At 35.1% G+C, this 57,671-nt stretch carries 60 protein-coding genes (2 of these 60 running past the window's edge); 30 read left to right on the top strand and 30 right to left on the bottom strand.

Annotation, left to right across the window (positions count from 1 at the left end; all coding sequences use genetic code 11):
* Window positions 1-594, top strand: partial view of a sugar kinase gene (locus P178_RS0116210; protein ID WP_027067203.1) — the 3' portion only. The gene continues 411 nt to the left of window position 1, outside the view; the window shows 594 of its 1,005 coding nt (coding positions 412-1,005); the start codon falls outside the window, past its left edge; its stop codon occupies window positions 592-594.
* 539 nt (window positions 595-1,133) lie between these two features.
* Here the strand turns inward: P178_RS0116210 and P178_RS0116205 are convergent.
* Both P178_RS0116205 and P178_RS0116200 read right to left on the bottom strand, forming a co-directional pair.
* Window positions 1,134-1,910, bottom strand: coding sequence for a TIGR03915 family putative DNA repair protein (locus P178_RS0116205; protein WP_027067202.1), 777 nt, complete (start codon window positions 1,908-1,910; stop codon window positions 1,134-1,136).
* Between the two features lie 209 nt (window positions 1,911-2,119).
* Window positions 2,120-3,379, bottom strand: a complete 1,260-nt coding sequence (locus P178_RS0116200; RefSeq protein WP_027067201.1) for a putative DNA modification/repair radical SAM protein — start codon at window positions 3,377-3,379, stop codon at window positions 2,120-2,122.
* 135 nt (window positions 3,380-3,514) lie between these two features.
* Here P178_RS0116200 and P178_RS0116195 point away from each other — a divergent pair, with 135 nt between their 5' ends.
* Complete coding sequence (locus P178_RS0116195) at window positions 3,515-4,282, top strand: XRE family transcriptional regulator (RefSeq protein WP_027067200.1); 768 nt, start codon at window positions 3,515-3,517, stop codon at window positions 4,280-4,282.
* Window positions 4,283-4,291: 9 nt separating this feature from the next.
* Here P178_RS0116195 and P178_RS22245 read toward each other — a convergent pair whose 3' ends face one another.
* From P178_RS22245 to P178_RS0116170, 5 genes are all read right to left on the bottom strand, one after another.
* Window positions 4,292-4,717: a GNAT family N-acetyltransferase gene (locus P178_RS22245; protein ID WP_036147010.1), complete on the bottom strand. Its 426-nt coding sequence runs from the start codon at window positions 4,715-4,717 to the stop codon at window positions 4,292-4,294.
* 82 nt (window positions 4,718-4,799) lie between these two features.
* Entirely contained in the window at window positions 4,800-5,396 is a 597-nt protein-coding gene (locus P178_RS0116185; RefSeq protein WP_027067199.1) for a hypothetical protein, read from the bottom strand.
* Between the two features lie 35 nt (window positions 5,397-5,431).
* Window positions 5,432-6,133 (bottom strand): hypothetical protein, encoded by a 702-nt coding sequence (locus P178_RS0116180; RefSeq protein WP_027067198.1) that lies wholly within the window; start codon window positions 6,131-6,133, stop codon window positions 5,432-5,434.
* Between the two features lie 74 nt (window positions 6,134-6,207).
* The gene (ggt, locus tag P178_RS0116175) at window positions 6,208-7,899 is read right to left on the bottom strand and encodes a gamma-glutamyltransferase (RefSeq protein WP_036147007.1); all 1,692 of its coding nucleotides are present in this window, start codon (window positions 7,897-7,899) and stop codon (window positions 6,208-6,210) included.
* A gap of 64 nt (window positions 7,900-7,963) precedes the next feature.
* Window positions 7,964-8,560, bottom strand: coding sequence for an ACP phosphodiesterase (locus P178_RS0116170; RefSeq protein ID WP_027067196.1), 597 nt, complete (start codon window positions 8,558-8,560; stop codon window positions 7,964-7,966).
* Window positions 8,561-8,655: 95 nt separating this feature from the next.
* Between P178_RS0116170 and glmM the strand changes: the two genes are divergently transcribed.
* Complete coding sequence (gene glmM / locus P178_RS0116165; protein WP_027067195.1) at window positions 8,656-10,044, top strand: phosphoglucosamine mutase; 1,389 nt, start codon at window positions 8,656-8,658, stop codon at window positions 10,042-10,044.
* Window positions 10,045-10,113: 69 nt separating this feature from the next.
* Here the strand turns inward: glmM and P178_RS0116160 are convergent, their stop codons facing one another.
* Complete coding sequence (locus P178_RS0116160; RefSeq protein WP_027067194.1) at window positions 10,114-11,010, bottom strand: lysophospholipid acyltransferase family protein; 897 nt, start codon at window positions 11,008-11,010, stop codon at window positions 10,114-10,116.
* 57 nt (window positions 11,011-11,067) lie between these two features.
* Here P178_RS0116160 and P178_RS0116155 point away from each other — a divergent pair, with 57 nt between their 5' ends.
* Both P178_RS0116155 and P178_RS0116150 read left to right on the top strand, forming a co-directional pair.
* Window positions 11,068-11,718 carry a rhomboid family intramembrane serine protease gene (locus P178_RS0116155; protein WP_027067193.1) on the top strand — a complete coding sequence of 217 codons (651 nt, stop codon included), beginning with the start codon at window positions 11,068-11,070 and terminating at the stop codon, window positions 11,716-11,718.
* A 127-nt stretch (window positions 11,719-11,845) separates the two neighbouring features.
* On the top strand, window positions 11,846-13,504 hold the full coding sequence (locus P178_RS0116150) for a hypothetical protein (RefSeq protein WP_231500559.1): 1,659 nt from the start codon (window positions 11,846-11,848) through the stop codon (window positions 13,502-13,504).
* 75 nt (window positions 13,505-13,579) lie between these two features.
* Here the strand turns inward: P178_RS0116150 and P178_RS0116145 are convergent, their stop codons facing one another.
* Window positions 13,580-14,698 carry a TlpA disulfide reductase family protein gene (locus P178_RS0116145; RefSeq protein WP_027067191.1) on the bottom strand — a complete coding sequence of 373 codons (1,119 nt, stop codon included), beginning with the start codon at window positions 14,696-14,698 and terminating at the stop codon, window positions 13,580-13,582.
* 103 nt (window positions 14,699-14,801) lie between these two features.
* Window positions 14,802-15,281 (bottom strand): hypothetical protein, encoded by a 480-nt coding sequence (locus tag P178_RS0116140; RefSeq protein WP_027067190.1) that lies wholly within the window; start codon window positions 15,279-15,281, stop codon window positions 14,802-14,804.
* A 90-nt stretch (window positions 15,282-15,371) separates the two neighbouring features.
* On the opposite strand from P178_RS0116140, the gene P178_RS0116135 reads away from it, so the two are divergent.
* On the top strand, window positions 15,372-18,290 hold the full coding sequence (locus tag P178_RS0116135) for an FAD-binding and (Fe-S)-binding domain-containing protein (protein WP_027067189.1): 2,919 nt from the start codon (window positions 15,372-15,374) through the stop codon (window positions 18,288-18,290).
* Here the strand turns inward: P178_RS0116135 and P178_RS22240 are convergent.
* The gene (locus tag P178_RS22240) at window positions 18,287-19,153 is read right to left on the bottom strand and encodes a UDP-2,3-diacylglucosamine diphosphatase (RefSeq protein ID WP_036147002.1); all 867 of its coding nucleotides are present in this window, start codon (window positions 19,151-19,153) and stop codon (window positions 18,287-18,289) included. The two genes, P178_RS0116135 and P178_RS22240, sit on opposite strands and share 4 nt — an antisense overlap.
* 227 nt (window positions 19,154-19,380) lie before the next feature.
* On the opposite strand from P178_RS22240, the gene aroC reads away from it, so the two are divergent.
* Both aroC and P178_RS0116120 read left to right on the top strand, forming a co-directional pair.
* Window positions 19,381-20,445 carry a chorismate synthase gene (aroC, locus tag P178_RS0116125; protein WP_027067188.1) on the top strand — a complete coding sequence of 355 codons (1,065 nt, stop codon included), beginning with the start codon at window positions 19,381-19,383 and terminating at the stop codon, window positions 20,443-20,445.
* Window positions 20,446-20,506: 61 nt separating this feature from the next.
* Entirely contained in the window at window positions 20,507-21,808 is a 1,302-nt protein-coding gene (locus tag P178_RS0116120; protein ID WP_027067187.1) for a dicarboxylate/amino acid:cation symporter, read from the top strand.
* 7 nt (window positions 21,809-21,815) lie between these two features.
* On the opposite strand, the gene P178_RS0116115 is transcribed toward P178_RS0116120, so the two are convergent.
* The 4 genes from P178_RS0116115 to P178_RS0116100 form a co-directional block, all read right to left on the bottom strand.
* Window positions 21,816-22,607 (bottom strand): DUF1206 domain-containing protein, encoded by a 792-nt coding sequence (locus P178_RS0116115; protein WP_027067186.1) that lies wholly within the window; start codon window positions 22,605-22,607, stop codon window positions 21,816-21,818.
* Window positions 22,604-23,710 (bottom strand): DUF748 domain-containing protein, encoded by a 1,107-nt coding sequence (locus P178_RS0116110; protein WP_027067185.1) that lies wholly within the window; start codon window positions 23,708-23,710, stop codon window positions 22,604-22,606. The genes P178_RS0116115 and P178_RS0116110 overlap by 4 nt, the downstream gene beginning before the upstream one ends.
* A 132-nt stretch (window positions 23,711-23,842) precedes the next feature.
* Window positions 23,843-24,247 (bottom strand): thiol-disulfide oxidoreductase DCC family protein, encoded by a 405-nt coding sequence (locus P178_RS0116105; protein ID WP_027067184.1) that lies wholly within the window; start codon window positions 24,245-24,247, stop codon window positions 23,843-23,845.
* Window positions 24,248-24,406: 159 nt separating this feature from the next.
* Entirely contained in the window at window positions 24,407-26,578 is a 2,172-nt protein-coding gene (locus P178_RS0116100) for an endonuclease MutS2 (protein WP_027067183.1), read from the bottom strand.
* A 208-nt stretch (window positions 26,579-26,786) separates the two neighbouring features.
* On the opposite strand from P178_RS0116100, the gene P178_RS0116095 reads away from it, so the two are divergent.
* Together P178_RS0116095 and P178_RS0116090 are read left to right on the top strand one after the other, a co-directional pair.
* A complete protein-coding gene (locus tag P178_RS0116095) occupies window positions 26,787-27,452 on the top strand; it encodes a uracil-DNA glycosylase (protein WP_027067182.1) in 666 nt (221 codons plus the stop codon).
* Window positions 27,453-27,530: 78 nt separating this feature from the next.
* The gene (locus tag P178_RS0116090) at window positions 27,531-27,959 is read left to right on the top strand and encodes a response regulator (protein ID WP_027067181.1); all 429 of its coding nucleotides are present in this window, start codon (window positions 27,531-27,533) and stop codon (window positions 27,957-27,959) included.
* A 1-nt stretch (window position 27,960) separates the two neighbouring features.
* Here the strand turns inward: P178_RS0116090 and P178_RS0116085 are convergent, their stop codons facing one another.
* The 6 genes from P178_RS0116085 to P178_RS0116060 form a co-directional block, all read right to left on the bottom strand.
* Window positions 27,961-28,806 (bottom strand): substrate-binding domain-containing protein, encoded by an 846-nt coding sequence (locus P178_RS0116085; protein WP_027067180.1) that lies wholly within the window; start codon window positions 28,804-28,806, stop codon window positions 27,961-27,963.
* The gene (ppk1, locus tag P178_RS0116080; protein ID WP_027067179.1) at window positions 28,793-30,829 is read right to left on the bottom strand and encodes a polyphosphate kinase 1; all 2,037 of its coding nucleotides are present in this window, start codon (window positions 30,827-30,829) and stop codon (window positions 28,793-28,795) included. The genes P178_RS0116085 and ppk1 overlap by 14 nt, the downstream gene beginning before the upstream one ends.
* A gap of 54 nt (window positions 30,830-30,883) precedes the next feature.
* The gene (locus tag P178_RS0116075) at window positions 30,884-31,750 is read right to left on the bottom strand and encodes a nucleoside phosphorylase (protein WP_027067178.1); all 867 of its coding nucleotides are present in this window, start codon (window positions 31,748-31,750) and stop codon (window positions 30,884-30,886) included.
* Between the two features lies 1 nt (window position 31,751).
* Window positions 31,752-32,684 carry a DUF1835 domain-containing protein gene (locus P178_RS0116070; RefSeq protein ID WP_027067177.1) on the bottom strand — a complete coding sequence of 311 codons (933 nt, stop codon included), beginning with the start codon at window positions 32,682-32,684 and terminating at the stop codon, window positions 31,752-31,754.
* A 109-nt stretch (window positions 32,685-32,793) separates the two neighbouring features.
* Window positions 32,794-33,123: a translation initiation factor gene (locus P178_RS0116065; RefSeq protein WP_027067176.1), complete on the bottom strand. Its 330-nt coding sequence runs from the start codon at window positions 33,121-33,123 to the stop codon at window positions 32,794-32,796.
* 5 nt (window positions 33,124-33,128) lie between these two features.
* Window positions 33,129-34,079, bottom strand: coding sequence for an isopenicillin N synthase family dioxygenase (locus tag P178_RS0116060; protein WP_027067175.1), 951 nt, complete (start codon window positions 34,077-34,079; stop codon window positions 33,129-33,131).
* Window positions 34,080-34,200: 121 nt separating this feature from the next.
* On the opposite strand from P178_RS0116060, the gene P178_RS0116055 reads away from it, so the two are divergent.
* From P178_RS0116055 to P178_RS0116010, 10 genes are all read left to right on the top strand, one after another.
* Window positions 34,201-36,177 carry a thiamine pyrophosphate-dependent enzyme gene (locus tag P178_RS0116055; protein ID WP_027067174.1) on the top strand — a complete coding sequence of 659 codons (1,977 nt, stop codon included), beginning with the start codon at window positions 34,201-34,203 and terminating at the stop codon, window positions 36,175-36,177.
* Window positions 36,178-36,324: 147 nt separating this feature from the next.
* A complete protein-coding gene (locus P178_RS0116050) occupies window positions 36,325-36,804 on the top strand; it encodes a lipoprotein (RefSeq protein WP_027067173.1) in 480 nt (159 codons plus the stop codon).
* Between the two features lie 27 nt (window positions 36,805-36,831).
* Window positions 36,832-37,524, top strand: a complete 693-nt coding sequence (locus P178_RS0116045; RefSeq protein ID WP_027067172.1) for an OmpA family protein — start codon at window positions 36,832-36,834, stop codon at window positions 37,522-37,524.
* 82 nt (window positions 37,525-37,606) lie between these two features.
* Complete coding sequence (locus P178_RS0116040) at window positions 37,607-38,728, top strand: NAD(P)/FAD-dependent oxidoreductase (protein WP_027067171.1); 1,122 nt, start codon at window positions 37,607-37,609, stop codon at window positions 38,726-38,728.
* On the top strand, window positions 38,728-39,435 hold the full coding sequence (locus P178_RS0116035) for a methyltransferase domain-containing protein (protein WP_036146998.1): 708 nt from the start codon (window positions 38,728-38,730) through the stop codon (window positions 39,433-39,435). The genes P178_RS0116040 and P178_RS0116035 overlap by 1 nt, the downstream gene beginning before the upstream one ends.
* A 23-nt stretch (window positions 39,436-39,458) precedes the next feature.
* Window positions 39,459-40,514, top strand: coding sequence for a type III polyketide synthase (locus P178_RS0116030; protein ID WP_027067169.1), 1,056 nt, complete (start codon window positions 39,459-39,461; stop codon window positions 40,512-40,514).
* 18 nt (window positions 40,515-40,532) lie between these two features.
* Window positions 40,533-41,315 (top strand): SDR family NAD(P)-dependent oxidoreductase, encoded by a 783-nt coding sequence (locus P178_RS0116025; protein ID WP_036146995.1) that lies wholly within the window; start codon window positions 40,533-40,535, stop codon window positions 41,313-41,315.
* Window positions 41,316-41,321: 6 nt separating this feature from the next.
* On the top strand, window positions 41,322-41,777 hold the full coding sequence (locus P178_RS0116020) for a 3-hydroxyacyl-ACP dehydratase FabZ family protein (RefSeq protein WP_027067167.1): 456 nt from the start codon (window positions 41,322-41,324) through the stop codon (window positions 41,775-41,777).
* Complete coding sequence (locus P178_RS0116015) at window positions 41,770-43,047, top strand: beta-ketoacyl-[acyl-carrier-protein] synthase family protein (protein WP_027067166.1); 1,278 nt, start codon at window positions 41,770-41,772, stop codon at window positions 43,045-43,047. Before P178_RS0116020 ends, P178_RS0116015 begins: the two co-directional genes overlap by 8 nt.
* Window positions 43,048-43,084: 37 nt before the next feature.
* Complete coding sequence (locus tag P178_RS0116010; protein WP_027067165.1) at window positions 43,085-43,339, top strand: acyl carrier protein; 255 nt, start codon at window positions 43,085-43,087, stop codon at window positions 43,337-43,339.
* Between the two features lie 12 nt (window positions 43,340-43,351).
* Here P178_RS0116010 and P178_RS0116005 read toward each other — a convergent pair whose 3' ends face one another.
* Window positions 43,352-44,290 carry a TerC family protein gene (locus tag P178_RS0116005; protein WP_027067164.1) on the bottom strand — a complete coding sequence of 313 codons (939 nt, stop codon included), beginning with the start codon at window positions 44,288-44,290 and terminating at the stop codon, window positions 43,352-43,354.
* 405 nt (window positions 44,291-44,695) lie between these two features.
* Here P178_RS0116005 and P178_RS0116000 point away from each other — a divergent pair, with 405 nt between their 5' ends.
* Window positions 44,696-45,037, top strand: a complete 342-nt coding sequence (locus tag P178_RS0116000; RefSeq protein ID WP_027067163.1) for a hypothetical protein — start codon at window positions 44,696-44,698, stop codon at window positions 45,035-45,037.
* A gap of 12 nt (window positions 45,038-45,049) precedes the next feature.
* Here the strand turns inward: P178_RS0116000 and hpf are convergent, their stop codons facing one another.
* Window positions 45,050-45,352 (bottom strand): ribosome hibernation-promoting factor, HPF/YfiA family, encoded by a 303-nt coding sequence (gene hpf / locus P178_RS0115995; RefSeq protein WP_027067162.1) that lies wholly within the window; start codon window positions 45,350-45,352, stop codon window positions 45,050-45,052.
* 232 nt (window positions 45,353-45,584) lie between these two features.
* On the opposite strand from hpf, the gene P178_RS0115990 reads away from it, so the two are divergent.
* From P178_RS0115990 to P178_RS0115980, 3 genes are all read left to right on the top strand, one after another.
* Window positions 45,585-45,899: a hypothetical protein gene (locus P178_RS0115990; protein ID WP_027067161.1), complete on the top strand. Its 315-nt coding sequence runs from the start codon at window positions 45,585-45,587 to the stop codon at window positions 45,897-45,899.
* A gap of 168 nt (window positions 45,900-46,067) precedes the next feature.
* Entirely contained in the window at window positions 46,068-46,343 is a 276-nt protein-coding gene (locus tag P178_RS0115985; protein WP_027067160.1) for a hypothetical protein, read from the top strand.
* Window positions 46,344-46,397: 54 nt separating this feature from the next.
* Window positions 46,398-46,940, top strand: a complete 543-nt coding sequence (locus tag P178_RS0115980; RefSeq protein WP_081819462.1) for a DUF4251 domain-containing protein — start codon at window positions 46,398-46,400, stop codon at window positions 46,938-46,940.
* A gap of 31 nt (window positions 46,941-46,971) precedes the next feature.
* Here the strand turns inward: P178_RS0115980 and P178_RS0115975 are convergent, their stop codons facing one another.
* Window positions 46,972-48,480 (bottom strand): TolB family protein, encoded by a 1,509-nt coding sequence (locus P178_RS0115975; protein ID WP_027067158.1) that lies wholly within the window; start codon window positions 48,478-48,480, stop codon window positions 46,972-46,974.
* A 263-nt stretch (window positions 48,481-48,743) separates the two neighbouring features.
* On the opposite strand from P178_RS0115975, the gene P178_RS0115970 reads away from it, so the two are divergent.
* The 3 genes from P178_RS0115970 (at window position 48,744) to P178_RS0115960 (ending at window position 51,014) form a co-directional block, all read left to right on the top strand.
* Window positions 48,744-49,172, top strand: coding sequence for a peptidylprolyl isomerase (locus P178_RS0115970; RefSeq protein ID WP_027067157.1), 429 nt, complete (start codon window positions 48,744-48,746; stop codon window positions 49,170-49,172).
* Window positions 49,173-49,251: 79 nt separating this feature from the next.
* The gene (locus P178_RS0115965; protein ID WP_231500558.1) at window positions 49,252-49,773 is read left to right on the top strand and encodes a TlpA family protein disulfide reductase; all 522 of its coding nucleotides are present in this window, start codon (window positions 49,252-49,254) and stop codon (window positions 49,771-49,773) included.
* On the top strand, window positions 49,773-51,014 hold the full coding sequence (locus tag P178_RS0115960) for a hypothetical protein (protein WP_027067155.1): 1,242 nt from the start codon (window positions 49,773-49,775) through the stop codon (window positions 51,012-51,014). Before P178_RS0115965 ends, P178_RS0115960 begins: the two co-directional genes overlap by 1 nt.
* On the opposite strand, the gene P178_RS0115955 is transcribed toward P178_RS0115960, so the two are convergent.
* A complete protein-coding gene (locus tag P178_RS0115955; protein WP_027067154.1) occupies window positions 51,007-51,477 on the bottom strand; it encodes an FKBP-type peptidyl-prolyl cis-trans isomerase in 471 nt (156 codons plus the stop codon). The two genes, P178_RS0115960 and P178_RS0115955, sit on opposite strands and share 8 nt — an antisense overlap.
* Before the next feature lie 538 nt (window positions 51,478-52,015).
* Here P178_RS0115955 and P178_RS0115950 point away from each other — a divergent pair.
* From P178_RS0115950 to P178_RS0115940, 3 genes are all read left to right on the top strand, one after another.
* Window positions 52,016-52,210 carry a cold-shock protein gene (locus P178_RS0115950; RefSeq protein WP_027067153.1) on the top strand — a complete coding sequence of 65 codons (195 nt, stop codon included), beginning with the start codon at window positions 52,016-52,018 and terminating at the stop codon, window positions 52,208-52,210.
* Window positions 52,211-52,376: 166 nt separating this feature from the next.
* Complete coding sequence (locus tag P178_RS0115945) at window positions 52,377-52,814, top strand: hypothetical protein (RefSeq protein WP_027067152.1); 438 nt, start codon at window positions 52,377-52,379, stop codon at window positions 52,812-52,814.
* Between the two features lie 128 nt (window positions 52,815-52,942).
* A complete protein-coding gene (locus tag P178_RS0115940; protein WP_027067151.1) occupies window positions 52,943-53,251 on the top strand; it encodes a hypothetical protein in 309 nt (102 codons plus the stop codon).
* Window positions 53,252-54,140: 889 nt separating this feature from the next.
* Here the strand turns inward: P178_RS0115940 and P178_RS0115935 are convergent.
* The 5 genes in view from P178_RS0115935 to P178_RS0115915 are tightly spaced (at most 46 nt apart) and all read right to left on the bottom strand, a layout consistent with a single transcriptional unit that may run on beyond the window.
* Window positions 54,141-54,608 carry a cupin domain-containing protein gene (locus P178_RS0115935; protein WP_027067150.1) on the bottom strand — a complete coding sequence of 156 codons (468 nt, stop codon included), beginning with the start codon at window positions 54,606-54,608 and terminating at the stop codon, window positions 54,141-54,143.
* Window positions 54,609-54,616: 8 nt separating this feature from the next.
* A complete protein-coding gene (locus P178_RS0115930; RefSeq protein WP_036147448.1) occupies window positions 54,617-55,354 on the bottom strand; it encodes a carboxymuconolactone decarboxylase family protein in 738 nt (245 codons plus the stop codon).
* Between the two features lie 43 nt (window positions 55,355-55,397).
* Window positions 55,398-55,871: a cupin domain-containing protein gene (locus tag P178_RS0115925; RefSeq protein WP_027067148.1), complete on the bottom strand. Its 474-nt coding sequence runs from the start codon at window positions 55,869-55,871 to the stop codon at window positions 55,398-55,400.
* A 6-nt stretch (window positions 55,872-55,877) separates the two neighbouring features.
* The gene (locus P178_RS0115920) at window positions 55,878-56,993 is read right to left on the bottom strand and encodes an alpha/beta hydrolase (RefSeq protein WP_027067147.1); all 1,116 of its coding nucleotides are present in this window, start codon (window positions 56,991-56,993) and stop codon (window positions 55,878-55,880) included.
* A gap of 46 nt (window positions 56,994-57,039) precedes the next feature.
* Window positions 57,040-57,671, bottom strand: partial view of a hypothetical protein gene (locus P178_RS0115915; protein ID WP_051638335.1) — the 3' portion only. Its footprint extends 130 nt past the window's final position; only the last 632 of its 762 coding nucleotides appear in the window; its start codon lies off the right edge, out of view — the gene reads right to left on this strand; it ends in the stop codon at window positions 57,040-57,042.

Here is a 57,671-nt window from a genome sequence, read left to right as displayed (position 1 = left end):
CCTGCATTATCTCAAGGTGCTTTTAACGTTCTTAAAGACGGACTAAAGTTAGCTAGACAAAAAGGGATGGCTGTTTCTGCAGACCCAACATATCGTAGTGGTTTATGGAAATACGGTCAAGATCCTAAAGAGGCTTTAGTAGAACTTTTACATTATTCTACAATTTTCATAGGTGGTGTAAATGAAATTAATGAAGTATTGGGTACGGAATTCGGTTATAGTAATGACGATTTTATAGCGGCTAGCAAGCAGCTTATAGAAGAATTTCCAACCATTGAAAAGGTGTTCGATAAAATAAGAACTTCGGTAAATTCTTCTTGGCATAAAATAAGAGCCAGAATGTGGAATAGCATAGAATTTAGGGAAACTGAAGATATAGATATTACCCATGTGGTAGACCGTATTGGTACCGGTGACGCTTTTGCAGCAGGTTTAATTTATGGTTTACAGAAATATGATGACTATAAAGCAATGGAATTTGCAAGTGCTGCGTGCGCATTAAAACATACTTATGAGGGTGATGTAAATTTTGCTACGGTAGACGAAGTAAACAATATTATTGCAGGCAATATTACCGGTAGATTAATGCGTTAAGTTATATAATTAGAATTATTTCCACTTGCGTAGTCTATGTATCGCTTTTAGCTTGTAGATACTTTTAGAAAATGCAATTGAAAAAGCAAAGGTGGTTAATAATGCAATAAATGCTAGGGTGCCAAGTGCACCGCCAAAGCCTTGAAATAAATTATTCTTATTGATATGGATAATACTAAACAATTAGCCAGCAATTGCCAAGTAAATGTAACTTCTTCGAGTGGTTTTTGAAATCATACCTAAGAAAGAGGTTTCTATAAAAACTACAGATATGTTTTTTGTTAGGTGTGTATTTAATAAATCAGGGAAATAGTAAAAAACAAGCCGACTAAAAAAGATAAAAGGGCATATGCTCTTACTGCGCCTTGATTATAATGATGACTCACATAAAAAGTTGTTATTGCAGCTAAAATTCCGGTAACTATTATAATGAAAGTTTTCATTAAGCAGCTAGGTTAATAAGATAGAGAAATACTTTTTGACTTAAAAATCTAAAATTCAATGCGGAATTACAATGGTAAAAAAGAAACTACAAATTATTAAACTGCTTCCTTTTTTTCGGACAAGTATTTCCAATAACGCTTAGGTACATGTTGTACATGAAGCTTGGTATTAATCCTAGATTTAATAGTAGTGCTTTTGAAGTAATTGTTCCAAAGGTCTTGGTATTCATATTCAGAATCAGTGAAGACAGCACTTTTCTCAAGACTATTGGTATGTATATCGGTTAAGTCTAATGAAATTATTTCAACCGTCTGTAAATCATAGTAAAGTCCGTATTTACGCTTAACGTCATAAATAATCCAAGATTGATCTGCGTAGCGGTTTCTAAAGTGTTTAGATATCAATGGTAAAACATCAAAATCTGGTTCAATATTAGCAAAATAGACTTCATCCTTAGTTAATTGAAAGCGTACAAAAGCTTCCATTCTGTGTTTTTCCCTACCTACTTTTTGTGCTAATGAATTTATTTTTAAAACACAATCATCGCTAAAGTCTGTAGCGCCCTTGTATGTACTACCCATTAATTTTTGAATATAACGGTAGAGTAGTGCCTCCATATTATTTTGTTCACTTAAAAAAGCAAAATAAATATTCTTAATAGCAGAATTACTTTTGTTTTTAACACCGTTCCAAACACGCTGTGCTTTTTCTAAATTGGTAAAAATCGTTTCTGTCTCAGTAAAAAGTCCACTTTGTAATTGCCCTTTTTTTTGAATATCTGCATAGGCAAGCTTCTGTTCGTAACCAATAAAAACTGCAGTCAAAAAACCATTAAAGCTACCATCGTAAACCAAAGTTTTTGTCGAATTCATAGTAATAGTTTTAGAAGTTGAAGAAGAATATTTTAGTTAAAATTTTCATCCTTTTTTTAATTTTACTTTTCATAAATACCACTTGGTATCCAAATGATAATAGTTGGCTTTGACTACGGTCTATAGCAGTATTAAAAAATGAAAAATTTACCGAATTAGAGATGTTGTTTATATGTTCCATAGTCGTTGGTTGTTAATTAAGTTTTACTTTAGTTAAATAGAGATAATTGATTGGTATATTGATTTTTGAATTTTCCATTTTGGGACTGTAAAATCATTCCTTTTATCTTTGAAGCATCTAAATCTCTCCGCTCCCAGTCGTTAGAATTACATATGATAAAATATTTAGCACGATTAAGAGCTACACCCATTTTTTTCAAATGTTCCCAGCTTAAATTTCTATATTTTCGACCACTAATAATCTTATGAACAGAACCCATTCCTATCCCTGGAATTCGTGCTAACATTCTGGCATCTGCCTTATTTATATCTACAGGAAAATGATTTAGATTACGAAGAGCCCACATTAATTTTGGATCAATATCCATTTCAAGATTTGGATTGTCTGCATCTAAAATTTCATGAACACTAAAACCATAAAAACGAAGAAGCCAATCTGTTTGATATAATCTATTTTCACGTAGCATTGGTACTTCAGAACCCAAAGATGGTAAGCGACTATCGGTAGATATAGGAACATAACCGGAATAGTACACCCGTTTCATCTTATAATTTTTATAGAAATGGGTAGCAGAATACATAATGTCCTTATCACTTTCACCAGTAGCTCCAATAATCATTTGAGTGCTTTGTCCTGCAGGTGCGTACTTTGCTGTACTTTTTATGATTTTACGCTCTTCTGAATAACGAATGATTTCATTTTTAACCTTTAGCATTGGCTTTATGAAATCTTCATGTTTTTTATCTGGAGCTAATAGTTTAAGGCCGGAAATTGTGGGGATTTCAATATTGACCGATAATCGGTCAGCATATAATCCGGCCTCGTACATTAACTCATCACTTGCGCCTGGTATTGATTTTAAATGGATGTATCCATTGAAATTTTCTTCTAAGCGAAGTTTTTTAGCTACTGCTATTAAACGTTCCATAGTATGGTCTGGGCTTTTAAAAATTCCAGAGCTTAAGAATAACCCCTCAATATAGTTTCTTCTGTAAAAATTAATGGTTAAGTCCACCACCTCTTGAATTTTGAATGCAGCTCGTTTTATATCATTGCTTTTACGTGTTACGCAATAAGCACAATCAAATATGCAATGATTAGTTAGTAGAATTTTTAATAGAGAAACACATCGTCCGTCTTCAGTGTAGGTATGGCAGATTCCGTTTCCAGCATCACCCAAGCCTTTGTTTTTATTTTTACGATTACTGCCGCTACTAGAACATGACACATCGTATTTGGCTGCATCGGCCAAAATATTTAGTTTTTCTTTAATTCGATTAAAATCCATAACGACTTGTAATTAATCCAAAATTATGGAAATATTCCTAATTATGGAAATATTCCAAATATTATTATGGATATAATCCATAATGAGTATATTTGAAGTGTTGAGAATTTTTTTATCTCGATTTAAGCGGATATTATGGAAAACGAATTGACATTAAAACGATTTACCGATTTACGAAGAGAGCTTGGTTATACTCAGGCCGATTTTGCAGCACTTATTGGAGTATCTAATACTACTGCAGATATTGAACGTGGGCGAACTAAGCTTTCAGGGAAGGTTGTGTCAGAATTATTGAAACAATTCAAAATTAATCCGCTTTGGTTATTTGGTGAAAGTGATGAGCAATACTTGGAAACTTCAAGAACAAGTGTTATTCCAAAGGTAGTTACGGTAGATTCTGCTAATCGGGATAATATGGTATTGGTAAATGCCAAAGCAGCAGCTGGATATCCTCAAAATATTTCCGATACCAGTTGGTATCAGCAATTACCCGCATTTGATTTACCAATTCCTGAATTTAGAAATGCAACGTATAGAGGCTTTCAGGTTGAGGGGGACAGTATGCTTCCAAATCTACATCCTGGCGAATGGGTTTTAGCAAGAGCAATTGAACATATTGACTACGTAAGTGCTAATAAAATGTATGTAGTGGTATTGCAAGACTCCATCATGGTCAAGAAAGTAGAAAAGCGACCTAATTCTAATAATATTACTTTAATATCATTGAATGAAACCTATCCTCCATATGATATTAAACCATTTCAAATTCAAGAAATTTGGGAGGTGAGCAGTAAAATAACTTTTAATGTTGACGCTACAACAGATAATGGACTTTTGCGACAGTTGCAGGAGTCAATGAAAGAGTTAAAAGATCAGCTACAGCATGTTAAAAAGGTTAATTGAACCAATACTTTAATATTTTTTGATATACATTCCGCTTTCTTTTAGCTTAAATCCAAGACTTTTATAAAGGGAAATTGCTGCTGTCCTATGGTGACCACTAAACAATAATACATCATCTAGTTTTTCTTTTTCTGCTTGTTCTAAAAGTTTCTCCATTAGCTTTCTGCCAATGCCTTTACCTCTATAATTAGAAGAAACAACCACATCTTCAATCATTCCCTTATGACCAGAAACCACCTTATATTTAGCCATCATAGCAATACCTACTAAATCTTCGTTATCCAAACATATTACCACATCTGTAGTGTTATAATCAGATAGGGCAGAGGCTAAGTCTAGTTGTGTTAATTCAGAATTTAGTTGCTTGTAAAGCTCTGTTAATTGAGTTTGAAGCTCGGTGGTAACCTCATTAAAAGTAATTAGTTTTATAATCATAGTATATTGTATATATACTTAAAATTACTTCATTTAGGGTAATTGTAATAATATTGTTATTACAAAACTAATCTTGTTTGTTTTAACCTTTACGGCGTTCTAGCAAAATCATCATCATTAAACCTAGAATAATGATATCGTCATCATTACCACTTAATTTCTTTAATTCACTTACTTTAAAACGACGGCCTACCAATGATTTCTCTTTAGATAAACGTACCACGGTTTCGTTATTGCCATTGATTACGATATAGGCAGGATTTAGGAATAAGCCGGTAAATAGATTAATAATTGGAATTTGACCAACCATACCATCCAAAACCTTTACCCAGGCATTTTCTTCTCTAATAGTATATTTTAATTGTTTGTTTTTATCGAAAATCTCATAATGAGCTTTCCATAGAGAAGCCCAACCTTTTCTACCAATTTTACCAAGTTCTTGACCAGAAGGGTCAGAAAAAGAATAACATGCAGAGAAATCAATCCACCTATCGGCTTTAATATTATATAGTAATTCGGTTTTGCTATCGTTCTGGTATACGCCAATATTCTCTTTAAATTTAAAGAGTTTTTGCTTTACATATGCCACCATTTTTCCGTTGGCATCTACAGCCGAAAAATCATTAGATAAAGTACCTATATGAAAAGTGAAATCTAATGGAAATTTATAATCTTGCATTTTAAATTTTTAGTGGTTGAATTCTTTATAGTCAATTAATAAGTCCCTTTGACATCTCCCATGGATATTGAAAATGGTCCAAGTTTATGAAGGGTAGGCAAGATAACACCACTTTCTGTTTCGATCCATTCTTCCCAAGAAGCTTCTACGCCACCAATAGGAATGATTTTTGTCCACAGTTTGAAACTTTTTGGTCTACCACTTGGTTCTATAATCCATAGATAAGAATCTCCAGGGGTATCCCCACCTTGAGTATAGGTAACTAAAAGGGCTTCTGACCCATCTTCCATATCTACCAAGTACCGTTCGGTGCCACGGTCAAATGCTTTGAATGGGGCAACTAACCAAAACGAATCATTATTATAATAATTCTGAGCTTTCTCAATTAAAACTTGAGTTTCCTCGTAATTGGTTTTCACATTGTTTACTTCGGCAATGCTAGATTGCGGAGTAATTAAATCTAAATGAACGATTGTGTTATCCCAGGTTACAATAACAATCTCCTTTTCTTTATCCCATTTATAGTGATGATCACCACGAAAAGACCATTCTAATATTTTGGTGTTGTTGAAGTTTTTGTAATTTAAGGCATCCAACATTCTATATGCTAAAGCATCAGCTTCAGGTCCAGATTCTCCTATAGGTACAGGTTCATTATATAGGTAATATAAAACACCATAGCCTATAAAAGCTAGTATAATGAGTATACCTAAAAGTTTAAATAATTTCTTTAGCATAATATATTTAAATATTTCATTAGTAAATTGTTATGTAGAAATTGAAAGTTGCTTAAAATTAATCTTAGTGATAATTAAAAGCCAACTGCTGCATCATCTCCACGTTTGTCTGCGCCACCTTCAAGCTTGCCGTTATCAAGTATGCGAATAGCATCAACTTTACCAATAATAGGAGTTCTTTCTTCGTTAATTATATAGCCTTTAGATTTTAGTTCCTCCTTTAAATTAGAAGGAAATCCGTCTGGTTCAAAGATGACCATGTCTGGTAACCATTGGTGATGAAAGCGAGGAGCATTAACTGCGTCTTGCATACTCATTTTAAATTCATAACCGTTCAAAATAGTCTGAGCCACTGCAGTAATGATTGTAGATCCACCAGGAGTACCGACAACCATCCATAACTTTCCGTCACGCTCAACGATTGTAGGGGTCATACTACTTAGCATTCTTTTCTCAGCTGCAATACTGTTGGCTTCAGCACCTACAAGTCCAAACATATTAGGTACACCTGCTTTGGAGCTAAAATCGTCCATTTCATTATTTAAAAAGAAGCCAAGTTCATCAGAATATAGTTTGGAGCCATAAGCGCCGTTAAGTGTTGTGGTGACCGATATGGCATTGCCTTCTTGATCTACAATAGAGTAGTGGGTAGTTTCCATACTTTCTACTATCTCTATATTTCCATGCTCAACTTCAGATGATTTTGTTGCCTTTTCAAAAGAGAAATTAGCCATTCTTTCCGTTAGGTAGTCGTCACTTAATAATTTATCATATGGAATTTCAACAAAGTCAGGATCACCTAGAAAATAATTTCTATCAGCATAAGCTCTTCTTGAAGCTTCTGTAAATAATTGTACCATTTTTGGGGAGTTATGACCAAGTTTGGCAACATCATAATTTTCCATCATCTTAAAAATCTGATTAATGGTAACACCTCCACTACTAGGTGGACTCATAGAAATGATGTGTAAATCTCTGTAATTAAAAGTGATTGGGTCTCTCCATACCGCCTGGTATTTTTCTAAGTCCTCTTCGGTAATATATCCACCTTTTTCTTGAATGAATGCTGCAAGTTTTTTAGCAACCTCACCTTTGTAAAAACCATCTCTACCATTTTTTGCGATGCTTCTAAAGGTATTTGCCAATGCAGGATATTTAATGGTATCATTAGTTTTAAATACGGTAGCAAACTTGGTGCTGTCACTGTTCACTTCAATAAATTTATCTCGTTGACTGGCCAATCGCTTTTCTTGGTTAGCGGTAACGACAACACCACGTTCTGCTAGAGCAATAACCGGAGCCATAATCTCTTCTAAGGGTAGTGACCCAAACTTTTTATGTACTTCAATAATGCCTGCTACTGTTCCAGGTACTCCTACAGCGGTTGCGCCTAAAGTACTTTTACCGGGAATCACGTTACCCAATGAATCTAAATACATGTCTTTTTGAGCTGATAAAGGAGCTTTCTCTCTATAATCAAGAGCGCCAACTTCACCGTCTGCTTTTCGATACACCATAAATCCGCCGCCACCAAGGTTTCCTGCAAATGGATAGGCAACCACCAAAGCCATTTCTGTAGCTACCATAGCATCAAAAGCATTGCCTCCTTTTTGCATGATATCACTACCAATTTTAGAGGCTTCCTCTCTTGCAGATACTACCATTGCATTATCTGTAACGGTCCCTGTTGGTACTGCCGGATTTTCTTTACAACTGCTTAATACTAACAATGCAGTCAGTGTAAATAATAGTTTTAGTTGGTTCATAGTAAGTTGTATTAATTATTTAAATAAGTATATATTAAGTATTGGTAGTATGATATTTAAAATATTATTTTTTTGTGGTTAAGGAAATATATTTATGTTTAGAATATGTAATAAGCTCCTCAAAAAACTCAGTAAATTCTTTTTCGAATTCATCATAATGTTCTTCAAGGTCTAAAATAGCAAAGTTCATTTTAGATTTGTTTTTTGTTCTACGGTTCATACCATTTAGTACGCGTGCAATACCATCCATTTTAGAATAATTGAATATCCAATTATCAGCTATCATATAAGGCATCATTCTTTTTATTCCATCGGGTAAAATTTCATAGTTGTCTTCTAAAAGATCATAGAAATTATCGACAAAAACATCTAGTGGAATATCAGAATATTTAGACCAGTTTTTGGCAAGAAAGTGGTCATAGTAGATATCAACGATAACCCTACTATAATGACTATAGTTTGCGTGAAGTCTCTTGCTGCTAATTTTTGGTATGGCGTGGGTGTCCGTATAAGTGTCAATTAAACGATGAAGCTTAATACCTTTCTGTACTTTAATGGGCAGATGCTGAAATTTATTAGCACGTATGCTGTCGGCAATAAAGTTACCTATGGTGATTTCTTTATCGTTAAAAGAAAGGTAGATATGGGCTAAAAAATTCATTGGACTAAATTATGCTTCCTAAGTCGAATTTACAAAGAAGGGCTATAGTGATAAGTATGATACCTTTATATTTGCAAAAAACTTATTAAGAGTATATGACACTAATAAAATCTATTTCAGGAATACGAGGAACAATTGGAGGAAAACCAGGAGATAATCTAACTCCGATCGATGCGGTAAAGTTTGCGGCATCTTATGGGATTTGGCTAAAGGATTATTCTAAAAAGGATAAGTTGAAAGTTGTAATTGGTCGTGATGCTCGTTTGTCTGGTGAAATGATTCAAAATCTTGTGGTTTCTACTTTGGTAGGTTTAGGAATTGATGTAGTTGATTTAGATTTATCAACAACACCAACAGTTGAAATAGCGGTGCCTATGGAAAATGCCGATGGAGGAATAATTTTGACGGCTAGTCATAATCCAAAGCAATGGAATGCCCTTAAATTGTTAAATGAAAAAGGGGAATTCTTGGATGCTGCCCAGGGTGCTAAAATTTTAGAAATAGCAGAAAAAGAAGATTTTGATTTTTCTGATGTCGATGATCTTGGAGTAATAAATAGAAACGATAGTTATATTGATATTCATATAGATGAAGTTTTAAACCTCTCTTTAGTTGATGCCGAAGTAGTTAAAAAGGCGAAATTTAAAGTTGTGGTAGATGGTGTAAATTCTACGGGAGGAATTGCAATACCAAAACTTTTAAAAGAATTTGGAGTAGAAGTAGTTGAGTTATATTGTGAGCCTACTGGTCATTTTCCACATAATCCAGAACCTTTAAAAGAACACTTAAAAGATATCTGTGATTTGGTTGTTAAGGAAAAGGCGGATTTTGGTATCGTAGTAGATCCAGATGTAGACCGCTTAGCTTTTATTAGCAATGATGGTGAAATGTTTGGGGAAGAGTATACATTGGTAGCCTGTGCAGATTATGTTTTAGGTAAAACAAAAGGGAATACAGTTTCTAATCTTTCCTCTTCACGAGCATTAAGAGATATTACTCAAAAGCATGGCGGTACTTATGAAGCTGCGGCAGTAGGTGAAGTAAATGTGGTTACTAAAATGAAAGCCAATAATGCAATTATAGGTGGTGAAGGTAATGGAGGTATAATTTACCCAGAAAGCCATTATGGTCGTGATTCTTTAGTGGGTACGGCTTTATTCTTAATGCTAATGGCAGAAAAGGGTGGTACAGTAGCAGAACTTAGAGCTAGCTATCCAAGCTATTTTATGAGTAAAAAGAAAATACAGTTGACACCTGGATTAGATGTGGATGGGATTTTAAAATCTATGGCTGAAAAATATGCAAACGAAGAGTTATCTACTATTGATGGTGTAAAAATCGATTTTGCAGAAAATTGGGTTCATCTACGTAAATCTAATACAGAACCAATAATCAGAATTTATACAGAAGCTAAAAGTCAAACTGAGGCAGATGGTTTGGCAGATAGAATTATAGGAGAAATAAAAGCAGTAGCAGGATTGTAACTCTTATAAAATAAGAAGCATAAAAAACCGGAAGCAGTTTAACTGTTTCCGGTTTTTGTTTTTGTAATGTTAATTTATTTCTGCGAAGGCAGCGGGTTTCTTGCCTCTATGTTTCCAGCGTTTGTGAGTCCATAAATAAAATTCCGGTTGGTCTTTTATCTGTTCTTCAGTAAGCCTTAGAAAGGCATCTGTTATTTCGTGTTCTTTAGTTTCTTTACTATTTATGGCAATCGGTATAAATTCAGCTTTGTAATATCCGCGTTTTACTTTGCTTACTTTTAAAAATACCGTAGCTAATCCTGTTTTTCTGGCTAATGCTTCTCCGCCATTAAAAATAGGAACTGTTATTCCCATAAAATCGGTCCAGTAATGCGCTCTGTGCGCTTGTGGCGATTGATCACTTACCATGCCATAAGTTGCACGTACATTATTTCTAAAATTCTGTATAACTGTTTTGGCTGTTTGGGCTTGTGTAATTAAAGTGGTGTTCCAACGAGCTCTTACTTTTCTGATAAAATTGTCAAAATAAGAATTGTTTATTTTTTGATAAACTGCATATCCTTTAGAATTAACGTAATTGTTTATGCTTACGTTCCATTCCCAATTCGCATAATGCGCACATAAAATAATGATACTGCGCTCTTTTTCTATCTCAAGTAAAACTTCCGGATTTACAACTTTATATTTTTTTGAAACGGCATCCTTACTTAAGTTCATCGTTTTTACCATCTCTAAGAACATATCACAAAGATGTTTGTAGAAGTCTTTTTCAATTCTATGAATCTCTTCTTTTGATTTTTCGGGAAAAACCAAGTTTAAATTCTCTTGAACCACTTTTCTTCGGTAACCAAAAACTCGGTAGATAAAAAAACAAGCAATATCAGATAAACCGTAAAATAAGCGATGTGGCAAAATGGAAACCACCCAGAGAAATGGGTAAATCAAAACAAAGGCCAATAGTTGCATTCTCAAAAAAATTATGGGCAAATATAGTTATATTTGACGCCAAATAAATGACAGATAATGTATAACCTTGATATAGCGACCATAGCAATAATTGCTGCAAATGTATTAGTGTCAATGAAGGGATTTAATGATACTTCTTTCTTTGAGCGTTACAAATTTAGTATCGGAGCAATAAAGGCAGGGCAGAAAGAACGCATGGCAACATCTGGTTTTTTACATGTAGATGTTTCGCATTTATTGTTCAATATGCTTACGCTATATTTCTTTGCAGGTGTAGTTATAAATTGGTTTGGTACCACTCAGTTTTTAATTATTTATGCGGTTAGTCTTATAGGTGGTAGTTTGTTAGCGTTGAGTTTTCATAAAGATGAGCCTTATTATTCTGCTGTAGGTGCAAGTGGTGCGGTTACCGGAATTTTGTATGCAGCTATACTACTGCAACCAACCATGCAATTGGGCATAATGTTTATTCCTATTCCAGTTCCTGCGTATGTAGTTGGTATTGGATATTTACTGTATTCTATTTATGGAATGAAAAAGCGGCTGGGGAATATAGGTCATACGGCACATTTTGGTGGAGCCATAGGTGGTTATGCCTGTACATTGTTATTCATGCCCAGTCTTTTACAGACCGAAACACTAATGGTTGGGTTATTGGCTCTTCCAATTATTTTACTATTTGTTCTTGGTAAAATGGGCAAAATTTAAGCTTTTTGTAAAGATTCTAAGAATCTTTGCTTAAATGAACTAAGATTTAGTGCATTTCATCGGTTTTCTCTGTGTATAGACAACAATCCCACACTTGGGGTCGTTATTGCTGAAACCCGAATTAAACATGAAATCAACCCTATCTATCAAAAAAACATGGCTTATGGCCATAGCTGCTACTTTTTTTGTGGCAAGTTGTAGTGATGAAACTACAGTTTTTGAAAATCCCGAAGATAACTTGGTTAATGAAACCGATCAATCAAAATTAGACAATAGTGTAAGTTTTGAACGCGCTGGTGTTCTTGATATTTATGAAGATCCTATAGCTACTGCCAAGAGATTTAATCTTACCGGAAAAACAGAAGAAGCAGGAGATTATCCACTATCCTTAGTTGCTCAAATTGCACCGCCATCATTTGATAATGGTGAAAATTTAGCTGCAACCCATGTTGCTTTAGACGGTGATTATGGTTATGTATCCTATAATACTGTTGGTCAAGATTATGTTGGTGCTATTGATGTAATAGATATTAGTGATCCAACCGATCCTAGAGTTACATCTAGGTTGTATTACACAAATGCAGATTTAAATTCAATTGCCTATGATAATGGGTATGTATATGTTGCTGGTGGTGTAGATTCAGAACAATCGGTAACGGCAACGGCAAATTCTTTAGTTGCTAAAATAGCAGTTAGTGGCGGTAGATTGAATACCTCTGACATTACTTATGGCTTTCAAGAAGGATTTAACGCTACAGATGTTCGTATTGTTGACAATAAGGCTATTGTAACTAGTGGTCAAGATGGATTTGTAGTGGTTTATGATAAAAATGATTTAAGTGCTTTGAACGAGGCTGCTTTTTCAGATTTACGTTCTGTAGCTTATAGTGGTAGTGAAATTGCTGTATTAGATGCTGCACAAGGTGTTACATTTTTAGATCAAAGTTTAAATGTAACAAGGAGTATAAATATCGATTCTGATTTTGGAGTAGATGCCAAGCGTACATTAGATTTTTCAAATGAAAATATTGTCGTTTCAGAGGGTGCAAAAGGAGCAGGAGTATATAACGCTACTTCTGGTAGCTTTGTAGAATACTTACCAATATTAACAAATCCGGAAAATGCTGAACCGGGCGAAATTGTAACTAATGGAGTTGCGGTTAACGAAGACGTACTTTTAATGGCGAATGGCGCTGGAGGATTAAGTCTTTCTGAAAGTAAAGATGGTAGTACTGTAGGTGTTGGTGTAATAGAACTTACCGGTTCTATAAATTACGTTACTTCTAAAGGAGATTATATTTTTGCCGCTTCAGGTAAAAAAGGGTTTCAAATTATAAAGTTGAATAGACCAGATGAAAGCTTGGTAACACGTTGTGAAGACTTAACCTCATATTCTGGTAGTTCAAATTTGAACGTGAATACAGGTGATGATTTAGCATATAGAGGCTCTAAAAGATTCAACAATATAAATATTGGTGGTAATCTATTGCTTTGTGGTTCTTGGACTGTGAAAGACGGTGTGAATATTAATGCAAATGGTTTATTTGAAATGAATGGAACCATCGTTATAGGAAGAAATAATAGACAAAGAAACGTTACAATAAATTCTGGTGCGACATTTAGGGTGGAAGGCAACTTAACTATTTATGGTGATTTAGTTCTAAATGAAGGAGCTACTATAGAGTTCATTGGTGATGATTCTGTTGTAAATATCTTTGGTAATGTTACTAAAGGCTCAAATGCAACGGTAGAAGGTACCTTTAGAGATGTTCGAGGAGCATTTTAATCGATACTATAAACTATAAAAAAAAGCCCGAACAACATTGTTCGGGCTTTTTTTTTATGTAATTAATTTTAAATCCTAATTCAACAATTCTGCAACTTTCGCTTCTAGTGCAGGACCTCTTAAATTTTTAGCTACTATAACACCGTTCTCATCTAATAAAAATGCTGCGGGTATAGCTTCTACATTATAAAGTTTAGCAATTTTATCATCAAAGTAGGCAATGTTAGAAATGTGATTCCACTCTAAACCATCTTCTGCTATTGCTTTTTTCCACGCTTCTTCTGTTCTGTCTAAAGAAACACCTAAGACGTTTAAGCCTTTATCATGGTATTTATTGTAAACAGCAACAATATTAGGATTTTCAGCTCTACAAGGTCTACACCATCCTGCCCAGAAATCAATTAATGTTACTTTTCCCATAACATCTTTAAGAGCGATTACGCTTCCATCAGGACTTGGTCCAGAAAATTCAGGAGCTTTAGCGCCTATACTTGAATTTTTGCCTGCAGCTTCAGAGGCCTTTAGTTTCTCTATTCCATCAAGAATTTGTTTACCTGGCTTAGAATTTTTAATTTCTTCAGATAAAGTCTTGTAGATTTCTTCAACTTCTTCAAGGCTAACTGCTTTGGTTGCAACAGCCCTATCCAGAACAAGTGCGGATATTAAAGCGTTAGGGTGAGTTTTAACGTAATCTAATTCAAAAGTCTTGTATTCCTCTTGTAATTCCTTCATTTCATCTTGAAGTGCAAGTGCAGCTTCACCAGATGCCACTTTCATATCTTGCTGAATAGATTGAGCTTGTTGAGAGATTTCTCTTGACTGTTCCATATAATCAGAAAAAGCATCGTTTTGGAATGTACCGCTAATTTCAGCAAAGCCCATACTGTCTCTTTGTGCACTAAACTGTATTTCTCCGTTTTCCAAAATTACAGCTGTATAACCAGGTAATTGTTCAACGAAGATATAATGTAGTTCAGGAATATCAGATTTTCCTGTAAAAGTAAATTCACCGTTGGTAGTAGTAGCAGTATCTACTTCCATAGGTTGATTGTTTTCTCCAATTTTCTTAAGGAAAACGCGAGTGCCATCTGTCATTTCGCCTCTTAATTTTCCATTAAGGGTAAAGCCTTCCGGTTTAGTGTTACAACTAAACAATAAGATTCCGGCTAGTAGTATTACAATACTATTTTTCATAAATTTCACTTAGGTTAAGTTGCAAATGTACTTATATAAAGAATATAAAAAAAGACCTCTAACGCAATGGCTAGAGGTCTTTATTATAATGATTAGTTTCTGTTTAAAACTGGTATCTGATACCTAGTCCTATATCAAAATCAAAATTATCAGAGAATCCATTATATCCTGTAACCCCTAGTTCAGGTCTAAAATCTAAAGAAAGTATCAATGGAATATCAAAATTATACTCAATTCCTATATCACCTGCAGCAAAGACAAATAATCCACCATCATCGCCAGGGAAATCAACACTACCTAAACCACCACCAACACCATAGTACCAGTTAAAATCACCCTCAATAGGTCTAACCCATTGGTAAAGTCCAGCTAATTTAAATGCGCTAAAGTTTCTACTATCACGCCAGCCCAAGTCAAATTCCAACCTATTGGCTCTTGTCAATGATTTTTGATAACTAATTTCAGCACCAAAGCCATCACTATCACCTAATCTTAATCCTAAGGCGTGGTCAGCAATTTCTTGAGCGGAAAGCGAGCAGGTCGCCATAAATAATAATACAGTAAATCCTTTTAAAATCTTCATATACTTCTTCTTTTTTGTGATGAAAAATGAGCCAATTTGTAATGTAGCTCACACAATAAAACTTAATTTAGCAATCAAAATTGTGTTAAGTTGGATAATAATTTGCTATTAAAGTTACGACAAGATTTAGAGGGAGATGTACGATTTGATAATCTTACTAAGACTATTTATGCTACAGATGCTTCCGTTTATAGAAAAATACCTTTAGGTGCTGCATTTCCTAAAACTGTTGATGATATAAAAACAATAGTAAGGTTTGCTAACAATGAAAATATTGGTCTAATACCAAGAACGGCAGGTACGTCTTTGGCAGGTCAATGTGTTGGTGATGGTTTGGTGGTAGATGTGTCTAAACATTTCACGAAAATTATAAGTGTTGATGAAGTTAACAAGCAAGTAACCATACAACCGGGTGTAATTAGAGATGAGCTAAATCAATATCTAAAACCTTACGGATTATTCTTTGGACCAAATACATCTACATCAAATAGATGTATGGTAGGTGGTATGGTGGGTAACAATTCATCAGGTACCACATCCATTCAATATGGTGTAACCAGAGATAAGATTATTTCAATGAAAACCATTCTATCAGATGGTAGTGAGGCGGAATTTGGAAGGATTTCCGCTGAAGATTTTAAGAAAAAACAGAACGGCAGTACACTTGAAGCATCACTTTATAATAATATATATAAAGAACTAGTAAATAAAGAAATAGCTAAAGAAGTAATTGACCATTTTCCTAAGCCTGAAATACATAGAAGAAATACTGGCTATGCTGTCGATGAATTATTGAAGTCAGAAATTTTTGGTGGTATGGAACCATATTTTAACATGGCAGAATTACTGTGTGGTAGTGAAGGAACTTTGGCTTTTACCACAGAAATTACAGTTCAGTTAGACGACTTACCGCCAGCATTATCTGCAATGGTAGTTACGCATTATACATCTTTGGAAGATTGCTTAATGGATGTAGTTCCGGTTATGGAACATCCATTGCATTTGTGCGAAATGATGGATAAGGTTATTTTGGACTGTACAAAAAATAACAGAACGCAGTTAGCAAATCGATTCTTTGTAGAGGCTGATCCCGCAGCTTTATTAATGTTGCAGGTTTCGGCACATACGGAAGAAGAGTTAAAGGGTATTATCGCTTCATTAATAGCTACTATTGAAAAATCTGGTTTAAGCTATTCTAACCCAGTTCTTTTTGGAGATCAAATAGCAAAAGCCATTGAGTTACGTAAAGCAGGTCTTGGTCTGTTAGGAAATATTGTAGGAGATATGAAAGCAGTGGCATGTATTGAAGATACTGCAGTAGCGCTGCCGGATTTAAAGAATTTTATAGCCGAATTTTCTGAAATAATGAAAGGTTATGGTCAAAGCGCTGTGTATTATGCACATGCGGGTGCAGGTGAACTGCATTTACGACCAATATTGAACCTGAAAAAATCTACCGATGTTGGTTTGTTTAGAAGTATAACAACTGATGTTGCTAAGCTTACCAAGAAATACAAAGGTTCTTTTAGTGGGGAGCATGGCGATGGTATTGTTCGTGCCGAGTTTATTCCGATAATGATTGGTGATAAAAACTACCAGCTGTTAAGACGAATTAAGTCTTACTTTGATCCTAAAGGTATTTTTAATCCTGGTAAAATAGTTGATGCATACCCAATGGATAAATCCTTTAGGTATGAAATTGATCGTGAAGAGCCGGATATAAAGACTTTCATGGACTTTTCTGATAGTGAGGGTATATTAAAGGCCGCAGAAAAATGTAATGGAAGTGGAGACTGTAGAAAAACCCATCATATGAATGGTGGTATGTGTCCAAGTTATCATGTAACAAAAAATGAAAAGGATACTACTAGAGGCAGGGCAAATACGTTAAGGGAGTTTTTAACGAACCCAAATAGCACAGCTAAAAATAGGTTTGATAGTCCTGAAATTAAAGAGGCATTTGATTTGTGCTTAAGCTGTAAAGCGTGTGCAAGTGAATGTCCAAGTAATGTAGATGTATCAACTCTAAAAGCAGAATTTTTATATCAATACCAAGAGGCAAATGGCTATCCTTTAAGAGGAAAATTGTTTGCGTACAACACAAAACTAAACGGATTGGCTAGCAAGGTTTCTGGACTGACCAATGCCATTTATGATTCTAAATTTTTAGGTGGTTTGTTGAAAAAATCGAGTGGTGTTGCCAAAGAAAGAAGCTTGCCAAATGTTTATAGCTTTAATTTCGATAAGCATCTTCAAAAATCTAATCTTGAGAATACTAAGTCAAAGAAGAAAGTAGTATTATACATAGATGAATTTACGAAATACTTAGATATCGAAGTAGGTAAAGATGCAATTGAGTTACTTGCCAGATTGGGTTATGATATGGAGTTGTTCTATGCAGAAAGTGGAAGAACTTTTCTTTCAAAAGGGTTCTTGAAACAAGCTCAAAAGCTAGCCATTAAAAATATAAAGGAACTTAAGAAGTTTGCTGAAGCCGGTTTGCCTATTTTAGGATTGGAGCCATCTGCAATTTTATCTTTTAGAGATGAGTACAAGAGAATGACTTCAGATAAAACTACAGCCCAAAAAATTGCAGACCATTCATTTTTAATAGAAGAATTTTTGGCAAAAGAAATTGCCGATGGTAGTTTGAAATCTGCAGATTTTACTGAAGAAGTAAGAGATATAAAAATTCATAATCATTGTCATCAAAAAGCATTAAGCAATCAGAAAGTAACGTTTGATGTTTTAAATCTACCGGCAAATTACAAGGTTACAATTATTGCTTCAGGTTGTTGTGGTATGGCAGGTTCCTTTGGTTACGAAGAAGAACATTATGAAACTAGTATGAAAATTGGAGGTTTAAAACTATTTCCTGCAGTGAGTAAATCTTCTGCTGAGACTATTATTGCTGCAAACGGCACTAGTTGTAGACATCAAATATTCGATGGTACAAAAAGGATTGCAAAGCATCCAGTTAGTATACTGAAAGAGGCTTTATTGAATTAATTATCGGTAAGGCCGCCTTTTTCCTTTTTGTTATTACTAGCATTTCTATGAGTGATGGTTGCTATAAGTTCATTCATATCCATTGACTTTAGCTCTTCATCCATATAAAACGAGGCTAATTTGTCGTTTTCATAACGGTATAGTTTCCAACGTTTAAAAGAGTATTCTAAAGCTGTCATATGTTTAACCCAATCGCCTGAGTTCAAATAAAGGCATGCTCCTTTTTTAGTCTGAAAATGCTGTTTGTTAGGTGCATGGCTATGCCCGCAAACTACATGGTCATAATGTTGGCTAATAGCCATTTTAGCGACATTATTTTCAAAAGATTCAATTTGTTTAGGATCGCGTTCACCATGGTTTAATTCTGGATTAGAAAAAGGTTTGTTTTTCTTACCGAATAGCTTAAACAGTTTAGTTTTCAATTTTGCTAGGTTCAACAAGGTATCAAAACCAATTTCACCAAAGTGCAATAGCCAGTGAGAGTGGCGAAAAGAGAAATCAAAAATATCGCCATGAAAAAACAATGTATTTTTCCCATTGAGTTTTAAGGTAAGACGATTAGAAACCTTAATGATACCCATATAAATATTGTCAATCTTACGAAACGGCTCATCTCTGTTACCGGTAATGAAGTGAACAACAGTTCCCTTAGAAGCCATTGAAAAGATTTTCTTGACCACTTTTAAATGCGAAGGTGGAAAGTAATTATTACGCATTTTTCCAGCATCTAAAATATCGCCATTGAGAATTAGCATTTTTGGGTCAATACTAGATAAATATGTTAGTAATTCTTCTGCATGACATGCATAAGAACCCAAATGTACATCCGATAAAACAGCTATTTCAAGACGACGCTTCTTCAAGTGGTAAATTTTTACACCAAAATTAAACCTAATAACAACTTAATCAGTTATTTAGTAGGTCAATAATCTATAATCATTACGTTAAGTAATTATTACGCTAAGTGACTAAGGTTAAGCTAATATTATGCGTTTTTTAAATTTTTCTTTAAAGCATTTAACATTTATCTTTGATGACTTTGAACTTGTATGCTTTACAATCGTTAAGCATAAATTAGAACGTATTTATTATGGCCGGAAATACCTTTGGAAATATATTTAGGGTAAGCACTTATGGAGAGTCCCACGGAAAAGCAATTGGAGGTGTTATAGATGGCTGTCCGTCTGAAATTGAAATAGATTTTGATGCGATACAAAACGATTTAAACCGTCGTAAACCAGGACAATCTGCTATTGTAACCCAAAGAAAAGAACCAGATGAAGTAGAATTTTATTCGGGCATCTTTGAAAGTAAAACGACGGGTACACCAATTGGCTTTGCTATTCATAATACAAATCAAAAATCTAAAGATTACGGACATATAAAAGATTCGTATAGACCATCTCATGCCGATTATGTGTATGATCAAAAATATGGTTTTAGAGATTACCGTGGCGGAGGCAGAAGCTCGGCAAGGGAAACAGCAAGTAGAGTGGTGGCAGGAGCTATTGCGAAACAATTTTTAAAAGGAATAGAAATACAAGCATTTGTATCTCAAGTAGGAGATATGAATTTAGGTAAACACTATACAGAACTTGATTTATCGTTAACCGAATCTAATGCAGTTCGTTGTCCTGATGTTGAAATGGCTGCAAAGATGGAAGAATATATAAAATCTATCAAAAAAGAAGGCGATACAATAGGTGGGATTATCACCTGTGTCGCAAAAAATGTACCGATTGGTTTAGGAGAACCTGTATTCGATAAGCTTCATGCAGAATTAGGTAAGGCAATGCTATCTATAAATGCGGTTAAAGGCTTTGAATATGGTAGTGGTTTTGAAGGTGTTAAGATGAAAGGCAGCGAACACAATGATCAATTTAATAGTGATGGCTCTACAAAAACCAACTATAGTGGCGGTATTCAAGGAGGAATAAGCAATGGTATGGATATCTATTTCAACGTAGCTTTTAAGCCAGTAGCTACAGTCATTCAAGGGTATGAAACTATTGATAAAGAGGGTAATATGGTTCAGACACAGGGTAAGGGAAGACATGACCCTTGTGTGGTTCCAAGAGCTGTACCTATAGTAGAAGCTATGACCGCCTTGGTTTTGGCAGACTATACCCTAATTAACCGCACCATTAAATTATAGGTTGCGTTTTTAGCACTTTTCCAAGCAAAATACTATCTTACTTCCCTAAACTAATTTATATATGAGGAAGCTTGAGTTGCATTGGCAAATTCTAATAGGAATGTTGGTAGGGGTTTTATTCGCTTTGGCCATGGTTCAGTTAGAATGGGGACCGCAATTTATTTCAGATTGGATTAAACCATTTGGTAACATTTTCATCAACTCTTTAAAGCTTATAGCAGTACCGCTTATCTTAGGTTCCCTAATAAAAGGGGTTTCAGATTTAAAAGATATCTCCAAGCTTTCCCAAATGGGTGGGCGTACCATAGGAATATACATAGCAACAACAGTTATTGCCGTAACTATAGGGTTGGGGGTTGTAAATATTGTTAAACCTGGTGCATCTATAACAGAAGCGACCAGAACAGAACTAGTCGATAATTATAAAGGTGATGCTGATGCTATTAAAACTCAGGCAGAAAAGCAGAGAGAAGCAGGACCATTACAAGCATTAGAAGATTTGGTGCCAAGTAATATATTTAAAGCAGCTTCAGATAATGGTAATATGTTGCAGGTTATTTTCTTTGCAATATTTTTTGGCATCGGTTTAATACTTATACCTGAAGAACAAGCTACACCCGTTAAAAAGTTTTTTGATGGATTCAATGAAGTTATTTTGAAGATGATTGATTTGATAATGTTGGCTGCACCTTTTGGAGTATTCGCTTTATTAGCAGCATTAGTAGTAGAATCGCCAAGTTTAGACTTATTTAAGGCTTTGGCTTGGTACGCTTTCTGTGTATTATTAGGACTCTCGCTAATGCTGGGAGTTTATTTATTATTGGTTTGGGTATTTACGAAAACATCTCCAAATAAATTTATGAAGGGAATGTCGCCAGCTCAATTGCTCGCATTTTCAACAAGTTCAAGTGCTGCTACCTTACCTGTAACTATGGAAAGGGTAGAAGAGCATTTAGGTGTAGATGAAGAAGTGACAAGTTTTGTCTTGCCAATAGGAGCAACCATAAATATGGATGGTACAAGCCTTTATCAGGCTATTGCCGCTGTTTTCATTGCACAAGCATTTGGAATGGATTTAAGTTTGTCTGCACAATTAGGAATTATTGTAACGGCTACTTTAGCTTCTATAGGAAGTGCCGCTGTGCCAGGAGCTGGTATGGTCATGCTAGTTATTGTACTTGCACAGGCAGGTATACCGGAAGCCGGATTAGCTTTGATATTTGCAGTTGATAGACCATTGGATATGTGTAGAACGGTAATCAATGTTTCTGGAGATGCCGCCGTTTCTATGATGGTTGCTAAATCTGTAGATAAACTACACGAACCAAAAGTTAAAAACTGGGACGATAATTATAAAAAGTAATCTTATCTCAATATTTGTATTTACGATATGCAGCAGTGCTGAACATGAACAATCCGTAACAAACTAAACCTAAGGCAACGATGCCTAATAACCATCTGCCATAGACTTGCTCTTGTATAAATGAGAAGGCTTCAGAAGTGCCCTTCAGTTTTTGAGAGGTTGTTCCTCTTAGGTTTATACCGGCTGTTATAAAAAAATAGGAAACAATGCTCGTAACGATTCCTCTGGAAATCAGTCCGGCATAACCAATTCTTTTAATATATTTTCTCTTATTAATAGATGAAATTGATTGTATTTTAAACTTTTTAAGAAAGTCTCCTTTGTAGGCTTTGATAAACTGATATCCACCTTTTAAGCCCAAGCCGATACCAATAATTACAAGTGATACTGAACCGCTAGTACCGGTAAATATGGATTCTTTAGAATTTCCATTACCAGAAAACATACCAATATCCAAAGCGTCAATTATAGCGAATAATCCTAACGCTGCATATATAATTCCGCTAATGGTAAAACCAATTCGTTTTGCAATGATTTTGGGTTTAGAACCCATATCCTCTGGATCTAAAATGCCTTGCAGTAATCGCCATAAAGCATAACATAGTAATCCAAGCCCTAATAAAATTACAATAGCGGCACCAAAATTTTGTTCTTCTAAATAGTCTATGGTAGACAATTTCCCTGCTTTTTGACCTCCCATATTAATAGTTGTTAAAAAGGTTAATATTCCGGTAATGGAATAAACTACACCTTTTGCGATATAACCTATAAAGGCAATTTTTTTCAATTTATTGTTCATGGTCTTTTCTCTTTAAGCTTATCGGCTCCTTCAGTTGCGTCTTGGTAATTTAAATCATCATCTATAACTCCCTTATAAGCTTTGATCCAGGCATTTCTAAATATTCGCGTAACAGTAGGCCAAACTTTTGTTTTTACACTATTCAGGTCACCTTCAATAGGTATTTTAGTAGCCAAGGTATCTTGTTTATGATTTTTTAGTACGAACTTAAAGAAGCCTACAAATCCTTCCCAAAGCGTTTTTAGAAACCCATCTTCTTTACCAATAAGCTTGGCGTTTTTAAGAATGGGCTTAAACGAACCCTTTAAATACCCATCGGCAATAGCAAGCTCGCCAAAAAGATCAAAAGAACCTTCGTCAAAATCAATACCAGCATAGTAATTGGTGAAATCATTTAGAGCTTTTGCGTTAGCATTTTCTAAACTAAAGGTTATATCTATGTCGGGTATCTCCTTTACTAGATTCATATCACCCTTTAATACAACATTGCCGTTACCGATTGAAGTGGCTGTTGCTTGTATATTGGAAGGTAACGTCCTTGTTTTTTCAATGACATTTCTAAGGTTTGACGCGGTAAGTTGAACATTTGATAGATTTAAATCTATATTGGGATCTGCCTGTAATTGTAAAAAAGCAAACTTTCCATTCTCAATGGTTAAACGGTTAATATCAATAGGCACTAAATTAGTAAGTGCTTTAGACCAGTCTTCTGTATTAGCTTGTCCTGTAGTATCTTGTTGTTGATCTTCAAAAACATAGATTATTGTGGGCTCTAGCATTTCTATCTCACTAACTATTCTACCATGAAATAGCGCATTCCATTCAATAGAGATATCCGTTTGTTTAAAGTCTAAGAAAGGAATTTCTGTATTTGCGTTTACGGTATTTAGATACATACCATGAATAGTGTACGCACCTCGGATGATTGATAAGTCGATATCTTTAACTTGACCATAATATCCAGGAATATCTGCTAGAACTTTGTTTACATAATTCTTAATAAAGAAGGGTAGGGAAAGGCGAATTACTATAAGTAAAATTACGATGGTAATAGGTACAAAGTATCTCTTTTTCTTATATCGCTTCCGTTTTACTTTACTCATGATTTTCAATGTTTTAATCAAACATTGAGAAGTTAAGCGATAGATTTAAGAATATCAGTTCAAGAAATGATTAGAGGTAAAAGAATATCTATTCAGATTAAAAGTAGTTGTGGCAATTATAATTTTTAAGAATTAAATGAATTTGTTCTTTAATTCTTGGGTAGGTATCATGCATGACTCTTTTTTACCGTACCATTTATATCTATTCTTGGCAACATAATTGTATACGATATTTCTAAAAGACTCTGGTAGCCATAGTAAAATAACAGATAGCCCATCATACCCTTTCAGTTCTTTACCAATTTCTAAAGCAGCTGTAGATTTTGTGTAGTAGGCAACATTTGGTTCGATAAGTATAATCGAATCAATATCATCAATATCAATATTTCGTTCGTGTAATAGCTTTTTTGCGGTATCACTTTGCAAAGGAGTAAAACGAAAGATGTCGTTAACATCTCGCTTGATTACAAATTGTACAGTGTTGTTGCATAAGTTGCAAACCCCATCAAAAAGAATAATTTTTTTATTTGATTCCACTTTGTAAAATTATTTAATTATTAGCAGGGCAAATCATAAGATTTTTATAATAAATCAAGTACTAAATTTCACTGTAATGTCAAGATGAGCATAGTGTGTTTGTTGTATAAAGATTGAATAAATCGTATACGATTGATTGTAAACGGCTATATTACAGTGTTATTTCTTTTTTTCCACCATTTCTAATTGGTCTACACTAACGTTTGTAGTGAATATGCCATAATTGACAATTGCTTTTCCTTTTTCAAGCGAATCTATACTTCCTACAGCTTTACCATCAAGCATACGAACTCTATCGCCAATTTTAAAAACAGGTTTTGGCTTGTTCTTTTCTTTAAAGATTGCTTTTTTCTTTTCAACCTTCTTTTTCTCTCGAATAACCTTAACCTCTTTTTGAACCTCTTGCGCTACTTTAATTTTTTTAGTTCGTTCTGCTTTAGCTTCGTTTGCTGTTTTCTTTTTGCGCTTACTATTTTCGGTTTCTACAATTCTTAAAAGCTCAGAAACCAATGGGCGTTTTTTGTTATCTTGAAAATATTTGTCCGCCGCTACATTAACTTTGTTGCCCAACAGAATCATACGTTGGTCATGGTCGTAAAGCTCTTGATAATTCTCTAATTTAGATTTTACCTTGGCATTCAATTTCTCTAAACGCTCATTCTCTTCCCTTGCCTTAACTTCCTCTTCTTTAAGTCTAGACCCAGTTTCTGCCATTTTACTGCGCTCTTTCTGCAGTTTGGCAATTGTAGCGTCAAAACGAACCTTACCGCGCTCTATCTTCTTCTTTGCCTTATTTATTAGCGAGTAGGGGATTCCGTTCTTTTGTGCAACTTCAAAAGTAAAAGAGCTACCGGCTTGCCCTAATATTAATTGAAAAGTGGGTTCTAAAGTCTTTCCGTCAAATAACATATTGGCATTCGTTACATGAGGCAATTCATTGGCAAGGGCTTTTAAATTTGCGTAGTGTGTTGTAATAACTCCATATGATCCACGCTCATAAAACACTTCTAAGAAAGCTTCTGCTAACGCTCCACCCAATTCCGGATCACTACCAGTACCAAATTCATCAATTAAGAATAGCGTATTGCTGTCACATCGTTTTAAGAACTGGTTCATGTTCTTAAGGCGGTAACTATATGTACTTAGATGGTTTTCAATACTTTGGTTGTCTCCGATATCCGTTAGTATTTTTTTGAAGAAACAAACTTCACTTCTTTCGTGCACAGGAATTAACATACCGCTTTGAAGCATTACTTGAAGTAAGCCTATGGTCTTTAGGGTAATACTTTTACCACCGGCATTAGGTCCGGAGATGACTATTATCCTGTTTTCATCATGTAACTCAATTGTTTGTGGATATGTCTTTTCTCCTTTACGTTTATTGTTTAAGAACAATAGCGGATGATAGGCATCTCTAAGAAAAAGTCTATTGTTTGAATTAATTTTAGGTAAAAGAGCGTCTATATCTTCTGCGTACTTAGCTTTCGCAGCTATTACGTCAACTTGTGAGAGAAACTCTTGATAGTCTCTTAAAAGAGCTCTAAATGGTCTTATTTGAGCAGTTAATTGCTTAAGTATACGTTGTACTTCTTCTTTCTCTTCAAACTCTAGATTATTAAGCTCTCGACTATACTTTAGGGCGGCCTCGGGTTCTATGTAAACAATGCTTCCGGTCTTTGATGTACCCATTACGGCACCCTTTACCTTTTTGCGGTACATTGCCTTTACCGCTAAAACACGTCTGTTTTCTACCACAGATTCCCTAATTTCATCCAAATAATCAGAAGATTGATAGTTGTTTAAAGCAGAGCCAAAGCTTTGGCTAATTTTTCCACGTACCACATTAATTTGCCTTCTAATCCCAAAAAGCTGATCTGAGGCATTATCCTTTACTTCACCAAAACGATCAATTACATTGTTTATTAAAACCGGAATTTCAGTATTTGGTTCAAGTTTTAAAGCAAAGTCATAAAAAAGAGGGTAGTATTCCTTGAATTTTTTAAAAAACTTCTGATGCTCTGCAACCGTGGTGCAGATACTGGCAATTCTTTTAAAGCCTTGCAGCTCTAGTGTGGTATTCTCAATTTTTAAAAGCTTTAAATCGCCATTTATACTATCAAAACCATGGTTAGGTATGCGATTCTCACTTATTAATGAGGATAGGTATTCAGCTGTTTTTCCCAGCTCAATTTTTATTACTTCTTCAGTTATGTAAGGTGCAATTTCTAATGCTACCGCTTTACCCAATTCTGTATGACAACGAGCGGATACTTGTTTTAATACAGATGGAAATTCTAAGTCTTGTAATGTTTTGGAATGTATGTTAGCCACGTTATGCTTTAATAAGCTGCAAAGGTACGCATTGACATTTAGATTTTGAAAATGCGAACACCTTAGGAATATCAAATTATTGAACGTAAAACAATTGATAATCCCCGACTAAAACTTTTAATGGTTGTAGAAATGATGTTTTAGTAAAGGATTGACTTGTTCTTATGTTAATACTAACTTTGATTTCTTGATGTTTAATGCAAATTTTATGGATATCAATTTGAGTGAAGGTTGGGAGCGTCAGTTAAAAGAAGAATTTGACAAACCTTATTTTAAGGATTTAATGAACTTCGTAGACAAAGAATATGCAGAAAATACCTGCTACCCAAACGCTATGGATATTTTTGCCGCATTCAACCATTGCTCTTTTGAGAACACCAAAGTGGTTATTATAGGTCAGGATCCTTACCATGGACCCAATCAAGCTAATGGGCTATGTTTTTCAGTAAAAGATGGTATAAATCATCCACCATCCTTAATTAACATTTTTAAAGAAATTGAATCTGATACAGGAAAGCAATATCCAGAAAGTGGTAATCTAGAAAGATGGGCAAAACAAGGTGTACTACTTTTAAACGCTACGCTTACAGTTAGAGCCCATGAAGCTGGTAGTCACCAGAAAAAAGGATGGGAAAATTTTACTGACGCTGTAATTTCAATTCTATCAAAGAATAAAGAGCATGTCATATTTATTTTGTGGGGTGGCTTCGCTAAAAAGAAAGCAAAACTTATAGATTCAAAGAAGCACAGTCTATTGTTATCTGGTCATCCATCACCGCTTAGCGCCAATCGCGGATATTGGTTTAATAATCAACATTTTTCATCCTGCAACAAAATATTAGAAGATTTAGGCAATAAAATTATCACGTGGTAAGTTTAGATAATAATAACGCTTTAAATTTAGGTCTTGAATCAACCCAAGATCTGAAAAATAACTTAAATAACAGCTCAAATGAATAACTTAGATAGGCTTAACACCATTTTGTTGGTAGACGATGATGATGCAAGTAACTTTTTACATTCCATTTTCATTAATAAATTGGATATGGATGTAAATATCAATTCGGCTCTAAATGGTCAAGAGGCTATTGATTTTATTCTTGGAAAAGGTCAAGAACAATTGGAATTGCCATGTATGGTCATGTTAGACCTTAGAATGCCAGTGATGGACGGATGGCAATTTATGAAGGCATATGAAGAACTTGTACCTAAAAAATTGAAAAGTCAAATTACTATTGTTCTTGTTACAATAAGTGATAACAAAGAGGATAAAGAGCGTGCTATATCTAATAAGTATATAGCAGACTTCGCACAGAAACCACTTTCTGATGAAACTTTTAAAGCTCTAATTCAAAAGCATTACAGTTTAGCGGCAATTTAATTTATCTTAAAATATCCGATGAAGGTATAATTGAGTCTATTAAATTCAATTCTTTTAACGTAGTTTGAACTTTCGCCAGGGTTTCTTTTGGTAATTGTTTCTGACTCCATTCTGTTAATTGCAGCCATTCTTGTATATCTTCTAATTTTTGATGATATCTATTTGCTAAGGTAGAATCTATTCTAGGTATTTGCTTGAACTCAACGGTATACGTATTGATGATTTCTAGTATATGCTTTAACAATCCGTTGTTTTTCGTTACAAATTCGTTGGTGCCAACTATCATAAAACAAGGCCATGGTGTTGGACAATTACCCAAGTGTTTAAAAGTGCCGTTGTCTACCAATGGTTTTGTTGTAAAGCGCTCCCACATAAAATAATCTGCAGTACCCGATGCCAAACTTTCGACAGCGCCATCTAGATTATTTATTAAATTGAATTTTAATTTTTCGGTGCCCCAGCCCATTTCTGTAGCCTGTACATATGACATTAGGTGACTACCACTACCAAAACGACTAATAGCTGCTATAGTGTCCTTTAAATCTTCTAGAGATGTAAAAGAACTGCTCGCATCGGCATGAATTCCCCAAAGTAGCGGAGATGCTATAAATTCCTGAACAATTTTAACGGCATTCCCTTCGGTTATACTTTTTACTATGCCTTCAGTTAAAATAATCGCTAGGTCGGTCTCTTTATTTTTAAGGAGCTCGCTCATTTTACCGGTTCCTTCGGGTATATCGGTCCATTCTAGGTTTATCCCCCTTTCTTCAAAAGCGCCTTCTTCAATAGCTAAATGCCAAGGAAGATTAAAATGTTCTGGCACTCCAATAATCTTAACGGTTTTCATCTAGTTTGTTTTTAAGGTAATCGTAAATGGCGTATTGCGATCGTATAGGCTTATCGCCTTCTTTTTGTATGACTTTTCGGTTGGAGTTTTCAAGGTCCAATACGCGCGCTTTTTGATTGTCATTAAGTTGAAGGTTCAATATGTGTCTCAGCTCTTCAAAAATATCATTATCTAAAATAGGGGTGAGCACCTCGATTCGGCGATCGAGATTACGGGTCATCCAATCTGCAGAACCAATATACATAAGTTCATTTCCACCATTTTCAAATAGATAAATTCGTCCATGTTCCAAATAGCGATCTATGATGCTGGTAATGAAAATATTGTCTTTCATTCCCGCATTGGGGTCATTGTTCGCTTTGAGGTAACAACAGAATCCTCTAACAATAAGCCTAACATCAACACCTGCATTCACAGCCCTGTAAAGCGCTTTAATCATGTCAGAATCTTCAAGACTGTTCATTTTTGCCGTTATAGCAGCCTTCTTGCCTTCTAAGGCGGCATTGATTTCGTTTTGAATTAGGTTTAGAAATGTTATTCTAGTGGTGAATGGCGAAACCATTAATCGTTTCAGCTTTGGCACAATTAGCTTGCGTTCCAAAACTTGGAATACCTGTCCTAAATCTTTGGTAATTTTCTTGTTTGCAGTAAATAATCCGTGATCACAGTAGATTTTAGAGGTCTTTGCATTAAAATTACCTGTGCCTATATAGGCATATCGTTTTTCAATAGCGCCTTCAGTTCTATAAATCATGGCTATTTTAGAATGCACCTTAACCTGTGGTATGCTAAATATTACCTTGGCACCTTTTTCTTCAAATATGCGACCCCACTTAATATTATTAGCCTCATCAAATCTAGCTTGTGCCTCAACAAATAAGGTAACCTTCTTATTATTATCTAATGCAGTCAAAATAGCATCTGCAAGAGACGATGATTTTGCTATTCGATAAATTGTCATTTTAATGGCGCTGACTTGAGGGTCTGTAGCTGCGGTAGAAAGAAATTCTTCTACAACTTTAAAATCTTGATACGGAAAATGTACCAATTGGTCTTTTTTAGCTATGCTGTCAAAAATATTTTCTGAATAGGATAGCTCTGGATGTGGTAATGCCTGCTTTTCTTGATATTGTAAATGTTCAGTTCCCTTTGGAAGAGGAAAAGAGAAAAAATCCGATAAGTTATGATATGCTCCGCCGGGGGATAGATCCACCTCACCTAATTTGAAATCTTGCTTTAGAGAGTCAACCAGCCAAATAGGCATTGATTCATCATAAAGAAGACGTGTCGCTTGTCCTGAAAGACGTTTATCTAAAGAATTATAGATTTTTTCTACAAGCTCTATATCTGAATAGTCGTCATCTAAATATAATTCAGCATCTCTTGAAAGTTTTATGGAATAGCAATCAGCAACGACCTTGTTTGGAATTAGTTTTTTAATGTTTAGCCTTATAACATCATCTATAAAACAAAATTGATGACCGTTGCCTGGTAAGGTTATAAATCTATTTTGATTTTTGATGGGTATTTCAACAATACTATACTCATTATCAGGGTGGGAAATGGCCAAATAAAGAGCACCATCAGTTAATTCTAAATGCTCTTTGTGAACTTCGCAAGCGTCTTTGATGGATTCATCAAATAATTGTTCTAAAAACTTCTTTTGTACATCAGTAAAATTACTGGTGCTTCGAATATAGATATCATGCTCTTCTAATTCGGCTAACGTTGCTGCTATTACGTTTCCGAACTGTACCTGTTGTTCATTGATAATATTAAGAATATGCTTTAAGGTGCTATTTGCCTTAAACATTAACTTCTTTCGAAGTTTTTTATCAAGTTGTTTTATTTGTCGGAGTTGAGAAACACGTACTTTAAAATACTCATCAAGGTTAGACGAAAATATGGCCAGAAACTTTAAGCGTTCCAATAAAGGAGTGTCTTTGCTTTTGGCTTCAAGTAAAACACGTTCATTAAAGTAGAGCCAATTAATGTCTCTATGCTTCAAGTTGTCTTTTTTCATGTTAAGGTTTCAGTAAAAATAAGAAGTACAACATTAAAATATTGTAAATGTTTGTTAAGCCAACCTTTTCAAGCAAAATTCAATTAGCTTATCAACAGATTCTGTAGGGGTAGTGGAAAATTCACCCGTAGATCTGTTTGCCAAAATACAATTAAGTGATACTGCTTGGTGTCCTAACATCTGGGCAAGCGCGTAAATACCCGAGGTTTCCATTTCAAGATTGGTTAATTGTATGTCATTATAATTAAATGAAGATAATTTTTCCATTAATTCCATTTGACTTGGTTTTATTCTCAACTGGCGCTGTTGTGGTCCGTAAAATCCCGTATTTGTTGCTGTAAAGCCTAATCGTATACGATTGTCACTAAACAATTCACCCAGTTTTTCTGAATAGGAAAGTACATAAGGTCTAGCTTTTTCAGAACTCCAGCCAGTATGAGCTATAAATTCATCTTCAATCTTAGGATGGTTAATCTCATCATGTTCGTAGAAGTGTAACAGTCCGTCAAACCCAATGGAGTATTTGCTAATAAGAAAAGAATCTATAGGTATATCTGGTTGAATGGCGCCACTTGTACCAATTCTTATAATATTGAGCGAAGTATGTTTTTCTTTTAACGCTCTAGTATCAAAATCTATATTGACTAAGGCGTCAAGTTCATTTAATACAATGTCTATATTGTCCGTGCCAATTCCGGTAGAAATCACAGAGATTCTCTTTCCGTTTAAACGACCGGTATGTGTATGAAATTCTCGTTTACCTTTTCTAACCTCTATAGTATCAAAATGACGAGATACCTGATGAACCCTATCTGGGTCTCCTACGGTTATAATAGTTGTTGCAATATCTTCTGGTAATAAATTTAGATGGTAAATACTGCCATCTTCATTTATGATAAGCTCAGCAGGCTTTAGTTGCATGCTATAATTTTAAAATTCGGTTAGTAGTGGTGTTGTAAAGGAAATTATATTTCAACGCACCTCCTAAATACACATCATTATCTTGAATACAAGAGTAATAACTTGTTTTTCCTTCTAAAATCTCTTTTCCTTTCTTGGATAAGCGTACAGGATTTAGACTGGTAATCAACGGTTTTAACCTTGTCAATGCGCGATCATATTGCGTATTGGAAAAACCAAGATTACCTTGATTTTCAAGCAATATGTCCATGTATTCGGTTTTAGACTTCGGTTTCTTGTCAAGTGCAAGTTGCAAAATGGTATTTTCCATTTCGTTTAAACCGTTGTTAATACTAGGAAAACGTTTTAAATGAGATTTAACGGCATTACCTAAATAGTCAAATTGGTAATCGTTAAAATCTGTCAAGTTTTCTAATCGAATAGGGTTATTGCTACAGTATAATTGCCAAACATAATCCGCATATTCTGCATCATCTTGGGTTAAAACTTTCTTATTCTTATAAAGGTCTAAAAGTTGCTCATCAGTAAGCTCATTAAGACTGTACATTTTGTCTGTATCATCTTCTTTTCCACTACATACAAGAGATATTTGAGCATATTTTCGATGTGTTAGCAGCCAACTTATAACGGCAAGCATATTCACTTGACAAAAAAGATCATACTCGAACCAAAGCACGATATGATCTTGTTGTTTATGGTTACATAAAGACCTGTATTCCTTTAAAGTCTTTTCAATAAACCATGATTTAGATACCTTATAGTTTTTATGGAGAAACTCAAAACGAGCTTTCCAAAATGTTTCTGTACCAACTGTCGGCAATGTCTGTCCTTCACATAGCATTTCGCGCCATGTGATGACATCACCACTTAGGTTTAATTTTTGAAGGCGTTCGGTGAAAACATCTCCGTTGGTAATGTGCAAGAGAGAACTCATACCAGGTTTGATTTTAGTTTGATTAGATTAAAAATAACACTTATAACAACGTTATAAAATTATTTAACAGAAAACAAATAGAACTTTTAAAGAAGGCGTTTTTGCAAGGTTATCCGCCTACTCGTTTGACAGAGAAGCCTTTGTCTTTGAGTATTGCCATGATTTTATCCCGGTAATCTCCTTGGATAATAATTTTATCGTCTTTAAAACTACCGCCTACGCTCAATTTGGTCTTCAGTTCTTTCGCTAATTTCTTAAAATCTTCATCTGCGCCAGTATATCCTTCTAAGATTGTAATTGGTTTGCCTTTTCGCTTTTCGTATTTACAAATGATAGGATCATCTTGAAGCCAAATAGATTTTTTAGGCTCGTTCTCTATCGGAGTCTCTTCTAGTTCGTGCTCTGGAAACAAATTTTTTAATTGATCTTTAAGGTCCATATTGGTTACTTTTTAATTAACCCAAGTTCAATTAATCTTTCATGTAAAAATTCACCTGCAGTAATATCAGTATATAACTTAGGGTGCTCTTCGTCAATACAATTCTCCAAACAATTTAAAGGCATTTCACTTACAGGGTGCATAAAAAATGGAACCGAGTATCTAGAAGTTCCCCACAATTCCTTTGGCGGATTAACTACTTGATGAATTGTAGATAATAGTTTATTGTTTGTTAACCTAGATAACATATCACCTACGTTAATCATTAACTGGTCTGGCTTTGCAATTGCATCTACCCATTCTCCTTCATGGTTCTGTACTTGTAGTCCTTTCCCGTGAGCACCCATTAAAAGAGTAATTAAGTTAATGTCCCCATGAGCCGCTGCTCTTACTGCATTTTTAGGCTCAGAGGTAATAGGTGGGTAATGTATAGGGCGTAATATTGAATTTCCATTTTTAATGAATTCATCAAAGTAAAATTCATCTAGATTTAAATGTAATGCCAATGCACGTAAAACATACTTGGCTGTTTTTTCTAGCATCTTATAGGTTTCCTTGCCAACCTTATTAAACTGTGGCAACTCTTTTACCATTACGTTAGCAGGATATTCTTTTTCTAATGCATCATTATCCTCAACATATTGGCCAAAATGCCAAAATTCCTTTAAATCACCTTCTTTTCTACCTTTAGCATGTTCCTTTCCGAAAGAAGTATAGCCACGTTGACCTCCAATACCTTCTATTTGGTACCCATCTTTCACTTCGCTAGGTAAATTGAAAAAGTCTTTAATCTCAGCATATAAAGAATCCACTAATTCATCCGATAGAAAATGTCCGCTTAAAGCAACAAAGCCAATTTCTTCAAAGGCTTTTCCAATTTCATCAATAAACTTTTGTTTTCTTTTTGGGTCATCAGAAAGAAAATCCGATAAATCTACACTAGGTACTAAGCTCATAACATAAAGATTTTATGTAAAATTAATAATTATTGTGGATTTACAAGCTTTGTTATAATCTATACTTTCTATATGCATTTTTGTTACATTTATAATTTAATACTCAAAATTAACTGTAGTAATGAACTATACCAATTTTTCAGTAGCTGAAGATGTTAAGTTAAAACTTTATAAATCAATGCTTAAGCCTCGTATGATAGAGGAGAAGATGTTGATACTTTTGCGTCAAGGTAAAATTTCTAAATGGTTTAGTGGTATAGGTCAAGAAGCTATTTCAATTGGTATAACTACGGCTTTAGATAGTGATGAGTATATTTTGCCTATGCATAGAAACTTGGGTGTCTTTACTACAAGAGAGATACCATTGTTTAGATTGTTTGCACAATGGCAGGGCAAAGCAAGCGGATTCACCCAAGGCAGAGATCGTAGCTTTCATTTTGGTACTCAAGATTTCAAGATTGTAGGTATGATTTCTCATTTAGGACCACAATTGGGTGTTGCCGATGGTATAGCCCTAGCTCATAAGTTAAAGAAAGAAAATAAGGTAACCGCTGTATTTACAGGTGAAGGGGCAACCAGTGAAGGTGATTTTCATGAAGCACTAAATGTTGCTTCTGTTTGGGATTTACCTGTGCTGTTTTGTGTAGAGAATAACGGCTATGGCTTATCGACCCCAACCAATGAACAGTTTAAATGTGAACACATCGCAGATAAAGGTGTTGGCTATGGGATGGAATCTCATATAGTTGATGGTAATAATATATTGGAGGTCTATTCTAAAGTTTCGCAGTTGGTTAGGGATATGAGAACTAATCCTAGACCTGTATTATTAGAATTTAAGACATTTCGCATGCGCGGACATGAGGAAGCAAGCGGAACAAAATATGTACCTCAAAATCTTTTGGATATGTGGGGAGAGAAAGATCCACTAGAAAATTTCACCAAATATTTGTTGGATGAAAACCTGCTTTCTGAAGAGGTTATTGAAAATTACAAAGCTGAAATTCAAGCTGAAATTGATGACAACTTAAAAATTGCATTTAATGAAGACTCCATTGTACCTAATGAAAGTAAAGAATTAAGTGAAGTGTATCAAAATTTTGAATATAAAGGTATTACTCCAAGTAAAGAAACTAAAAGTATACGTTTAATTGATGCTATATCTGATGGATTAAGAGCTTCTATGAAAAGGTTTGATAACCTTGTTATTATGGGGCAAGATGTTGCGGAGTATGGCGGTGTCTTTAAAATTACAGACGGCTTTGTTGAAGATTTTGGAAAAGATCGTGTGCGAAATACGCCCATTTGTGAGTCTGCAATAGTAGCTGCCGCAATGGGTTTATCCATAAATGGAATGAAGGCGGTAATGGAAATGCAATTTGCAGATTTTGCGAGTAGCGGCTTTAATCCAATAGTCAATTATTTAGCAAAGAGTTTTTATAGATGGGGAGAAAAAGCAGATGTGGTTATTCGTATGCCTTGTGGTGGTGGTGTAGCTGCGGGTCCTTTTCATTCCCAAACAAATGAAGCTTGGTTTACTAAAACCCCAGGGTTAAAAGTGGTGTATCCGGCCTTTCCATATGATGCTAAAGGATTGCTTGCCACCGCAATTGAAGATCCAAACCCGGTTATGTTTTTTGAACATAAAGGATTGTACAGAAGTATATATCAAGAAGTACCTGTAGATTATTACTCATTGCCTTTAGGGAAAGCAAGTCTTTTAAGTCAGGGAGATCAAATAACGATTGTAACTTATGGAGCAGGTGTGCATTGGGCTTTGGAAACATTAGAAAAGAACAAAGGTTTAAGTGCGGATTTACTTGATTTAAGAACTCTACAACCATTGGATATTACTGCAATTTATGATTCTGTAAAAAAGACAGGAAAGCTAATTATATTACAAGAAGACAGTCTTTTTGGAGGTATAGCTAGTGATATCTCTGCGTTGGTAATGGAAAACTGTTTTGAACATTTAGATGGTCCTGTTAAAAGAGTAGGTAGTTTAGAAACCCCTATACCTTTTAATGCTCAACTAGAACAACAGTATTTGGCTAAGTCGAGATTTGAGTCTGCCTTAAGAGAACTAATCGATTATTAAGTATACACGTTAACAAAATTGTTAAAAGAGGTAATAGATAATATTATTTAGCAGCATCTTTGCGTTGTTATTGGAACGGAATTATAATTTCAACCGTCCAAAACTTAACATAAATCGTATATAGATCAAACCCTAAATAATTTACTTATGAAAAAAATGATTTGGCTTATTAGTATCGTTCTTTTAGTGTCCTCATGTTCAGTATCTAAAGATGCAAGAGGTAAAAGAAATTTGCTAAGCGGTACATGGACATTAAACGATGTTTCTTTTGAAGGAAACACTGGTAATGTTAAAGCAGTCTTATTTAACGATGTTGAAGATATATGCCTAGAAGGTAGCGAGTGGTTCTTCCGTGATAATAATAGCACAGGTAGATATACCATTAATCAATCTACTTTCTGTACAGGTGGAGACCGTTATATTAGATGGTCTGTTGTAGAACGTGAAGAAAACTACACAAGTCAACTACAGTTCAAATTTATTAACGAGAAAAATCAAGATATTTCTGGAGGTGCTGGTTATCGTTTAAACATCGAAAACCTAACTGAATCTAATATGACATTAAAATCTAATGTTATGGTAGAAGGTGCTCCTATTAATGTTGTATATCAATTCAGTAAAAAATAAAAACCTACTTAAAATTAAATCAAACATATGAAAACAAAGATATTACGTAGAACTAGTTACATAATCGCTCTTGCAATGGTAATGAGCTGTAGTACAGTTAAGAATGCAAATAAAACACAAAAAGGTGCGGTAATCGGAGCATCAGGTGGTGCCGTTATTGGCGGTATCTTAGGTAACAATGTTGGTAGTGGTAACAATACTGCTCTTGGTGCAATATTAGGTGCCGCTATTGGTGGTGCAGCTGGTGGATACATTGGTAATAGAATGGATCGCCAAGCAGAACGTATAGAAGAGGAAATTCCTGGAGCAGAAGTTAAGCGTGTTGGTGAAGGTATTAACGTTACTTTCAATGAAGATGCTGGTGTGTATTTTGATACCAACAAATCGAACGTACAAGGTACATCTGCTACTACTTTAGATAAGTTAGTTGGAATTTTTAAAGAATATCCACAATCTAATATTTTAGTTGAAGGACATACCGATAGTGCTGGTGCAGACGAGTATAACTTGAACCTATCTAAGCAAAGAGCCGAGTCGGTTACTAACTATTTAGTTAGTAAAGGAGTTGATGCAAGTCGTTTTGATACCAAATGGTATGGTGAGACCCAACCAGTTGGTGATAACACCACCAAAGAAGGTAAAGCAAAAAATAGAAGAGTAGAACTAGCAATAGTAGCTAGTGAGTCTTTAAAGCAAGAAGCAAAGACACAGACAAATTAAGTTGAACTTATTTTTGTAAACGAGTTAAAATTAAAGCCCTGCATTTGCAGGGCTTTTTCGTTTTTGGTGTAACTTTCATGCAGTGGAAGAACACGGTATACTTATTATAGGTGGTGGTTTAGCAGGGTTAACGGCAGCTATTCATTTAGCTCTAGAAGGGCAAGATGTTGCGGTTATTGAAATGAATCCATATCCGCATCATAAAGTATGTGGAGAATATGTTTCTAATGAAGTGCTCCCTTACTTGAATCGTTTAGGTATTAATCCTAATTCCGTAGGAGCTATTCCTATTTCACAATTTCAAATAAGTACTCAAGATGGGTTTGTAGTAGATACTGAACTGCCTTTAGGCGGATTTGGAATAAGTAGGTATGCTTTTGATCAACTTCTATATAAAAGGGCAGTGGAGCTTGGAGTTACTTTTTATTTTGAGAAGGTGATTTCTACAGCTTTTGATAATGACTACTTTACCATTAATACTAAATCTGAATCGTATACATCAAGAATAGTAATTGGTGCTTATGGTAAACGTTCTGTTTTAGATAAGGATTTGAACCGTGAGTTTAGTAAAAAGAAACAATCGTGGTTAGCGGTAAAAGCGCATTATAAATTAGCTGATTTTCCAGATGATTTGGTGGGGTTACATAATTTTAATGGAGGTTACGGTGGCTTGTCCAAAACAGAGTCCGGTACCGTTAATTTTTGCTATTTGGCAAATTATCAGAGTTTTAAAAAGTATAAGGATATTCAGTGTTTTAATGAGCAAGTTGTATCAGAAAATCCATTTTTAAAAACCTTTTTAAAAGATGCGACGCCAATTTTTAAGCGTCCAATGACAATAGCCCAAATATCTTTTGACCAGAAGGAAAGCGTTGTTAATCATATGATCATGTGTGGCGATACAGCAGGCTTAATACATCCACTTTGTGGAAATGGAATGGCAATGTCTATACATAGTGCTAAGATCGCAGCTCAATTAATTTTACGGTTTGTAGAAGAAGAAGATTATGATCGACCGCAGTTAGAATTAGACTATTCTAAATTATGGACCAAGGCATTTAGTAGACGTTTATGGTATGGACGGAAATTACAAGGTATCTTAATGAATAAAAGATTAGTTTCAATGGGTATTAAAACTGTAGGAAAATCGAAAAAACTATTGAAATATATTATATCTAAAACCCATGGAGAATTGCTGTCATAATGGAAGATTTTACACATAGAAGTTCTGAAGTTGAGATTATGGATACCTTTTCTGGTACAACTGAAGAGTTAGAAACCATACTTAAGGACATCAATAGGGTTAATAAGCTTCTTGGTGGGTATAAGATAACTTTAAATGCTGTTTTTGAGATGATTAGTTCTGTATTTAAAGAATCGTATACGATTTTAGATATGGGTTGTGCAGAAGGAACCATGTTACGAAAGCTTGCAGATGAGGGTAGAAAAAGAAATATCAAACTCCATTTAATTGGTGTTGACCTAAATGGTCAAAGTTTGGAATTGGCACAAAAGTATTCAATAGACTATCCCGAAATTACATATCAAAAAGCAGATATTTTGACTACCAATTTTTCACAAATGAATATCGATGTAGTAATGACCACATTAACATTGCACCATTTTACGGATGAAGGTGTTGTACAATTTGTAAACAGGTTTGTAAAGCTGGCATCGATGGGTGTTGTTATAAATGATTTGGAACGTAGTCCAATTGCCTATTATTTATTTAAAGCCTTTAGTTTCTTTTTTATCAAAACGGAAATAGCAGAAAAAGACGGATTGTTATCTGTTAGAAGAGCGTTTAAAATGAGAGAATTTCAAGACTTTGCTAAGCAAGTCAAAAATGCCACGCATCACATTCGATGGAAATGGGCTTTTAGATATATATGGGTTTTAAAAAAGAAGTAGTAGATTGAAGTATAAGAATAGCTATGAATCACACAAGAATTATAAGTGTTACCAAAGAATTACCCAAATACTTTAGAGATACCAAAGATATTATTCCCTTGGTAGAATTCTGGTTAGGTGATCAAGAAGAGCGATTTACCAGAAAAGTTGTGAAGATTTTTGAAGGTGCCGCAGTAGATAAAAGATATTCTATTATGCCACCGGAAGATGTATTTATTACAACTTCTTTTGAAGACAAGAATAAAATATATAGTAGAGAAGCAAAACGAATGGGTACAAATGTATTGCGAAACGCTTTGCATAAAAGCAGTTGGGACGCTGACTCTATAGACTATATTATAACGGTAAGCTGTACGGGAATTATGATTCCTTCCTTAGATGCCTACTTAATCAATGAATTGGGCATGCGTCAAGATGTTGTTAGGCTACCGGTAACTGAAATGGGTTGCGCTGCTGGAGTATCTGGGCTTATTTATGCACACAACTTCTTAAAATCCAATCCAGGTAAGCGTATTGCATTAGTTTCGGTAGAAAGTCCTACGGCAACATTTCAGCTTAATGACTTTTCTATGGCTAATATGGTAAGCGCTGCAATTTTTGGTGATGGTGCGGCGTGTGTATTATTGTCATCGGAGGAAAATGCGGTGGGACCTAAAATTATTGGAGAAGAAATGTATCATTTTAAGGACGCCACTCAGATGATGGGTTTCGATTTAACCAACCATGGTTTAAAAATGATTTTGGATCCAGCAGTACCGGAAACGATATCTAATCATTTTGCAGATATTGTACATCCTTTTTTGGAAAAATATGGTAGTAATATTCAGAAAGTAGACCATTTAATATTTCATCCTGGTGGTAAAAAAATAGTACAAACAGTAGAATCGCTTTTTGGGGCGTTGGGTAAAAATATAGACGATACTAGAGAAGTTTTAAGACTTTATGGTAATATGAGCAGCGCCACTGTTTTATACGTTTTAGAGCGCTTTCTGGAAAAAGATATTCCTGCGGGAGAACAAGGTTTAATTTTAAGTTTTGGTCCAGGGTTCTCTGCACAGCGCGTTTTAATAGAATGGTAGGTAATTGAAAATAAGTATATGAATAATCATCATTGGGCTTTAATTTTAGGAGGTAGTAGTGGCTTAGGTTTAGCTACGGCAAAGAAACTGGCAAGTCATGGGTATCATATATTAATTGTTCATAGAGATAGACGTTCAGATATGGATGCTATTGAAGCTTCGTTCCAAGAGATTCGCTCGTTTGGAAATGAAGTTATTGCCATGAACGTTGATGCTTTGAATGCGGATAAGCGTGAGGGTATTATTGCAGATATTCAACAACAGTTACCTGAAGGTAATACTATAAAAGTACTTGTGCACAGTGTTGCAAAAGGTACTTTGAAGCCTATGTTTTCTGAAAATAGACAAACATTAAGCGATACCGATTTCAAGATAACATTTGATGCTATGGCGCTCAGTCTATATGATTGGACAAAAGCTTTGGCGACTGTAAAGCTTTTCAATGAAGATGCACGAATAATATCTTTTACTAGTGAAGGAAATACAAAGGCGTTACCAAATTACAGTGCAGTGTCCGTTGCAAAAGTGGCTTTAGAAGCGCTAACCCGCAGTATAGCTTTAGAATTTGCACCAATTGGTATAAAAGCGAATTGTATTCAAGCAGGTATTACGATGACAAAATCTTTGTCCATGATACCTGGTTACGAACAAATTAAAGAGAATGCATTGCGAAGAAACCCAAATAACCGTTTGACAATGCCTGAAGATGTAGCGAATGCCGTGTATTTATTAACAACCGATGAAGCTAAGTGGATCACCGGAACCGTTATAAAAGTTGATGGTGGGGAAAGTTTAATTTAGTAGTTGATGAAGAGAAACGAAGAGTATGATTGGATTTTAAATGAATTGCCCTATGCAGATCCATTTCTGTTCGTGGATGAAATTTTAAGGGTGGATAATAATGGTGCTGAGGGAAGTTATCTGTTTAAAACGGATTCGGATTTTTACGGCGGTCATTTTAAAAATAATCCTGTTACTCCCGGGGTATTGTTGACAGAATGTTGCGCGCAGATAGGGTTGGTGTCTTTGGGTATCTTTCTTTTTGGGAAAGAGACTAAACTGAAAAACCTAAGTATTGGAATGAGTAGTTCTCAAATGGAATTTTTATTGCCTGTATTTCCAGGCGAGCGTGTTCGGGTGGTTTCAGAATTGGTTTACTTCCGGTTTCAAAAATTAAAATGCCAAGTAAAAATGTATAATATAAATGATAAATTGGTCTGTAAAGGTGTATTGGCAGGCATGATAGGGGAAGCGAATGAATAGACGCGTGGTAATTACAGGTTTAGGAGTGTGTGCGCCAAATGGTGTAGGACTTACCGATTTTACTCAATCTCTCTTAGATGGTAAAAGTGGAATTCGTCATCAGCCTAATTTGGAGAAACTGGGTTTTGGCTGTCAGGTAGCTGGTGAACCATTGGTAAAAGATAATCTTATAGATGATTACTTTACGCCATTAGAACGTAGGGGTTTAAATGCTACAGGCATTGTTTACGGTGTTATTGCAGGAGTAGATGCATGGAAAGATGCCGGATTGAAAAAAAATACGTCTAACGAGCCTTTTTGGGACCGAGGAATCATCTTTGGAACAGGAATTTTAGGCGTTGATAAATTTAGGGAAGCTATACATCTTATCGATGAAGGTAATGTTAGAAGATTAGGAAGTACCTCAGTAATCCAAACTATGGCAAGTGGAATAAGTGCTTACTTAGGCGGATTATTAGGTTGTGGAAATCAGGTTACAACGAATTCTGCAGCCTGTACTACTGGTACTGAGGGAATTATTATGGCATATGAGCTTATTAGTCAAGGGAAGGCGGAAATTATGCTGACCGGTAGCTGTAGTGATAGTGGTCCTTATGTTTGGGGTGGTTTTGATGCCATGCGTATTTTGCCAAGGGGTTATAATGATAATCCAACAAAAGCTAGTAGACCTATGAGTGCTACAGCAAGTGGATTCATTCCCGGTAGTGGTGCTGGAGCGTTAGTTCTAGAATCATTGGACAGTGCTTTAAACCGTGGTGCACATATTTATGCAGAAGTTCTAGGGGGCGAAATTAATAGTGGTGGACAAATGGGTGAAGGATCTATGACCGCACCAAATAGTATTGCGGTTCAGCGCTGTATTCGTAATGCAGTTTCAAACGCCGGTGTTCATTTATCTGATATTGATGTTATTAATGGACATTTGACAGCTACGGCTAAGGATGGATTAGAAATTGAAAATTGGAGTAAATCATTAGAGCGTGCAGGCGTAGATTTTCCTTATATAAATTCCTTTAAGAGCACGGTTGGTCATTGCTTGGCTGCAGCGGGTAGCATTGAAAGCGTTGCTACCATATTACAGTTTAAAGAAAAGGTGGTATTTAAAAATGTAAATTGTGAGGATGTGCATCCAGAAATAACTAATTTAATATCGGAAACCAGAGTGCCTAGGGAAACGCTAAATCATGCACCTAGAGTAATAGCTAAGGCAAGTTTCGGATTTGGAGATGTAAATGCTTGTGTTATTTTTAAAGCATTTGTAGAAGAATAAAAAAAATATACTAATAGGTATTTTAATTAAATTATAAATGCAGGAAGAAGAGAAATATCAAAAATTAAAGGATATCATTAAAATATACCTTCCCGAAGACGTAGCAATTACGGATGTTGAGAAGGATAGTCATTTCATGAACAACTTAAACATCAACTCTGCCAATTTAGTTGATATCGTTTTAGATGTGGAAGATGCATTTGATATCCGTCTAGAAAATGATGACATGGATCAAATGCAAACCGTTAATGATGCGATGGCAATAATCGATGCCAAATTAAAAGAAAAGTAAGTGTTTAGGTTTCTATTCTTTATCCTTGATTAATGTAGAGGCAAGTATTCCTGAAATTAAAGCAACTGAAATCACCGTTAAAGAAACCCATTCAGGTAAATGAATATAATGCGAGAACAACATCTTTAAACCTACAAAGGCAAGGATTACGACAAGACTATAGTTAATGTATCTAAATTTCTCTAGCATTCTAGATATTAGAAAATACATAGAACGTAATCCTAATATTGCAAGAATATTAGAACTGAATACTATAAAAGGATCTGCAGTTATCGCTAGAATAGCAGGTATGCTATCTAAGGCAAATAGAATATCGGTCAACTCAATCACTATAAGTGCTACAAATAGGGGAGTAGCGGCGTTTATACCCATTCGTTTTACGAAAAAATCGTGGCCATGCATAGTTGATGTAACCGGGTAGATTTTCTTGATGGTTTTAAAAACAAAAGAATTCTTAGGGTCAAAATTTTCATCTTCACCTTTTAGCATATTAAATGCTGTATATAAAAGGAATACGCCAAAAACATAAATAATCCATTCGAACTTGGTGATTAATGCAACTCCGAAAAATATCATTAAAGCTCTAAATACAATTGCACCTAAAATACCCCAGAACAAAACCCGATGCTGATATAATGCCGGAATTTTGAAAGATGAGAATATAACGGCAATTACAAATACGTTATCTACGCTTAAGGAAAGTTCAATTAAATAACCGGTAATATATTTTAATACCGCATTATTGGGTGTTAGTCCGGTTGGGTTGTCAATTATTTCAGCATTGAACAACCAATATATGACGCCACTAAATGCAAATGCAATCGTTACCCAAATCGCAGTCCAAATACCTGCTTCTTTAGATTTGATCACATGGTCGTTCTTATGGAAAACACCTAAATCTAGTGCAAGAAATACAATAACAAAGGCAACAAAGACAATCCAGACTATCATATAGAATTTTTGAAGTTGCAAAGGTATTAAAAATTGACTTTAAGTATTTCGATTCTTCTAAATGATCGAGTCTTCTACGCCAAATAATTTATTATACCTGATTGATGCAAAAATCTGGCTTTACAAGATTGTTGATTGATGTGTTTACGGAAAAGATTAATCGAAAAAAATAAGATAGATTAATCTGTAAATACTGGGAATAACAAAAACATTTATCTGTTGATAGGATTTTAGATTATTTAGGAATCAACCAATTGAAATTCTGAGGTAAGTATTGAGTGGTATTTTAATTATTGCCTTTTTTGGATAAAGGAACATTTATGATCGATGAAGTACATTTTTAATTTAGAATTGAGGTAATTTGAGAATTTTTAGTTTAATTTTAAAGTAGAACAAGCTATTGAAATGAAAAAATTAACCATATTAGGCGGTGTTTTGCTATGCTTTATTATGAGTGTTAGTACTGTACAAGCGCAAGATTCTCCGCAATCAGATGTACGGGTAAAACAGCGCATGCTTTTAAATCAATTTGAATCTGATTATGTCTTGACGGCTAATGAACGTGTTGCCCTAAAACAAGCTCGTTTGGCATATCAATATCGTATGAAAGAATTATTAGATTCTATTGATATATCTGAAGGAAAGAGAAGGCGTCTTTTGCAAGAGTTAAAACGAAATCCTTTATCTGAAAAGGTTCAAGCTGTGATTGCTAATCACATTTCACCTGATAAAAATATTGAACAATAAAAAAAATGCAGTCTAACGAGACTGCATTTTTGCTTTTCTTTTTTCTAATTGCCTTTGCAGGTCTTCTACAGATGAAGCAATTGCAGCTTCAAAGCTAGCGGAAGACGATTGTGCAAAAAGGCGTGGACCTGGCGCACTCAAGCGAATATTACATACCATCCCAGAATCTGGGGAAGAGGTATTTTCCTTTTTGAAAAAAACATCGGACCTTACTATAAAATCAAATTTGTCCAATAATTTCTCTAATTTTTGTGCAGCCATAATCTCTAATCTGTTACTGGCTTTAACATCGTCGTATTCAAAATTGATATTCATAGGCTATAAGTTTAGTTTAAGGTACTCATTTCAATTAATCATTACAACTAAAAAAAACTTAATAAATTATATGTTTTAAATTAAGATTTGCTAATCCTTTTGTTTCTATAAAGTTAGCATTTGCCTCTCTAATTTAAAGTTAAGTTAAACTTACGAAAACTTAGTTTAAATATGGACTTGATATCTTAAATTGAAGTAAATTTCTCACAATTTCATTTTTTAATCTACTGCTATGGAGAATGAACAAGACAAATCTTTGTGTTTAGGTAAATTGGAGCGTTGTTACAACACTATTCAGCATTTTAAAATAAGGGTAGATTCCTATTTGTATGAACCTACTACGGTAGCCCTTTTTGAGACCAAAGCGTATTTAAAGAATAAAATATCGAAGCTTTCCGAGACAAACGAAAAGCTATTGGAATTTATGAGAACTTCTAAAGTTATGCAGCCAGAACAATATAAGTTGGTAAACTATCATATTCGGGAAACTTTTGAGCTTGAATTCGATTTTATGGAATACACCTTGAAATTTAGACAACCCGTTTAAATGCTTATTTTCTAGCTAATCGGTTAATTGGTATGTTATTTTCTAATATGTTACTTGTTTAAAAACAATTTTCAAAAATTGTTACTAATTTAGACGTAGAACACTTATGAAATTAATATGAAAATTATAACGCGGCTAGCTTTATGCTGTGCGTTTTTGGTTTCGAGTATGTTATACTCGCAGACTAAAAACACAGCCCATTTAAAACCAGATGCAGAAGACGAAGGTCCTGTAATGTTTCAATTTGAGCCTAACTATGAAACTGCAACTATGTTACAACGAGAAGCATTGAAGCAGAAAATAAGAGGACTGGACACCTTGGATATATCCGATAGAAAACGTCAACGATTAATTAAAGGATTTTATAAAGAATCCAGAGCTATAAATTTCAAAAATTCGGTATTGGTTAATACTGAATTTGAAGAAGAAGAGTTTGAAGATTAAATTTCTTCTTTGGCACAGAATTGGTAGCTTAATGGGTGATTAAATATAGCTTCTATGAGAACTTCACTTATGTTACTATTTGTATTTACCGCATTACTTGGTTGTAAATCGTCAAAAATAGCGATTGATGATACACATCCTATTCATGCACTAGTTAGTTCCAAGAATTTTGCCTTTACGGCTAAATCTGCCAATCCTATGGTAACTCAAAGTTTAAATGCAGTCGCCAATAACGGACTCATTGCTCCGGGCAGTACTATTTCACGCATAGACTTATCAGGAAACAATAGTTATTTAAAAGTTTTTGGAGATAGTGTTTCAGCCAATTTACCTTACTACGGCGAACGACAATTTGGAGGTGGTTATGGTTCTGCTAGCGGTGTTGAATTTAAAGGCGAGCCCGATAATTACTTGCAAGAGTTTGATACCGATAAGCAAAAATATACCATTAGTTTTCAAATCACGGACAAGTCCGATCGCTACACTATTATAATGGATGTGTATCCAAGCAAATCAAGTTCGGTTTATGTTACTATGGCAAACCGGAATGCTATTCAATACGATGGTAGTGTTAAGGTAAATAAAGATGAAGACTAATTAGTTAGGTGTTTTCATCAATAGTAATACTTTAATAGTTATCAGTATTGGTTATAAAGGCTATTTTCTTGCTATCTGGTGACCAACTTGGGACATTAATTGTACCTTGACCACCGTATATGTGAGCAATAACTTTAGGTTTCCCGCCTTTTATTGGCATAATACGTAGCATACAATGCTTATAAAAAGGATGGTCATTAGATTTGATTTCCTTGGGAAATGAGATGAAAGCTATCCATTTTTGATCCGGACTTACATGTGGAAACCAGTCGTTATAATCATCAAAAGTCAGTTGTGTTTGTTTCTTGCCATTTGCTTTCATACTATATAATTGCATGGTACCTGTACGGTCGGAATTAAAGAAAATGGTCTTCCCATTTTTTGTGTATTCTGGACCATCATCCAAGGTAGGAAAATCTGTTAGTTGCTCTTCTTTTCCAGATTTTAAATTGACAGTGAAGATATTATATGCCCCGTTTCTATCTCCGGTAAAAATCATCTCTTTATTATTGGGCGACCAACCATGCAAATATGATGCACCCACGCCTGGTTTTGTAACCATTTTTGGATTAGAGTCTCCATTGGTTGGTAAATAGTATAAAGCAGAATCTCCATTGTCGTCTTGATTATGGTGGCTAATGCCTAACAATTTCCCGTCAAAAGTTAAAACATGGTCATTGTTGTTTTTTATGGCAAATCCGGTATTTAAAGGGGTGATGGAATTGGTTTCTAGCTCATAATTATAGAAACGACCTTTAGAATTATAAATCAATTTTTTACCATCAACGGTCCAATTTGGGGCTTGTATAGAATGTGCAGAATGGTAAATAATTTCTCTGTGTCCGGTTTCAACATCCATAAACTCTAGATTACTACCAATATATTCGCGGTATGCTTGGTAGTCATCTCCAACAGGTTTTACTATCCTTACATTACTAAAAGTGGCACGCTCTAAAATTTTGGGGTTGTGAGAACAAACATATAAGCCTACATAGACTTCATTATCCAAATCCATATCGGTTAGTTCAATACTAGTGAATTCTTCACCAAACTTAGCGGTAGACATTATATAGGTTGTACCACGGCGTTCTAATTGAATAATAGTTGGGTTTTCGTGAGAAGATTTTATTTCTTCCGTAAGTCCACCAACGGTTTTACGGTATTGTAGAGATGTTAGTCCGTCACCATGAGTACTGGCATTTACATGTGCAGAATTATCGTCCAGGTTATTTTTTATGATCCATCCTGCTTTACGGTGTGGGTCTTTGCCTTTTCCTTCAAAATTTACAGTAGTCCTCAGTATAAAATCGCCCTGTATAGTTGTCCATAGATATTGAAATTCATCTTTTTCAAACCACATATTGGTGCCCGCGCCATCTATAGTATAGGTTTGGTTATCCGAATTAAATGTTGCGGAACCCTTTACTTTAGGATTACCAATACTAATTTGACCGTCAAAAATTCCTATTTTGTGCTGTGCTTGAAATGTAGTGGAACTAAGAGCTAAGAGAATTGTAAATAATACTGAAAATGGTTTCATGATATGTTGTTTTGAGCTTGATAAGTTGACATTTAAATATACCCAATAAAATCATTTAATCCTTCTTAAAAACCAAAGTGTTATTAGTAATTAAGACATTTTGGGGAAGTCAATCTATTAGCAATGTGTAGTTTGACAGTGATTTTTAGTGTTTAATGTTAAGAAGAGGCTAAAAAGGGAAGGTTTTGTCATAATCTTCGTTATTCCCTATTGAGAACAATACCTTTGCAGCTCAAATAAGTGAAATAGTTGAAATTTATAGTATGAGTAAAGTAAAAGCAGACGACAAAGTAGTAGTACATTACACAGGTAAATTAAGTAATGGTCAAATATTTGATAGCTCAGTAGATAGAGAGCCTTTAGAGGTAAAATTGGGTCAAGGTAGTTTAATACCTGGATTTGAAAAAGGATTGTTAGATATGGCGCCAAGCGACAAAAAGACAATCGTAATTGCTAAAGAGGAAGCCTACGGAGAAAAGCAAAAAGAGCTTTTTCAAACAGTACCAAAATCAGAATTGCCAGAAGATATGGAGCCAAAAGTTGATATGGCACTTATGGCAACTAATGCAGATGGTAGTGAAAGACAATTACGTGTTGCAGAAGTAAACGAAAATGATATCGTAGTAGATGCTAACCACCCATTGGCTGGTGAAGATTTAACCTTTGAGTTAGAATTGGTAGAGATCAAATAAAACGTATACGTTATATAGTAGAAACCGCCTTAATAGGGCGGTTTTTTTGTGTCTAATGGTCATGTTATCATAGTATGAAATGCTATATTTGGGTATGTATTTACGACCACTATTTTTCTTGGCTTTAGCAATTACCTTCATAGGGTGCAAAGATGCCAAAACTACTACACCGAACACCGCAGTTACAGAAGCTGTGGCTGAAAAGGTGCCTTCTGCTACATATGAAGATTTGGAAGGAAACCCTATAGAATTAAGCGACTACAAGGGTAAGCGTATCTTGTTAAATTACTGGGCAACATGGTGTAGACCGTGTATAGAAGAAATGCCCGATATGGAGAAAGCGCAAAACATTTTGGAACAAGAAAATTATGTTTTCTTATTTGCATCCGATCAATCTGTAAAGAAGATTGTAAAATTTAAAGACGCACGAGGATTCGACTTAGAATTCATCAAGTTCAATGGTATGTATGCCAAAGAAAATGTAAGCGCCTTGCCAGCAACATTTATATATAATGAAGTAGGGGAGCAGGTGCTACGTTTTGATGGCGGATTGAAATGGGATAGTCCAGAAATGATTGAGAAATTACGAACAGTACACTAATGCGCAAATCATCCATTTATTATTTGTTAGTAACCATAAGTCTAATGTTTGGTTGCAAAGAAGCGGCAAAACCAACTGCAGCTGATGAAGTTGAAGTGGAGGTGATAGAAGAATTGACTTCTCCGGCTAAAGAAAGTAGCGCATTACCACATTTAATGTCCAATAAAGATGTGGCATTACTATCATGGGTAGAAACTTCGGGAGACACTTTGGCAACTATGAAATATTCAGAATTGGTAGATGGCAAATGGCAAAGTTCTAAAAATATACTGACTGGTACAGATTGGTTTGTAAATTGGGCAGATTACCCTATGATTACCGAGAACAATGGTAGTTTGTGGTCTCATGTATTAAAGAAATCGACAGCGGGTACATATTCCTATGATATTAAAATGAATGTAAAACCTAAGGGTGCGACCGAATGGAAAACAGATTTGCCGCTGCATACCGATGGTACACCAACCGAACATGGTTTTGTAAGTATAGTGCCGTATAATGACCATTTTTTTGTGAACTGGCTAGATGGCAGAAATACAGAAGAAAATGAAGTAGGGGAGCGGGGAGCCATGTCGTTACGTGCAGGTGTTGTTTCTGTTACCGGCGAAATGTTAGAAGAGTACGAATTGGATGCTAGAACTTGCGATTGTTGCCAGACGACTTCTGTAATTACAGATAACGGACCAATAGTAATATACCGTGATCGTTCAGCAGATGAAATACGTGATATAAGTATCGTGCGTCAAGTAGCTGGAGAATGGACAGCACCAAAAGCAATACATGAAGACAACTGGCAAATAAAAGGATGCCCGGTAAACGGACCTAAAGTAGATGCTTTGGGTAACAATGTGGTAGTTGCTTGGTTTACCGGTGCCGAAAATGCACCAAAAGTTCAAGTATCTTTTTCGTCAAATGGTGGGGAAGTATTTACAGCACCAATAGTAATAGCAGAAGGCATAATTATGGGTAGGGTAGATGTACTTTGGACAGATGAGGATAACGCCGTAGTGAGTTGGATGGAAGCTAATGATAAGTCAGCCCTTTTTAAAGCGATGATTGTTAGAAAAGACGGAACTGCATCAAAACAACAAGTGATTACCAAAATGGCGGATTTTCGTAAATCTGGATTCCCACAAATGGAAATGGTAGAAGAAACATTATATTTTGCATGGACAGAGCAAGTTGCCGCTGTAACTAAAGTACGTACTGCAAAGATGTCTGTAGATGCGTTTTCTTTTAATTAACCGAAAGCAATTCAATATCAAAAACTAATACAGAACCACCAGGTATAGAGCTGTAGTCAAAACTACCGTAGCCTAGGTGAGAAGGTACTAACAATACACCATTGCCACCTTCATTGAAAAGGGGAATACCTTCTGTCCAACCTGCAATAACTTGATCAAGACCTATAGCTAACCCCTCAGTACTTTGGTCAAAAACATTGCCGTTTAAAAAATAACCTCTGTAGGCAACGGTTACGTTAGACGTAGCAGTTGGTTTTGCTCCATCACCTTGGTTTTCTATGATATAATGTAATCCAGAAGCAGTTGTTTCCGATACTAAATCATTTGCGGTTAAATAGGCATTAATTTCTTCTTCGTTAATAGTAGTATAATCAATGGGTTCAACAACTATAGGTTTGGCATCATCAGAAGATCCACAAGAAACCATAGTAGTTACAAGAAGAAGGATAGCAATGTATTTCATATTATTTTTTTGGGAAGATAGTTGTTGCTTAAATACTTTGAACTGAATTAAGAAGTATTTAACCATTAATGTGTGATAGGGAATAGCGGTTATGCAATAAACGTGTTGACAGAAAAGCGAACACTACAATTTTTGTATAGATATTTTTGAAATTTAATCGCTTGAGATTGAGACTCAAAGATTACAGCTTCCGTAATACTATTGGCTAAAACAAGGTGTCCAATTAGATACTCTACATAGTAGGTATTGTTTTCAGAAAGTAGAACAAAATTTGGTGTGGTTGTCACTGTTATTATTTTACGAAACTAAAATACGGCAATTTTTTTATTGATCCTAATTTTTTTGACTTTAGCGCTTTTAAATAAGATGTTCTGCATCATTAAATGTATGGCATGTATAGTCTGAAGAATAGCATCTATTTAATTAGAATTATTACTGGAATCTATAAGTAAGCGCAATCTATGAATACACCTGTATTCAATTTGTGGCATCATATTTGAAATGATAACAGTAATTATTAATATTTAATTAAAGTACAATGAGTAAAGGAACAGTAAAATTCTTCAACGATGCAAAAGGCTTCGGATTTATTACAGAAGAAGGTTCAACGGACGATCATTTCGTTCACATTTCAGGATTAGTAGATGAGATTCGCGAAGGAGACGAAGTAGAATTTGAACTAACCCAAGGAAAAAAAGGTTTAAATGCAGTAAACGTAAGAGTTATAGATTAAACTTCACAAAGCCCGTCAGCAATGAAGGGCTTTTTTTTGAAAAAATAAAGTATGGTTCATGAATAATCTATAAATATCCATGGCTATCTAAATAAGGTAATCACATTACACAATACCTTATGCTACAACGAATAACACCATTATTAACTATAAATTATAAACACAAATGTTAGATCAATTAAAGCAAATGGCAATTCAAAAATTGCAAGAATCAATGAGTGCAAATTCTTTAAACCCTGAAGCAACTAACAATGCTGCAGAAGAAGGCGCATCATCACTTATCAATGAACTTATGGGTAAAATAAGTGGTGGAGATTTAAGCGCTATTACAAGCTTATTCTCTAATGACGGAAATGCCACTGAAGACAGCGGTATTGTTCAGAATTTAAAAGGTAAACTTGCTGAAATACTAGAAAGCAAAGGTATGAGTACCTCTGAAGCAGAAGCGGAAGCAGGTAATGTAGCACCGGGATTAGTAGATAGTCTAAAAGAAAAGTTTTTATCGAACGAGGAAGGAGATGCAGCTTTTAGCTTAGATAATCTTAGCGGACTAGTGGGCGGTGATGCCGGTAGTGTACTAAATAAAGCAAAAAGTCTTTTCTAGTACAACTAAAATTATAAGAATTAAAACCGCTCAGTACTGAGCGGTTTTTTTTATGTAAAATATTGTGAACAGCTTTTTTATACAATCAATTGAATTACGCTTCGTTGTATATAAAAATAAATTGGTTTATGGAGATTTCAAAGAGTAGTAAAAAAGTAGTTGTACTAACCGAATTAGAACAAAAAAGAAAATCGGTAGGGCAATTACAAATGAAGTTGGAATCTTATTTGTGTGAACCGCAAACTCATAGTGGTTTCGTTAAAAAGGAAAATTTGAGAACGAATATTAATCAGGCTGCAACCAAAACAGATTCATTGTTGGCAATTCTAAAAATGAATGATATTTCCATACACGAAAGTATAAATGATGTGGAACGCCAAATAGAAGAACTCTACGACCTGGAACAGGATGTAGCACTGTATGTTTTAAACAGATAGAAGTCTACAGAAGTCTACGCAGATTCAGATATTTTAGCAATTATTTTATGCATAAAAGTATTATCGGTAGTGGAGTATTCAAAAAGTCTATTTTACATAATATAAATTATAGTACAAAGTATAGCATTTGAAACACACAAAAGAATATACGTTTGTAAGCTATAATTCTATATTATATAAAATATCCCTCAAGCTCTGAGAATCGATTAAAACTTACAACAGGGTCATTAAACTTTTTTAAGCGGTGTCTGCGACGCATATTTTCATTTGTACCATAATTTGCCGTTATGTAAAATAGCCGCTGCCAAACGCTCGATTGCTTTTTAAAATCAAATTGCTCAGGCAATTTATTTTAAACACAATTTGCCACCGCTTGCCAACGCCATTTAAAAGCTAGCATTTTAGATTCTTTCAAAATTTGAGTATTCGAGGAAATGTGTGCAAAATTTTTTTCTACGACATTCTCGTCAGCTTGCCGCAACAGCTAAAAATTACTCTGCGAGATAATTTCTTAGCCCTTGCTACTTCTCGTCTTGTTTGAAGTTTTTTTGAATGTGTTCCTAACATTATGTAAAATAGACTTTTCAGCATTGTACGCGTAAGCGTTTTTATTTATCTTTTTTTCTTGATAAAAAAAGAAACAAAAAAATCAAGGCTTACAGATAATTTTAGAAACAATGTACGGCTAAGTCGCTATATTCTAGAAATCATTTTAACTCTTAAGACCACTTTGAACTCTTTGAAACATTAAGATGGTCAACAAACCTTATAACCAGCCATCTAGAATATGGCCGCTCCCCTCGCCTATTGTTTAGCTAAAATTCTCTTAGGCCATAACGTTTACTTCAATAACCAACATTTTAGAAACTACTTTTGAATAGAAAATTATTCAGATACCATTATATTCTTCGTCTAAAACCGGTTTAAACCACTGCGCGGGTCCTTTATCGCGACTTGAAATTGCTATATGTGCAAACTCGGAATTTGGAGCGGCACCATGCCAATGTTTAATATTTGGTAAACACTTTATCGTCTCTCCAATGCGTAATATACGTTTGGGTTTTCCTTCTTCTTGATAGTAACCTTCACCTTGGGTTACGATTAATATTTGCCCTGCCGGATGTGAATGCCAATTGGTACGTGCAGCGGGTTCAAAAGTAACCAAACCGGCATACATGGTATTTAAACTGTCCGGTGCTGCCAACATATTTAACCATGCGGTACCTGTAAAATTCGAATTTTCTATTTTAGTCCCTTTCTCGAAAAGTTGAACTTCCTTTTTACTTTCCTTTGGCGTATTACATGCTGTCAAAAGTATCAGTAAAATGGCAATAGTATAGTATCCAGTATTTTTCATGGTTGTTTTTATTCAGTTCGTCTTTTCAATACTTCTGTAAGGACTGTTTTTGTTGCAAAAACATTGTCTTCAGTTGTAGTAATCACTAAGGTTTCAGTAAACTCTTTCAATTGTTCGGCTTGCCAGCCAACGTTCAATGAAAGGTTTAAGTGGCTTCTTAGCATAGGCTCTAAACTTCCCAAACTTGCAATGACGGAAATGGTCACCAGTTCACGTTGTTTATAGGTAAGCACATCTCGCTCAAAAATATCCGCAAATAAATGCTCTTTAAGAAACCTGTCCATTTCGGGTGAAAACTTTTGGTATTCTGGTTTTCCATCTAACGGTCGTCCAACAAGTTCTTCCAAAATAGTCTTTCCTCGTTCATATTTGCTTCTAGAATCGTCAATAGTTGTGGCTTCTGGGCCCCATTCATCTTCTATACCTTTAGCCGTCCTTTCTTCCAGTACTACTAAAAGTGTTTGCAAACCGCGTATACTTCTTGGGAACCCGGCATAGGCGTACAAATGAACCAATACCTCTTTGGCTTCATTCACGGTTAGCTTATGATCTAATCCTTCATGGAGAACATCCTTGAGCTGAGATAAATTGCCTTGGGCAGTGTGACTTGCAATTTTGATCATACTTTTCTCTTGGTTGGATAAAGCATTGTCTGATGTTGCTTGTTGCGCTATTGATTGACAGCTGATAAATAATACTAACCCGACGAATATATTCGCCGTGCGAAAGATATTTTTTAAACGCATGATAGGTACTGGTCTTGATGACGTTACTTTCATTAGTGGTGAATTAGTCGTTCAGTTGATCGGCAACACTATCATAATATTCTTGTGTTACCACTTCGGTCCATGTGGTGGGTTGTCCTCCTCCATAAATTGCTAAATAGGTAACATCACTATCTTTAGTGGAAGCATGCCAGTGCTCTGTTTCTTTATCACATTTGATCACATCACCTGCTTTAAGTATCACAGGGTCTTTTCCTCTTTCTTGATAATAACCTTCACCGTCTACGTAAATAAGAACTTGAGAGGTTGAATGTTTATGCCAGTCTAACGTAGAATTAGCCTTAAAAGTGGCTTTGGTAATATTAAAGTCGGTTTCATCATCAGCCTGTAATACACCGTTCAACCAAGCTTCGCCAATATAATGCGTATTGGGTGCCTTGAAGCCCTCGTCTTTGTATGAAGACACTTTGTAGTCCGTATTTTGGGCAAAAATGCAAATAGGAAGCATAAACAGTACTGTTGTAATTAGATTTTTCATTTCTTTTTAGTTTAATTTCTTTTCTTCTAGCCAATTGTACATCACATCGGCTATTTCTTGATTATTTAAATCGGACATGGGAAAGTGTGTATTTCCTTTGATTCCTATTTCTGGTAACACTACTAAAGTAACGTCACCACCAGCGTCATTTACGGTTTTTTTCCATTTACGAGCCATAGAAAGAGCGGCACGCCATTGGTCTTGACCAGGGTTTTCAACCTCAGTTTCAGGGATGTAATCCCCATAATAAATTACAATAGGAATCTTGGTCAGTTTTTGAAACTCTTCCATAGAAACACCTTTAGCACGTAATGTTCCGCCCACATAAGAAATGGGCTCAGGAATGTTATCTTCCGGAAAAACAAAATTACTACCAGGTTCGTACGCTACTATAGCTTTTATTCGATTGGTCTTTAGAGCGGCACTCCAACCTTGTCCGCCACTATGGGAATGGGTAACAAGGATTCCGTCACCAATTTTTCCGAATAATTGAGAAACCGCTTCAATATTAAGATTGATGTTTAAAGGTCCCGTATCTGGAGTACTACTACGGAAGAATTGATTTAAAGCTTCAGGGTCCTTAGAAAATTGAACGTTCGGATAAAAACGTTTACCCTCGCCCATTCTGAATATGCCGAACCACAGTTGGTCTTCAGTTTTAGCTTCCAATGTTTTTGGTTCTAAGCTTTGTCCTGCCAATCCCCTTCTGGGTTGATCTAATAAATAGACAGGATACCGTTTTTTAAGGAATATACTTTGAAATCCTTCCCTGCCATCTGGAGTGCTTTGCCAAGTTCGCATGGACTGACCGTAGCCGTGCCAAAACACTAGAGGAAGCTTACGCGGTTCCGTAGGAATTTGATAAAATACCGATGCGTGGTCACCATGCAAGGTCTGCCCTTCGGTACTTTGATTTGTGGGATTAAAAGCACCATGGGCAATGGGGTCAAAAGAGCCTGGACTTTGCTTAACCGAACCACCAACGGCAAAAGTCCCCTGTTTTTGAATAGAAATAATATCATTTGATTCAACAGGAGTATCTGCTATTTGCTTGTTTTGTTCATTACAGCCAATACATAAAAGTATGCTTGTAAGTACTAATGTATATTTTAGCTTTATCATGTATTACTTTGTTTTTGTAGTCATTTTAATAAGGGTATGCCTTTTCTTAAATCTTTCTCTTTGTTGGAAAGCTATAGTTCAATAGCACGCTCCAAGTGAAATCATCATCGGGCAATATTTGGGTGCTTATGCCTTTATTTACAACACCTGTCAACGAAAATGGACATTGTTCTTTACCAATGGTCAAGAACGCTGAGGTATAATATCCGGTGAGATCGTCAGAGGTAAGATAGTAAACTTGTGGTGTAAAATTCATATAAAACGATTCTGAAATGGGAATTTGACTAAAGGTAGCATTAAGCACCAAAAAATTAGTTTCTTTTACCCCTTCATCAAAACCGCGGGCATACAGGTAATACATACCAATACTAGTATGCTTTGATAATTTATAGCTGGGTACCACTTCGGCACCTAAATATCTTCTAGATTCTAAAAGTTCTTCGGTATTTCCGTTTCTAATAACATTTACAGTTCTAAAATTCAGTCCGGGATGCGCCCCTACCCTCAGTGAAAACTTTTCTTTTTCAATCGCCTTATAGCGAAACCAAAAAAGCATAGTCCACGGTTTGGCATCGAGAGAAAAACGCATGTCAGGCTCAAAACTTAACTTTTTTTTGGTGAATTTTAAATCGAACAGCAAAGCGGGATCATCTAAAGAAAAAGAAGGAACTAATGAAA

Source organism: Maribacter sp. Hel_I_7, from assembly GCF_000688315.1.
GTDB classification, from domain to species: Bacteria; Bacteroidota; Bacteroidia; order Flavobacteriales; family Flavobacteriaceae; genus Maribacter; species Maribacter stanieri.
This window is presented reverse-complemented; position numbering and strand designations above follow the sequence as displayed.

Bases quoted from the DNA above. Each gene is read 5' to 3' on its own strand.
- P178_RS0115940 (WP_027067151.1), top strand. From the start codon at position 52,943: ATGGAGATTTCAAAGAGTAGTAAAAAAGTAGTTGTACTAACCGAATTA.
- P178_RS0115975 (WP_027067158.1), bottom strand. From the start codon at position 48,480: ATGAAACCATTTTCAGTATTATTTACAATTCTCTTAGCTCTTAGTTCC.
- P178_RS0116195 (WP_027067200.1), top strand. From the start codon at position 3,515: ATGGAAAACGAATTGACATTAAAACGATTTACCGATTTACGAAGAGAG.
- hpf (WP_027067162.1), bottom strand. From the start codon at position 45,352: ATGAATATCAATTTTGAATACGACGATGTTAAAGCCAGTAACAGATTA.
- P178_RS0116120 (WP_027067187.1), top strand. From the start codon at position 20,507: ATGAGGAAGCTTGAGTTGCATTGGCAAATTCTAATAGGAATGTTGGTA.
- P178_RS0116020 (WP_027067167.1), top strand. From the start codon at position 41,322: ATGAAGAGAAACGAAGAGTATGATTGGATTTTAAATGAATTGCCCTAT.
- P178_RS0115920 (WP_027067147.1), bottom strand. From the start codon at position 56,993: ATGATAAAGCTAAAATATACATTAGTACTTACAAGCATACTTTTATGT.
- P178_RS0115955 (WP_027067154.1), bottom strand. From the start codon at position 51,477: ATGAAATACATTGCTATCCTTCTTCTTGTAACTACTATGGTTTCTTGT.
- P178_RS0115960 (WP_027067155.1), top strand. From the start codon at position 49,773: ATGCGCAAATCATCCATTTATTATTTGTTAGTAACCATAAGTCTAATG.
- P178_RS0116140 (WP_027067190.1), bottom strand. From the start codon at position 15,281: ATGAAGATTTTAAAAGGATTTACTGTATTATTATTTATGGCGACCTGC.
- P178_RS22245 (WP_036147010.1), bottom strand. From the start codon at position 4,717: ATGATTATAAAACTAATTACTTTTAATGAGGTTACCACCGAGCTTCAA.
- P178_RS0116155 (WP_027067193.1), top strand. From the start codon at position 11,068: ATGTATAACCTTGATATAGCGACCATAGCAATAATTGCTGCAAATGTA.
- P178_RS0116095 (WP_027067182.1), top strand. From the start codon at position 26,787: ATGGATATCAATTTGAGTGAAGGTTGGGAGCGTCAGTTAAAAGAAGAA.
- P178_RS0116090 (WP_027067181.1), top strand. From the start codon at position 27,531: ATGAATAACTTAGATAGGCTTAACACCATTTTGTTGGTAGACGATGAT.
- P178_RS0116180 (WP_027067198.1), bottom strand. From the start codon at position 6,133: ATGCTAAAGAAATTATTTAAACTTTTAGGTATACTCATTATACTAGCT.
- P178_RS0116010 (WP_027067165.1), top strand. From the start codon at position 43,085: ATGCAGGAAGAAGAGAAATATCAAAAATTAAAGGATATCATTAAAATA.
- P178_RS0115990 (WP_027067161.1), top strand. From the start codon at position 45,585: ATGGAGAATGAACAAGACAAATCTTTGTGTTTAGGTAAATTGGAGCGT.
- P178_RS0116065 (WP_027067176.1), bottom strand. From the start codon at position 33,123: ATGGACCTTAAAGATCAATTAAAAAATTTGTTTCCAGAGCACGAACTA.
- P178_RS0115965 (WP_231500558.1), top strand. From the start codon at position 49,252: ATGCTATATTTGGGTATGTATTTACGACCACTATTTTTCTTGGCTTTA.
- P178_RS0116075 (WP_027067178.1), bottom strand. From the start codon at position 31,750: ATGCAACTAAAGCCTGCTGAGCTTATCATAAATGAAGATGGCAGTATT.
- P178_RS0116050 (WP_027067173.1), top strand. From the start codon at position 36,325: ATGAAAAAAATGATTTGGCTTATTAGTATCGTTCTTTTAGTGTCCTCA.
- P178_RS0116000 (WP_027067163.1), top strand. From the start codon at position 44,696: ATGAAAAAATTAACCATATTAGGCGGTGTTTTGCTATGCTTTATTATG.
- P178_RS0116205 (WP_027067202.1), bottom strand. From the start codon at position 1,910: ATGAATTCGACAAAAACTTTGGTTTACGATGGTAGCTTTAATGGTTTT.
- P178_RS0115970 (WP_027067157.1), top strand. From the start codon at position 48,744: ATGAGTAAAGTAAAAGCAGACGACAAAGTAGTAGTACATTACACAGGT.
- P178_RS0116145 (WP_027067191.1), bottom strand. From the start codon at position 14,698: ATGAAAAATAGTATTGTAATACTACTAGCCGGAATCTTATTGTTTAGT.
- P178_RS0115925 (WP_027067148.1), bottom strand. From the start codon at position 55,871: ATGAAAAATCTAATTACAACAGTACTGTTTATGCTTCCTATTTGCATT.
- P178_RS0116185 (WP_027067199.1), bottom strand. From the start codon at position 5,396: ATGCAAGATTATAAATTTCCATTAGATTTCACTTTTCATATAGGTACT.
- P178_RS0116030 (WP_027067169.1), top strand. From the start codon at position 39,459: ATGAATCACACAAGAATTATAAGTGTTACCAAAGAATTACCCAAATAC.
- glmM (WP_027067195.1), top strand. From the start codon at position 8,656: ATGACACTAATAAAATCTATTTCAGGAATACGAGGAACAATTGGAGGA.
- P178_RS0116025 (WP_036146995.1), top strand. From the start codon at position 40,533: ATGAATAATCATCATTGGGCTTTAATTTTAGGAGGTAGTAGTGGCTTA.
- P178_RS0116070 (WP_027067177.1), bottom strand. From the start codon at position 32,684: ATGAGTTCTCTCTTGCACATTACCAACGGAGATGTTTTCACCGAACGC.
- P178_RS0116085 (WP_027067180.1), bottom strand. From the start codon at position 28,806: ATGAAAACCGTTAAGATTATTGGAGTGCCAGAACATTTTAATCTTCCT.
- P178_RS0115985 (WP_027067160.1), top strand. From the start codon at position 46,068: ATGTTATACTCGCAGACTAAAAACACAGCCCATTTAAAACCAGATGCA.
- P178_RS0116110 (WP_027067185.1), bottom strand. From the start codon at position 23,710: ATGAGTAAAGTAAAACGGAAGCGATATAAGAAAAAGAGATACTTTGTA.
- P178_RS0116045 (WP_027067172.1), top strand. From the start codon at position 36,832: ATGAAAACAAAGATATTACGTAGAACTAGTTACATAATCGCTCTTGCA.
- P178_RS0116060 (WP_027067175.1), bottom strand. From the start codon at position 34,079: ATGAGCTTAGTACCTAGTGTAGATTTATCGGATTTTCTTTCTGATGAC.
- P178_RS0116035 (WP_036146998.1), top strand. From the start codon at position 38,728: ATGGAAGATTTTACACATAGAAGTTCTGAAGTTGAGATTATGGATACC.
- P178_RS0116170 (WP_027067196.1), bottom strand. From the start codon at position 8,560: ATGAATTTTTTAGCCCATATCTACCTTTCTTTTAACGATAAAGAAATC.
- P178_RS0116160 (WP_027067194.1), bottom strand. From the start codon at position 11,010: ATGCAACTATTGGCCTTTGTTTTGATTTACCCATTTCTCTGGGTGGTT.
- P178_RS0116115 (WP_027067186.1), bottom strand. From the start codon at position 22,607: ATGAACAATAAATTGAAAAAAATTGCCTTTATAGGTTATATCGCAAAA.
- ggt (WP_036147007.1), bottom strand. From the start codon at position 7,899: ATGAACCAACTAAAACTATTATTTACACTGACTGCATTGTTAGTATTA.
- P178_RS0116015 (WP_027067166.1), top strand. From the start codon at position 41,770: ATGAATAGACGCGTGGTAATTACAGGTTTAGGAGTGTGTGCGCCAAAT.
- aroC (WP_027067188.1), top strand. From the start codon at position 19,381: ATGGCCGGAAATACCTTTGGAAATATATTTAGGGTAAGCACTTATGGA.
- P178_RS0115945 (WP_027067152.1), top strand. From the start codon at position 52,377: ATGTTAGATCAATTAAAGCAAATGGCAATTCAAAAATTGCAAGAATCA.
- P178_RS0116200 (WP_027067201.1), bottom strand. From the start codon at position 3,379: ATGGATTTTAATCGAATTAAAGAAAAACTAAATATTTTGGCCGATGCA.
- P178_RS0116150 (WP_231500559.1), top strand. From the start codon at position 11,846: ATGAAATCAACCCTATCTATCAAAAAAACATGGCTTATGGCCATAGCT.
- P178_RS0115980 (WP_081819462.1), top strand. From the start codon at position 46,398: ATGAGAACTTCACTTATGTTACTATTTGTATTTACCGCATTACTTGGT.
- P178_RS0115935 (WP_027067150.1), bottom strand. From the start codon at position 54,608: ATGAAAAATACTGGATACTATACTATTGCCATTTTACTGATACTTTTG.
- P178_RS0116005 (WP_027067164.1), bottom strand. From the start codon at position 44,290: ATGATAGTCTGGATTGTCTTTGTTGCCTTTGTTATTGTATTTCTTGCA.
- P178_RS0115950 (WP_027067153.1), top strand. From the start codon at position 52,016: ATGAGTAAAGGAACAGTAAAATTCTTCAACGATGCAAAAGGCTTCGGA.
- P178_RS0116055 (WP_027067174.1), top strand. From the start codon at position 34,201: ATGAACTATACCAATTTTTCAGTAGCTGAAGATGTTAAGTTAAAACTT.
- ppk1 (WP_027067179.1), bottom strand. From the start codon at position 30,829: ATGAAAAAAGACAACTTGAAGCATAGAGACATTAATTGGCTCTACTTT.
- P178_RS0115930 (WP_036147448.1), bottom strand. From the start codon at position 55,354: ATGCGTTTAAAAAATATCTTTCGCACGGCGAATATATTCGTCGGGTTA.